The following is a 55,953-nucleotide window of genomic DNA, read 5'->3' on the forward strand; positions in this document are numbered from 1 at the left end:
CATCGAGCACGGCGGTGTATGTGACACTGGTCGGCACGTGAGGCCCCTCGGTCGGATCTTTCTGTCGCAAGATCGTTCCTACCAGGGGCCTTACGCCTGCCCAGAGTTGGGAGCGCACCACGAGACTCCCGAAGGCGATCACCCTCAGCGACCGTCGGTTACCGGGAAAGGCTCACTCACACACACTCCTGCACATCCGAAACCGAACAGCTCCCAACCCCTCGGGTCGGACCCCTGACGGGGGCCAAGGGGGGCGGCGCCCGGCTGGCACCGCCCCCTTGGCCGCGAGTGACGGGATGCCCCAGGGCATCGACAGCTCCACCAGCGATTCCTGTTGCCGCCGACCACTGGAGGCCACTCGCTGGCTTTTACCGCGCTCCTGCCACAGGTGTGGAAGCAGACCTGGGCCGGCCACTCGCCCTCAGCCGCACACCACATCCGTGGACGTGAGCTAGGCGCGGCGCGTGGCCACCGAGAGCACGTCCTCCAGCGCGTCAGTGACCGGCCGCAGGAACACAGCTAACTCATCGGCCGTGGGCTCGGTCTCGCTGTCCAGGACGGCTCGCACGAGGACCAACAGCGCAGCGGCGGCTTCCAGCGAGGAAAGGTCGGTCGGCCTGTTCATGAGGTTGCGGTGGTTCGGCCGTGCGGATGCCTGCGAATCGTCCGCGCTGCGTCGAATCGTGCCCACGCCTTTCCGGCTCGCTTGGCGGCGGCCAGCGCGGTGGACGCTTCTTCGCACGTTGCGCAACCGGTAAAGGGATGCGCTTCGTACAGCCAATCGTCTAGGGGTAGCTCAACCGGTGCTTGCGGGTAGCGAGTCGGCTCGATCATGCGGCACCCCTGGCGAAGGTCTGGCCCACCCTCGGCAGTAGGGCCGCCTGTCGCCTCTCGCGCTGTCGACGCCGTTCTTGCTCCCGCTCCCATGCGATCACGTACGGCCGGATAAGCGCCGCCTCTTCGCTCACCAGTTGGGCTGACTCTTGGAGCCTGCGGCGGCGGATGGGTACGGATTCCGGCTGCCGAATCTCCCGAATCGGTTCGGGCCAGTGCTTTCGGGCGGCCATGACCAATGCGAGGCGCAGCGCAAATAGAGTGCGCATAGCGGAACCTCCTATGTTCCGTTAGCCCCTGGGAAGCGGCCCTTGCCCGGCCGTCCTGGGGGCGTTTTCTTTCTTTGGCCAACAGTACTCGTGGTTGTCTGCAGTTATCTACGGATGCATGGAAACCTGCGGTCACCCACGATCGGATCATGGAACTTGACCGCACGCGCCCGCTGTGGAGGCAGATTGCGGCGGAGATCATCCGACGCATTGAAAGTGGCACCTATCCGCTTGGTAGCCGAGTACCCAGCACGCTGGAAATCGCACAAGAGTTCGGTGTAGTCAATGCCACAGCAGCCAAGGCCATGCGGCACGTGCGGGAGCAGGGGTACACGCGCGGGGAAGTCGGGTTGGGCACCTTCGTCGCTGACTCGCTGCCGACCGGCGGCAGCTGACCACGTCAGATTTGCGAAACCCTGACAGCACGAGCCATCGGTGGTAACTCGAGCCTCAACTTCGTAAAGGCTTTTGGCTGTTCACACCTGCCTCACTGCTTCTGGCTTGCGCCCGTCCTGCGCAATCCCGTGACGGCGACTGCGCAGGACGGGGCGGTGGCTGCGCAATGCCTGCCCCTGCGTACTTGGGTGCGCAACGCCGTGACCTGCTGTGGTCGGGCCCATGGTCGGGTGTGCGCAGCCGCTGCGTGGGCCGGCTACTGCATCCAGCTGGCTCTCTGGTCGGGGTCCTGGACGGGGCGCCATACGGGCGCTGACGGGCCGTGTTGGAGGAGATCGGTCAGTGGTGCAGCCAGGGCGGGGACCTCGCCGAGGAAGGCGGACACCGGCCAGTTGGCGGCGGCCGCGCGCAGGGCTCTGATGCGGGTCCCGACACCAGCGGGACCGGTGCCGTCGAGGACGAACAGCAGCCGTGGAAAGAGCGGGTAGTGCCGCCGCCAGTCCTCCTGCAGCGGCTCGGCAGGCTGGCGCCGTCCGAGGGGCGCGGGCGTGTAGCGATGGAGGCGGGCGTAGGCAGTGAGCTTCGCAGCCAGGCGCTCCGGGCCCATGGTCGCCCGGTCCACCTCCACGAATGCCCGCAGCATTGCACCGTCGCCGCCTTCCCTGCCGCGCCGGTAGAACAACAGGGCGTCGGGGATGACGGCCTCACCGCTTCCGAGCGGGTGGTAGACCTCGGGCATCCAGTCCAGCGGTCGGCACACCTCGTTGTGGCGGCGGGCGTCCTGGACAAAGGAGAGCCCGGTCTCGGTCACCACCAGCGCGTGTGCCAGCCTCAACCGCGCGGCGGTTCGATCCGACACCGTCTTCGGCGGCCGACGCCCTCGCAGCTCCGGCCACTCGGAGGCGACCTGCACGCCGTACTGGGTGGAGAACCACACCCTCAGTCGTCCGGCTTGCGGCAGCGTGATGCGGTCGACCAGCCCCTCGGCACACAGCTTGGCCAGCCGCCGCCGGGTCTGCTCGATGCGCACCTCGGGGGCGAGTATCCGGTGCATCTGCTCAGTGGTGGCCATCCGGTACTGCGTCAGCACCGCCAGCGCCAACCGGTCACCACTGCCCGCATCCACGTTCGTCATCATCGGCTGCTCCACCTCCCCTACGGTGCGACGCCGTCCTGCCCGGCGCCGCGCGTACCGGACAGAGCAGCAGTCAGCCCCGACCAGACCACCGACCAGGAAGCCCCGACCACGGTCACAATGCGACAACAGCGCTCCCGACAGGGTTGGCATCCCGCCCGACAACCCCGCCGACTGCCGCCCACACCCTGCAGCGCCTAGGTTGCGAAGCCGCAGATCACCATGCCTGTCGGGCCATGGTCGGGAGCCCGACAACCCTCTTCCTTCTCCCCTTGCCTCCCTGTCTGTTTGTTGTGTGGGTGGGGGCGGCACGTGTGGCAGGGGGAAGCCGCGAGGGTTGCGGCGGCCGCATGTCGTGTTGCGCGTCGGCGTGGCCTCCGCGCTTCGCACCGAACAACATCGGCGCGGACCGACGAGCGCACGAAAGCCGTCGGTGCCGTCTCGGCTGCGTCCGGCTTGGGCCTGCCCCTCGGAAGAACGACCTCACCGAATCCTTTCCCCGGCAACTGTCCTGCCGGTCCCCCGAGGACCTCGCTAAGGAAGCGGGCACGACACTTGGAGACTGTCGCCGTGCTCAGCCGGGGCCACCGAACTCGCCGACCGGGACAGGCCGCCCGCATCAACTGCGGGGCACGCCTGCACGATCCGCGACCGCGGCGCGAGGACCTGCGGGTCGAGGAAGCTGTCACCCACCACCACAGCACCTGCCGCTCGTGATCCCGCACACAACAACCCGGCCAACTTCGGCTCCGGACGCCCCATGACCCGATCAGCGACGGATCTCGAACTCACAGCACTAATACTGCAACTGTGATTGCAGTATTAGGTCGTGCGCCGACGGAGGGTGATGTCCACGATCAGCGCCCGGTGGTCGGTGTCGGCGATGTCCAGGAAGCGGGCCGAGTTCACGGAGAAGTCCCGCGAGAGGAGGACATGGTCGATCTGGGTGCCGAACGGCGGGGCGGTCCTGGCGGGCCAGGAGGGGATGCGCGCGTCGTCGGCGAGACGGGCTCCGTCGTGCAGACCTGTGCCGAGGATGCGGCGGAAGGCGGCGTGGTCCTGGGAGGCGTTGAAGTCTCCGGCCACGATGGTGGGCGTGTCGCCGTCGGCCGCCGCGTAGGCGCGCAGCTTCCCCAGTTCGTGGCGCCAGAGGGAGACCTGGCCGGGGAGCGGGGGCATGGGGTGGGCGAGCTGGACGCGTACGGCGCGGCCGTGCACATCGGCGACGGCTCCGGGCATGCCCATGGTGCCGGGCACGCCGGGCGCGGCCTTCAGCGGGAACCGGCTGAGGATGAGCGACCCGTCCGAACCGGCGCCCTCCACGGCCTGCCGGTAGGGGTAGGGGCCGGCCGGGCCGCCGAAGGCGTGCTGCAGGGTGGCGGAGCAGCGGTACTCGCACTCCTCGACGAACACGAGGTCGGGGCGCTCGCGGCGGATGGCGGGCGCGAGGGAGTCGGTGCCGCGGCCGAACTCGACGTTGGAGGTCAGCACCCGCAGTTCGGCGAGCGGGGTGCCGGAGGACTCGTCCGCCCTGCCGTACGGCTCGCTGTACCAGGCGAGCGCGGCGAGGACGAGGACGGCCCAGAGCATGCCGGTGCGCCAGCGCGCGAGCAGGGCGAGCAGGAGGGCCAGGGCGGTGGGGGCGAGCAGCCAGGGCAGAAAGGCGAGCAGTTGCGGTACGGGCGTGAGCGCGTCGGTGTCGGCGGCCCGGCAGCCGACCACCACGCTCACTCCGGCGAGGAGCAGTCCGGCCGCCCAGGATCCCGCGCCCCGTCCTCGGGACCGGTGCGGGACCTCGGTCTGCCCGATCCGCTTCGCGGTCGCAGTCTCCACGTACCGCCGCCTTCCCCTCGGTGGACCCGGTGCCCGAATCCTCCCTCGAAGACGAGGGCGGCGTGGAGAGGGTCGCCGGTACGCCGCCGAAGGGGGACGGCCGCGCCCCCGAACGGGCTACGGTGCCGGCTCGGCGCGGTCTCCCGTCACCAGGGACCAGATCACGAACCCGCCGATCGCGATGGCGATGAACGACCAGACCGGGGCGTACGGCAGGAACATGAAGTAAAGGATCATGTAGAGGGCGGCCAGGCCCACGCCCATCCAGCGCGCCCACTCCATGCCCTGGAGCACTCCCCAGCCCGTGATCATGAGCAGGGCTCCGACGACCAGGTGGATCCAGCCCCAGGTGGTGAGGCTGAACTGGTAGACGTAGTTGCCGACGCGGACGTAGACGTTGTTGGTGGCGATGCCCGCGATGCCGTTCAGCACGCCCACCACTCCTCCGACCATCATCAGGACCCCGGCGAACGCCGTGCCGCCGGTCGCCCACGCCGTACGCTTCGGGGGCGGCGCGGTGCGTGTGGTGTGCTGGACCATGGGGTCGCCTCCTCGGGGACGGGACGTTCATCCGCAGGTTCGCCCGGGAGGGGGAGCCGCGCAGGGGGAACGGGGCCGAACGGGTGACGGCCGGCGCCCCGGTGCGTCAGGTGTCCACGCGCTTCAGGAACTCCTCCAGGGCCTGGTTGAACTCGGCCGGCCGTTCCAGGTTGGGCAGGTGCGCGGCGCCGGCGACCACCCGGAGCGTCGCATCGGGGAGGGCCGCGTGCAGGGCGCGTGCGTCCGGGACGGGCGTGTAGGTGTCCTCCTCGCCGACCACCACCAGGGCCGGGACCGTGACGGCGGGGAGCAGGGGGCGGTAGTCGGGGCGCAGCGCCCTGCCGCGCAGGGCCGCGGCCGCGCCCTCAGGGGGCGTCGACGTCATCATGCGGTGGACGTGCGCCGCCACCTCCGGGTCCGCGGACGGCGCGACCATCCGGTACAGCACCTCGTCGGCGTACCCGCGCATGCCCTCGCGCGGCAGTCGGTCGGCCATGTCGGACCGGGCCCGCCTGCCCTCCTCGGTCTCCGCCGCCGGGGAGGTGTCCGCGAGCACGAGACCGGCGATCCGCTCCGGGAACCGCGACCAGCACTCCATGGCTATCTGGCCGCCCATGGACAGTCCGGCGAGCACGAAGCGGTCGACGCCCAGTGCGTCGAGGAGGTGCGCGAGGTCGTCGGCGAACACCGGCAGCGGGGTCACACCGGGGACGACCGGGGAGGCGCCGTAGCCCCGCAGATCCGGCACGATGACGCGGCGCGTACGGGGGAACTCCGCAAGCTGCGGTGCCCACATCGTGCGGTCGAAGGGGTGGCCGTGGACGAGGACGAGCGGCAGCCGGTCGGTACCGGCGCCTTTGTCCACGTATGCGAGGAAGGGTGCCATGGCTCCGACCCTAGGGGCCGCCAACTGATCGGTGCAATAAGGTCTTTGCTCTCGGTGCAATCGAAGGGGGAGCGGAATCGTGCAGGACTACCGGCACATAGCCGACCGGATCGCCGCGGACATCGCCGCGGGACGGCTACGACCCGGTCAACGTCTGCCTCCGCAAAGGGCGTTCGCACGCCGGCACGGGTTGGCCCCGTCGACGGCGGGGCGGGTGTACGGCGAACTCGTACGGCGCGGCCTCGTGGTCGGCGAGGTCGGCCGGGGCACCTTCGTACGGGCCTCGCCGGTGCCGACGGGCCGCGCGCTCGCCGAGCCGGCGACCACGGCACCCGTCAACCTGGAGCTCAACTACCCTTCCGCGCCCGGCCAGTCGGAGCTGCTGTCGGCCGGGCTCGCACCGCTGCTGCGGCCGGACGTCCTCGCCGAGGCCACCCGCACGGCGGCCGCCGCCGGAACACCCGACGCGCGCGAGGCCGCCGCGGGCCTCCTCGCCACCGCGAGCTGGCGTCCGGACCCGGACCGGCTGCTGTTCGCCGGCAACGCACGGCAGGCCGTCGCGGGCGCCCTCGCGGCCCTGGTACCGCCCGGTGGCCGGGTCGGCGTGGAACGGCTGACGTATCCGCTGGTCAAGGAGATCGCGGCGCGCCTCGGCATCGTGCTGGTGCCGATCGCCACCGACGAGGAGGGCCTGCGCCCGGACGCGCTCGCCGCCGCGCACCGCTCGCTGCCCCTGTCCGCGGTGTACGTGCAGCCGACCCTGCACAATCCGACGTCGGTCACGGCGGGACGGGAGCGGAGGGGACTGCTCGCCGGCGTCCTGCGCGAGGCGGGCCTCCCGGTCGTCGAGGACCGCATCTGGTCCTTCCTGTGCGGGGACGAGGGCGGCGAACCTCTCGCGGCATACGCGCCCGAACGCACGTACGTCGTCGACGGGCTGTCCAAGCGCGTCGCGCCAGGCCTCACCGCCGGATTCCTGGTGGTGCCCGAAGGCCACGGCGAGAAGGCGGCCGGGGCGCTGCGCTCGGGCGGGTGGACGGCCGGGCGGTTCGCGCTGGAGGCGGCGGTGCGGTGGATCGGGAACGGAACCGTGGCGCGGCTGGTGGCCGCCAAGCGCGAAGACGCCCGGGCGCGTCAGCGGCTGGTCGCCGAGCACCTCGACGGCTTCGCCGTACGGGCCGATCCGCGTGCGTACTTCGCCTGGTGGGAACTGCCGCGGCCGTGGCGCGCCGACGTCTTCACGGCCGCCGCGGCGCAGCGCGGGATAGCGGTGACACCGGGACCCGCCTTCGCGGTCGGCCGGAGCGGGTCGGAGGGCGAGGCCGCGGACTGCGTCAGGCTCGGACTTGCGTCGGTTCCTCCGTCGCTGCTTGCGGGGGCGCTTCGGACGCTCGCCGGCGTCGCGCGTACAGGCCCGTGAGCCAGGCGGCGAGCGCGACCGTGAGACCGAGCGCCATCAGCACCCAGGCGGCCATGCGCAGAGTCTCGGTGAGCGCGTCGTACACCGCGCCCGCCGCCGGGTGGGAGACATCCGCGGGAAGGTCCCTCAGCGTCATCCGCCGGCCCACCGCGATCGCGATGGCGAGCAGTGCCGCACCCAGCGCCGTGCCGAGCCCGGTCGCCAGCACGGCGCGGCGGCGGCACACCGAGACCAGGATGCCGGCCACCGCGGAGACGACCGCCGCGACGGGCAGCCAGAAACCGGTGATCTCGAGCACGTGGAACCCCTTCCGGAGGTTCGTCAGGTCCTTCGACTGCAGCAGGGTGATCTCCGTGTGCGTGACCGGGATGCGGCCCGCGAACGGCACATGCTGGTCGGCGAGTTGCCGCTTCATGCGCTCGGTGGCGGGTGCGAGGTCGATGGTGACGGGCATGTCGCCGTCGTCGCGCAGGGCGCGCATCACGGCGTCGTGGGCGGTGAGGTTCGCGGTGTCCCAGGCGGTGCGGAAGGCCTCGGTGGAGGTGAACGAGCGGACAGCGTCATGGACGAAGGAGTGGACCGAACCCTGAAGGGGCGGGCCGACGTGGACCTCGCGCATGATGCCTTCGGTGACGGCGGCGGCGATGGCGTCCTGCACCTGGGAGTCCGAGGCGAGCGGCGCGGTGGTGGCGGCGTAGCGGGCGCCGTCCTCGATGCCGTACTTCGCCCACGTGGCAAGTACGCCCAGCGGCACGAGCAGGCACGCGAGGCCGACCAGGACGGCGGAGAGCACGCTCCGGGCATGTCGGGACACGTCACCAGAGAAGCGTGTCCTTCGGCGATCGGCGAGCGGCTTGCCTGCAAATGGGTGGATATGACAATCCGATGGGTGAATGCAGGGCGCTCCGAGTGGGTCGGGTCCGCGATCTCGTGATCGCGCCCTCCGGTGGAGGGTTCACCCGAAGGGGTGTTATCTGGTGGTGGGGAGAGACGACTCGGGCTCCTCGACCGGCTCCCGGGAGCACATCCCGGGTGACGGGTGAGTGAGGGAGACGCATGAGGCCCCGGTGTCGGCGTGTGCCGACGGCCGGGGCCTCGTGCGCCGGAACGGGAGCCGGCCGACGGTCAGACGGCCGGCCAGGGCTCTCTCACCTGTTCCTCGTGCGTGTAGTACCGGTAGTAGTCGAACACGAACGCCGCCACGGCGACCGCCAGCGAGATCCCGATGCTGCGCAGCACGGTGTGATCGGTCTGGCTGTACAGGAAGCCGAACGCGATGCCCGAGAACACCGCCCACAGCAGCGCCCGTGCCTCGCGCCGCAGATGCGGCGCCACCGTCAGAACGCCGATGCACAGTGCCGCGAACACGATCACGGACACGAAGCCGAACAGCACGTTCCAGCCGGTGATCGGGCCCGCGTCGCGTCTGATCGCAGCGGCCCAGTAGCCGTAGACGAGTCCGACGGCGACGGGCCCCAGGATCCGCGCGATCCTGTGCGCACGCCTGTCGAGGACATCGGGCGGACGAGGGGCCGTCACCGGCCCCTCGGGCCTGGTGACGGGTATGCGCCCGGTCCCCGGTATGGGTCCAACAGCCATGGGAACGCTCCTCTCTCCTCGCCCCGCATTCCAGCGCACACCTGGCCAGGACGGCTGGCAAGTCGGGATGCGCGGCCCACGGGGCCGTGTTTCTCTGGGGCCCATGAGGATCGTGCTGTTCGGGGCGACAGGGCTGGTGGGCAGCCGGGTCACAGCCGTCAGCCGGTCCGGGCAGGCGCCCATGCCCGGGGTGACTGCCAGGGTGGCCGACGCCTCGGACCCGAGGGCGCACTTCCCTGCCTTCAACCGCTCGCTCCGGCACGGCGCGTGTGAGGTCCGGACGGGCACGGGCCGCCCGGCGGCGCGCGGGCAGGGGCTGTGCGACCAGACCGGATTCCCCGAGGCGTGCGCCCACCGGGCGGCGCCGGAGCACCACCGCGCGGTCGCCGCCCTCGGCCGGACGCGCAACTCCCCGGCTGCCGAGGTCACCCCGGCCGACGGCTCAGGCTGGATCAGGGCCGAGGGCCACACCATGGCGTCCCCCGACGAACGGGACCAGGGCATGCACGTGCGCGTCCGCATGCCGGCCGGGCACTGACCGGGAGACGGACGGCGGCGCCGGTGCCCACCAGGCCATCACCCCAGGACCGGACCCGGCAGGGCCGGGGGGAGGACGGCGGAGCCGTCCGCCGTTGGTGGCGCGGCATCTCACGGCCCGGCATCCCCCATGCCGGCCCCGACCACGGGCACACCGCCCTCGGCGCCTCGCCCACGGGCCCCTCGGTCGCCGAGGAGTCCCCGCCGGCGGGCCCCGTCCGGAACAGATCCGCGCCGGCCGGGCGTTCGGGTCCCGCCAGGAGTGCGGCTCCCCCTTCCGCCAAAGACGGGTCCGCCGGCCCGGAGGTGAAGGGATCCGGCCCCTCCGTCCGGGCCGAGCCCGCCGGACCCCTGCGCGGTGGACCCGCGCGACCCGAGCGCGGCCGGCCCGCCGGGCCCGAGCACGACCAGCTCCTTCACCCCGGCGTCTCCGGTGCCCGGACCCCCAGGCAGTCGCTGCTGCGCGTGCGCGGGCGCAGTGTCGCCTGGGTGCCGCCGCTCGTGCTGCTCATCGCCATCGCCGGGATCGACTGGGCGACGAGCGGCGATTTCCGCACCATCTCCTGGGTCGTCCTGGTCCCCGGTATCGCGGCAGCGATCTGCGGGCTGCGGAGCACGGCCGTCATCGCCGTGCTGGCCGTCATCACCTACGAGCTCGAGGACCACGCCTGGCCCCACCAGTACCGGACCGGGCTGCCCGATTTCATCCTGGTCGTCATGGGCAGCGCACTCGCCGTGCTGGCCTGCGTGGTCCGCCTGCGCGGAGAACGGCTCATGCTGCACATGCAGGACGTCGCCGACACCACCCGACGGGCGGTGCTGCGCCCGCTGCCGGCCGCCTGGGGCGGTCTCGACCACGCCGCGATCTACCTCGCCGCGGACAGCGTCGCCCGGGTCGGCGGCGACTTCTACGACATCCAGCCCGGCCCGCGGGGCACCCGGGTCCTGCTCGGCGACGTCCAGGGCAAGGGACTGGGCGCGGTCGAGGCGGCGTCCGCCCTGCTCGGCACGTTCCGCGAGGCGGCGTACCACGATCCCCTGCTCACCACGGTCGCCGAGCGGCTGGAGACCCGGATGCAGCGGCATGTGCGCTATCGCATCGTGATCGGGCGGCACGACGACACCGAGCGTTTCGCCACGGCCCTGCTGGTCGGCTTCCCGCCGACCAACTCCCACTACGTGGACATCGTCAATTTCGGGCACGAACCGCCGCTGGTGGTCGCCCCCGGCGGCGTACGGTCGCTGCCGCCGGGTGAGCAGCTGCCGCTCGGCCTCGCCGAACTGGGCGCGGGCCCGCCGGTGGCGCAGCGCGTGCCGCTCGCGGACGACGAGACATTGCTGCTGGTCACCGACGGGGTGAGCGAGGCACGCGACGCCGAAGGGGAGTTCTTCCCGCTGCGGGACCAGGTGGCCCGCGCAGTCGCCGAGGACCCGCATGTCGCCGACCCCGGGCGGCTGGTGAACTTCGTCAGGGACGGCACGCTGCGCCACAGCGACGGGCACCTGGACGACGACACGACGATCTTCGCGGTGCGGCGGCGCCCGGTCGGCGCCGACTGAGCCCGAGCACCGGGGTGTTGGATCTCCTCCGCCGCACCTTTGCAGGCGCAGCGGTTACGGTGCTGACGTGGCTGATCGATCGGGGGAGGGAACCATGCCCGGAACCGCGCTGCTGATCGCGGCGTCACCGGCGGGCAAAGGGTGTCTGGTGGACGCGGCCTCCGTGCTTCCGGCGCTCGCGGCCGTCGCCCCGCCGGTGCTGTCGGGCACGGACACGGCGAACGTGGTCGAACTCGCCGACCCCGTCGAGCCGCAGGCCGTCCTCACCCGGCTGCGGGCCGCGGCGGCCGCCCCCGGCCCGCTGACGGTGTTCCTCACCGGGCAACTCCAGCTCGACCACCGCCAGCACCTGCCCCACTTCGCGCTGGCGCGCACCACCCCGGCCACGATCCGCTACACCGGTTTCCCCTGGCACTGGATCCGCGAGGAACTGCGGCTGCGCCCGCCGGGGACGACGACGGTGTTCGCGGACCTGCACGCCGACGCGGAGATGTGGCGTCACCTGCCCACAGGGCCCCTCGACTGCGGCCCCGCCGTCTCCCTCTACGGCCGCGTGGCCCCGCCGCCGGGACGCCGGGCGCCGGCGTCCCCGGCGTACATGAAGGCCCTGGCGACCCTGCTGCGCAGCGGCCACCGCCCCGATCCGGCGGCCCTGCACGAGCAGGCGCTGACCCGGGCGCACACGGAAGCCGGTGCAGCGGGGGACGTCGTCCTGACGCTCGGGCAGCCCACGCACCACCGGATGTGGCTCACGCCTCCACCCTTCAGTCCCCTACCGCCCCCGGCCGCCGCCCCGGCGCCCCCGGACCCGCACGCCGCGCTCACCGCCGCCGTCCAGGACGGCCGGCACGCGGAGGCGGACGCGCTCGCCGCGCAGTGGGAGCAGGCCGCCCTGCGAGAACACGGACCGGGCTCGGAGGAGGCGCTGCACTGGATGGAGGTCCGCGCCGACCTCGCGATGCTCGCGGGCGAGGCAGGCCGTAGCTGCGAGACCTGGCTGGCGGTCGCCATCGCCCGTCTGTCGGCCGGCCGGAGCCCCGGGGATCCGACGGTGGAGGCCGCCGTGGACCGCGCCCACCACCAGTGGGGCCACATGCGGGACGCGGGACGGGCCCGCGAGCTGGGACCGGCCCTGGCCGCGTTGCGCGAACGGGTGCCGGGACGGCGCGCAGGCGCCCTCGACCACGTCCGGGAACACCTTCGCCACCTTCAGCGTCAGCTCCAGAGCCAGCCGTGAGGGTGCGGGGCCGGGCGGGGCGTCAGCCCGTGTGCCGCGTGAAGTGAGCGGTCGCCGGCCAGGTCATGCCACAGTCAGATGCGCCAGGGCACCCGACACGAGCGTCCGTACGCCGGGGACGAGCGTGGACGTGTCGGGCGCGAAGCGGGGGCTGTGGTTGCTCGGGACCGCCGTGAACTTCTCCATCAGGTCGGCGCCCGGAGCCCCCTCCCAGACGTCGGCCGGGGTGCTCGTCACGAACCAGTACGCGTACGGGACGCCGTCCGGCGCCAGGTGCGGGAAGTCCTCGCTGCCCATGGCCGGACCGGGGTCGAAGACCGCCGCCGCGCCGAACACCTCGCCGTGCACGGCGGCGACGCGGCGGTCGGTGCCGGCGTCGTTCACGGTGGCCGGGAAGTCGGCGCCGACGATCACCTCGGGCTCGCGCGGGCAGCCGGCGGCCAGGCACTCACCGGCCGCGATGCGCCGGATCGCGGCGATCATGCGGTCGCGGACGGCCATCGACTGCGTGCGCAGGTTGAGGGCGATGCGGGCTTCGGAGGGGATGACGTTGTGCCGGGTGCCCGCCTCGATCCTGCCCACGGTCAGCACCGCTGAGTCGCGCGGGGCGACCTCCCGGCTGACGACGGTCTGCAGCCGGGTGACCAGGTAGGCGGCCGTGACCACGGGGTCCACGGTCGACTCGGGACGTGAGCCGTGGCCGCCCTGGCCGCGCACGACGATGTCCACGTCCGTCGACGCGGACAGGATCAGGCCGGGGGAGTGCGCGTAGAGCCCGGCCGGACCCGGTGCCGCGTGCTGGCCGAGCAGGACGTCGGGGCGCGGGAAGCGCTCGTAGAGCCCGTCCGTGACCATCGCCTGCGCGCCCTGCCCGGTCTCCTCGGCGGGCTGGCCCACCATCAGCAGGGTGCCCGACCAGGCGTCGCGCCCGGTGGCCAGCGCCCCGGCGGCGCCCGCCAGCCAGGCGACATGCAGATCGTGTCCGCAGGCGTGCATGACACCCGGCACCTCGGAGGCGTACGGCAGACCCGTCTCCTCGGCGACCGGAAGGGCGTCCATGTCCGCGCGCAGCAGGACGGTGGGACCGTCGCCGTTGCGCAACACCCCGACGACCCCGGTGCCGCCGACGCCTTCGACGGTCTCGTACCCGGCCTTGCGCAGCTGCTCGGCGAGCTTCCCGGCGGTTCGGTGCTCACGAAGGGAGAGTTCCGGATGGCGGTGCAGATCCCGGTAGCAGTCCTCCAGACCGGCGACCGGGAGGTCGGCGGTGAGGTCCAGCGCGGTACGTGCGGCGGAGGAGGTCACGGGCCCAGAGTAGGCGCAGGGACCGCCCACCGGTACGGCGCCGCCCGGCTCAGCGCGGGGTGTGCGCCACGTGCTCGGCGGGCAGGGGTGTCGCCGCCCGGGCCGGTCCCGCGTTGGCCGCCGTGACCAGGGCGGCCACAGCGACGACCGCGGCGGCGAAGCCTCTGGCGTAACGCGGCGATATGCGTCCATGGCGTACGGAAGGGCGTACGAGCACTGCAACCGACCTCGCAATTACAGCGATGGATTAAGCATGCTTAATGCGCTTCTAACGTAGGGGGTGAAGCGGCCTGACGGGAAGGCCGTCAGGGAAACTTCAGGCCCTCAAGGCAAAGATTGACAAAGGGTCAGGAGGGCAGCTTCATTACTGTGCTTACTGGCATGATTAATCCATGGCGGAGCGAGATGATCCGGAGACCATCGGGCGCAGGGTGCAGCAGTTGCGGCGCCAGCGGGGCATGACCCAGAAACAGTTGGCCGAGCCCGCGTACACACCTGCCTACATCTCCACCCTGGAGGCCGGGCGCGTCCGGCCCTCCGACGACGCTCTGCGCCATCTCTCCGAGCGGCTCGGTGTCGCCTTCGACGAGCTGGCCACCGGGCGCCCCGCCCACCTCGGCACCGCTCTGCGGCTCAGGCTGACCGACGCCCAGCGCACCCTGGCCACCGGTGAGGCCGAGGCCGCGGCCGAACAGTACGGCGTGCTGCTCGCCGAGGCCGAGGCGAACGAGCTCGGCGCCGAGGAGGCCGCCGCGCTGCTCGGGCTCGGCGAGTGCGCCCTGGACGTCGGCGATCTGGCGACGGCACGGCGCTACTTCGAACGGTCCGAGAAGCGCCTGGCCGACGCCCCGCTGCCCAGCCGGGCCCCGGCGCTGCGCGGCCGTGCCGTCTCCCACTATCTGGCCGGCGAACTCCGTTACGCCTGCTACCTGCTGGAGTCCACGCTCGACGAGCTCAACCGCTCCGGACTGCACGACCCCGACGCCCTGCTGCTGCTCTACGCGAGTGCCATAGGCCCGTACATGGACATGGGCGCGCACGTGCGGGCGGCGCAGGCAGCCGAGTTCGCCCTGGCCCTCGCGCCCCAGGTCCAGGATCCCGCCCTGGTGGCCCGTATGCACCGGTCCGTGGCCCGCACGCTCCTCGCCGAGGGCCGTGTCGCCGAGGCGGACGCCTCCCTCGCCAAGGCCGCCGAGCTCTACCGCCAGCTGCAGATCCGCACCGAGCTGGCCAACTGCCACTGGATGCGCGGCTACCTCTACGCCCAGAACGGCGAACTGGGGCGGGCGGAGGGCGAGTTGCGCGAAGCCCTCGCCATGCTCTCGGAGAAGCGGGCCGCCCTCTACAGCAGCCAGGTCGCGGTGGAACTCGCGGACGTGCTGCACCGGCGCGGGAAGTCCGCCGAGGCCGCGGAACTGCTGCACGGTGTCCTCGGCGACATCGGCCCGGAGCGCGGCGCGGTGCACTCGGCCGCCGCGCACCGCCTCCTCGGCATCATCGCGGAGGACGCCCGTGACACAGAGGCCGCGGAGGAACACTACGTGCGTGCGCTCAGCCTGCTGGAGCGGGCGGGCGCGGCGGGCGACCTCGCGGACCTGTGCCGGCTGCTCGGCGATCTGCTGCGCCGCACCGGCCGGGTGGAGGCGGCTCTGGACGCCTACCGCACGGGCCTCGGCCACCGCACCGCCCCGGGCACCACGACCCTGGGCCCGGCACCCGCCCAGCCGCCCCTCTGACGCGTAAATAAACAGCAGGTCAGGATGGGTGTGTGCATGGCTGAATGCCCGGTGGTCTCAGTGGGCCGCCGGGCGTCCGGACCGTGCGGTGCTCAGGCTGCGCTCTCGATCGGGTTGAGGGTGACGGTGTAGCCGAGCTGGTTGAGGGCGTTGATCGCGCGGCGGGCGGCGCGTTCGGGGTCGCGTTGGGTGAAGTAATCGCCGCCGAGCTCGTGGTAGGGGACGCTGTCGGTGTGCATGTGCCAGATCGCGGTGATGATCGAGTGCTCGACGGCGACCAGGGCTTTGAGCGGGCCGCGGCGGGCGGTCAGCCGCTTGTAGCGGGCCTGCAGGTAGGTGCCCTTGGTTCTCACCGCGCCGAAGGCCGCGAGCCCGAGGGCGCCCTTGAGATACGGGTTGCCGGGGCGGACCTTGGTGTTCTTGGCGCTTCACCGGCCAGCTGCGACTGACCTGCGGCGGAGTCCTTTCACCCCCGCTCGACTCCAGGCGCCTCGTGGCGCACGAAGGGCTTCCAGTAGTCCGAGGTCGCCTCGATCACCACCAGCGTCACCCGTGCGGCGAGAAGGTGATCCCGCAGGGCGAGGACCGCGTTCGTTGTCGATCCCCACGTCGTGGTCTCGGTCGTGAAGGACCCCCGCCGCTTCGTACTCGGGGTGCGCACACATGCCTTGGCGTCCTTCTTGCTGATGTCGAGGCCGGCGCAGCGCTCGTGCAGCACGTCCATGGCCTTGCTCCCTCCCTGGCGGACGGACCCGTCGTATGCCGTTCCGGGAGGGCCAGGGTGAATCAGGAATTCTGACGCACGTGCTTCGCAGCAACACTCCACGGTTCCCGTGGACGGCCCCCGGCACCATGCTGACCTGCGAGCTCACCGGCATCACAGAAGGATCGGTTTCGGCCGGAACGAACCCCTCCAGCGTCCCGGACCGGCATCGGCCCACGTCAGAGCAGACAGAAGCACCTGCGGCGCACGCCACGGCATTTACCACGCCCCCGGCGCGCGCCGAAGGCGCGCTGACTCGCTGACCTGTGAACCGGCCGGCCGGGGAGCCCTCAGGCCCCGCGGAACCCGTCAGGGCGTGACGACCGGGAACCCCCGGTCCGGCTGCGTCACATACGAGAACAGCCGCTTCAGCAGCCTCCGGTCCCCCTCCGTCTCGATGCCCGCGAGCCCCCGGCCCGCGAGCAGGCCGAGCAGTTCGGGACGGGTGAGCGTGAGCGTCAGGCCCGCATGCGGCTTCGGTGTGCGGTGCAGCGGCAGACTGCGGTGGGTGAGCGCGCCGTGCTCCAGGTTGATCCGGTACCGGCGCTCCTCGTCGATGACGATCAGATCGATGATCAGCCGCGGCTCGCGCGCCGCACGCGGCCCGTCGATGCGCACCGCGAGGGAGTCGAGCAGCATGCCGACGCCGAGCGCGGACGTGATGCCGGCCGTGTCCGTGGCGACGGCGGGCCCGCCCGCGTCGCCGACCAGCTCCCGGGCCCCGGTCAGGTAGATGTTCCGCCAGGTCCCGTTCTCGGCGCCGTGCCCGAGCCGCTCGTACACGACCGCGAGCGTCCGCCTGGCCTCCTCGTCGTCCGGGTCGGCGAAGACCAGGTGGTTGAGGAGGGTCGCGGCGAAGCGCAGATCCCCGGCGTCGGCGTACCGGCGCGCCGCCGCGAGCATCGGGTCGCGGCCGCCCGCGACCTCCACGTACCGCTCGGCGAGCTGGACCGGCGGGTGTTCCCACAGATGGGCGGGGTTGCCGTCGTACCAGCCCAGGTAGCGCTGGTAGACCGCCTTGGCGTTGTGGTTGAGGGACCCGAAGTAACCGCGTGCGTGCCAGGCGCCCTCCAGCGCGGGCGGCAGCCGCAGCTCCTCGGCGATCTCCGCTCCCGTCAGACCGCTGTTCAGCAGACGCAGGGTCTGGTCATGCAGATAGGCGTACAGGTCCCGCTGCTCCACCAGCAGCCGGACGACGTTCTCGTGCCCCCAGGTCGGCCAGTGGTGCGAGGCGAACGCCACGTCGTAGGCGTCGCCGAAGAAGTCGATGGCCTCGTCGAGGTAACGGGACCAGACGCGGGCGTCGCGGACCAGGGCACCGCGCAGGGTCAGGATGTTGTGCAGGGTGTGGGTGGCGTTCTCGGCCAGACACAGCGCGCGCCGGTGGGTGACCAGGAAGTTCATCTCGGCCGGTGCCTCGGTGCCCGGTGTCAGCTGGAACAGGATCCGTACCCCGTCCACGATCTCCGTCTGCCCGCTGTGCGTGACGTCGACGGTCGGTGGGACGAGGCTGACCGTGCCGGTGGACATGGTCGTGCCGAGGCCGGTGCCGATCTGCGCGTCCGGCGCCTTCGGCAGCCGGGTGCCGTGCATGAACCCGGCGCGACGGGCGACCGCGGGCCCGGCGAACACGTTCTCGCTGACCGCGTACTCCAGGAAGCCCGCCGGTGCGATGACCGGCACGCCCGCCTCCGCCTCGCGCGGCAGCACACCGCGGGCGCCACCGAAGTGGTCGACGTGGGAGTGGGTGTAGACCAGTCCGGTGACGGGCCGTTCCCCGCGGTGCCGCCGGTACAGGGCGAGGGCGGCCGCGGCGCACTCCGCGGAGATGAGCGGGTCGACGACGACCACCCCCCGGTCGCCCTCCAGGAGAGTCATGTTCGCCAGATCGAGCCCGCGCACCTGGTAGACGCCCTCGGTCACCTCGTACAGCCCCTGCCGTGCGCACAGTTGCGACTGCCGCCACAGACTGGGATGCGCGCTGTCGGGGCAGTCCCCGTCGAGAAAGGCGTACGCGTCCCCGTCCCACACCACCCCCCCGTCTCCGGCCGTCACCACGGCGGGCACGAGGGCGGCGACGAACCCTCGGTCGGCGTTCTCGAAGTCGGTCCGGTCCTCGAAGGGGGGAAGACCGTCGCGGGGCGCGGCGTCCATGGGGCCAGCCTCAAGGCAGGGGACACCGGAGGCCAGCGGTGGGGGACCGTTCGAGGACCGGGAACCGCGCCGCTGTTCAGCCGGACGCGGACGCGAGGGCGCTGCCCGCCCGCCAGTCGGCCCAGCCGACGTTCCAGTCGCCGTAGCCGTTGCCCGGCGCGACCGTCTCCCGGGAGCCGACGACCGTCACCACGTCACCGGGGACGACCTCGTCGTAGAACCGCTTCGCCGCGCCGTCCGTGGCGAGTCCCACGCAGCCGTGGGTGACGTTCCGGTGGCCCGCGTATGTGTCCGCCTTCGGGTTCTGGTGCAGATACGTGCCCGAGGCGGTGAGGTGCACGGCGTAGAAGTAGTAGCCCGCGTAGGCGTCGCCGTAGCCGACCGTGCGCGAGTTCATGAAGACCCTGCGGGCCTTGTCGGACACGACCATCGTGCCGTTCCAGGTGTCCATGCCGGGCGCGCCCCCGGTTGTCGGCACGGTCCGGGTGGAACCGCCCGTGACGACCTTCATGGTGTGCGTGCGCACGTTCACCGTGGCCACGAGGGAGCGGCCGACGCTGAAGTGCCGGGTGATGCCGGAGCCCGCGTGCACGATCACCCGCGTCCCGGGCCGCCAGTAGGTGCGCGGCCTGAAGTCGACGCGCTGACCGTCGAGCAGATTGCGGTCCCTGACCCAGCTCCAGGAGTCCTCCACCTGTGCGACAACCTTCAACTGCCGCTCTGTCTCGGCGCGTTGGTCCCGCGGTACGGGACGGCTGAAGATGACGGATATCGGCATGCCGACGCCGACGGTCTGCCCGTCCGCGATGTTGATGTGCGCGCCCTGCAGTCGCTTCAGCGGCTTCGGCGTGGACTTGGGCGTCCGATCCGCCGTCGTGCCAGGCTGCCCCGTCGCCACGTGCACCTGGGCGCCCGCGTGCGGTGCGGCCGTCTGCGCGCGCAACCCGCGAGCGCCGCCAGCGCGCACACCGCCGTGGCCGTCCGGGAAAGCCCGCGGCGCCCACTCCTGGTTCTGCTGCTCATCGTGTCCCCCCTGTGGTGTGTTCCGATGTGCGGCGTACGGGACGTGTACGCACGCGGGAGACGATCGGGTTGCGAGCCGACTCCGGGAAACGCGCGGGACGTTGTGGCGGGGCGATGAGGGAGCACGTGGCGGGGGCATGACCGAGAGTGCGGCGGGGGCATGACGGAGGAAGAATTCGACGCGTTCTACGCAACCGCGTTCCCCAGGCTGACCGGGCAGCTCTACGCGTTCACCGGGGACTACGGCGAGGCGCAGGACGTGGTGCAGGAGGCGTTCGTACGCGCCTCGGGCGCTCCGTCGGCAGTTCCTCGCCGACGGAGCGCCCGAGGCCTGGGTGCGGACCGTGGCGATGCGGCTCGCGGTCAGCCACTGGCAGCGGGCGCGACGCTGGGTGGAACTGGTGCGCCGTACTCCGCCGCCCGAGCACACACCGGGTCCGGACCCGGAACGGGCCGCGCTGGTGGCCGCGTTGCGCAAACTGCCCGAGCCGCAGCGGATGGCGCTGGTTCTGCACCATCTGTGCGACCTGAGTGTGGAGCAGGTAGCGTCTCTGATTGGCTTAGGGAAACTGAGTGATGCTCAGTGCCTTGAGCCAATCGCCTTCGTGCCCTGGTGCCGTACGACCGCAGTCGCCAGCCCGCGTGACACGTCCCTCCGGACGCTGGTCGGCAAGGCCGTATGGCCGCGCCGAGGAGGGTGCCCGACGTCGCCTGGGCGCCGGACGTGCGCGTCACACTGTGCCACAGGATCACTACGACTTGCTAATCCAACTGGTGAGCCTCCGAGACCGGCGCTCCGGTGGGGACAGTCAAGGCCCGGCTGTCCCGGGGCCGGGCGGCCCTGGCGCGAGAACTGGCCGTCGGCGACGAGGAGAGGGAGGACGACCGTGTCCGATGACCTCGCCGCGGGGCAGCGTGAACTGGCCGCTTCGGGGCAGGCCCCGCCTCCCGTCCCCGGCCCCGAGATCCGCCGCCGGGCGGGCGCGCGCCGACGTCGCCGCCGTACGGTCGCCGCGGTCACCGGCGCCTCTGCCGCCGCGGCTCTGGGTGTCGTGCTGCTGCTGGGTCTCACCGGCCCGGGTACGGAGGACCGCACCTCCCCGGCCGCGACCCCGGCGAGTGTGCCGAGCACCCGGGCGGCGGCCGTCGCGACGGTGGACCTCAGCCGGCGGATGCTCATCGTCGGCTCCCGCGCCGTGCCGGTCTCCGCGGGCGCACGGCGCGCTCCCACGCCCACCGGGCGGATGACGGTCACCGCCCTGACGGACATCAGGACGCTGTCCGGCAAGGAGGTCGGCCTCACGGGCGCCTACGGCATCAAGGTGCCCTGGGTGGTCGAACTCAGCGCGGGCGACGGTACGACCACCTACTTCGGCGGTCTGGCGTACGACGCCAAGGCGCCCGGTCGCTACGACCCGACGAGCGGCTGGATCGGCCTGGGCCTCAGCGACGCGAAGTGCCTCTACCAGCGGTTGAGCGTGGGCGACGTGGTCGACATCGAGAGCGGCGAGGTCTCGCCCCCACTGGCAGGGACGTCCAAGGCGGCCGACCGCTCCTTTGCGGGAACGACGGCGACGGGACCCTCGTCCTCGCCGGCCGGCACGGGGGCCGGGACCGGCCCGCGCTAGTCGCGTCCGCCGGGGAGGGCGGGAGCCGGGGCGTTCCCGTCGACGCGGGACGCGGGCCTGGAGTGGAAGGCCACCTCCGTGACCGGCCTTAGTCGTCCTCCGGTTCCTCGGTCAGGCGGCGGAGCAGGGCGAGCAGGGCCGTGCGCTCGGATTCGGACAGCGGGGCGAAGCACTCCGCGAGGACCTCGTCGGCCACGCGGTGGCCCGCCCGCAGCATCTTCTCTCCGGCCGGTGTCAGGTGGTGCTCGATGCGCCAGCCGTGACCCAGCCGCCGCTCGACCAGGCCCTGGTTCACCAGCCGGCCGGCGAGTGTGCCGAAGGCCTGCTCGCTCTGGAACGTCGCGGCGGCCAGCGATCTCGCGGTCGCCCCCGGCGAGCGGCTGATCGCCCGCAGTGCGTCCCACTGGGCGAGTGTCGTCCCGACGGCCGAGAGCCGGCTGTCCAGCGCCCGGTGCTGTCGGTACTGGACCTGATCACGGACGCCGACCCGAAGGAGGCGAAGGAGGCCGTCGAGCGGATGGCTCAGCCCTAGCCCTAGTCCTCGTCGCCTTCGAAGAAGTCGCCGATCTCGTCCACCACCTCCGCCGCGACCAGCCCGCCGACGACTCCCATGGCCAGTCCCGCCGCACCCGCGGCGACCGCCGTGCCGAGGCCGGGGCCGGAGCGATGGCCGTCGTGGTGGTCGTCAAGGTGCGGACCGTGGTGGCCGCCGTGGTGGCTGTGACCGGCGTACGGGTCATGTCCCGTGTAGTGGCCGTGTTCCGCGTGGGCCCACTGCGGTCCGTACGCGGCCCGGTGCTCGACCAGCTGTCCGATCCAGCCGTCGACGGTGGCGTTCCAGTCGCGGGTCGGGACCTCGTGGTGGGCGGCCGTGAAGCGGGCGAGTGCGTCATGGCCCGACGAGAAGAGGCCGCCGCGCTTGTCGGCCTCCAGGACGACGTCGACGCCGTCGGGGGTGGCGAGGAAGGTCAGCTCGATTTCGTTGACCGCGTGCGCGTACTGCGGGGCCGGGGTCAGCTCGATCTCCTGGTAGAAGGGCAACTGTTGTCCCGTACCGCCGATGCGGCCGTACTCGAGGTCGGCCGAGCGGAAGCCGAAACCGAGTTGGCCGAGGGCTTCGAGGACGGCCTCCTGCACCGGCAGCGGCCGGACCGACAGCGGGTCAAGGTCGCCCTGGTCCTTCGCGCCGGCCACCGCGAGCTCGGTGCGCACGCCGAGCAGGACGCCCAGCTGCTGCCCGTACAGCTCGGTGATCGGTGTCTCCCACGGCAACGTCACCGCGAACGGCACGCTGAGCTGTTCCTCCGCGTCCAGCCTGAAGCCGCCGCCGACCGTGAACCGGGCGAAGGTCGCCGTTTCGTGGCTCTCCTCCTCCCCGTGCTCCGCCTCCACGCGTGCGACCAGTTCGAGCCCGATGTGCTCGATCTCCACGGGTGAGTCGCCGCCGCGCAGGTGCACCTGGCCGGAGAGGGTGCCGCCGGGCAGCGCCACGACGGTGTCGAGGACCGTGTCCACCGAGGGGCCGCCTACGCCCATGGCCCCGAGCAGCCGTTTGAACACCATGGCGGTGTCGCTCCTTCACTGATCGCACTCGCCGCCCGTCCCCACGGTCGGCGACCGCCGGCACCGTACGCCGGTCCGATGCCAGTTGAACCGGCCGAAGCGGCGGCGGAGTTCCCGAGCAGCGAAGTCATGACACAAGCCACCCGTACGGACGACGAATTCCCGCCGTTGGCCGCCCACTCGCGGCGACCTGCCGCCGCGACGGGAGGTCCGGTCCGCCCGCAGTCCCCTGCGGCCGGACCGGCCGGAGCGGGGTGGCTCGTGAAGCGGTCCTGCTCCGCGGGATCAGCCCGTGGTCGGTACCGGTGAGGGAGTCGTCGAGGGCGGCGGGGTGAAGCCCGGTGGCGGGGAGAGGATCACGGTCGGCTCGCCGGGCGCGGGGGCCGGCGGAGTCATGCTGCTCTTGGGGAGCTTCGGCGGGGTCGTCTCCTGGAACAGCACCGAGTCGAAGTTCACCAGACCTGTCTGCTCCATCACTGTGATGTGGTCGAGCACCGTGTCGTTGGCCTGGTCGGCCAGCTGTCGGACCAGGGTGTTCTGCGTGGTGGCGCGGATGTTGGCGATGACCGGGAAGATCTGGCCGTGGGTCACGCGGAGGATGTTCGCGAGGTCGTGGTCGAACTGCTTGCCCTGGTCCGCGGTCAGCGTCGCCACGAACCCCTGCTGCTGCGGGCTTGGCTGGTTCGGCAGCGCGATGCCCAGCTGCGCGGCCACCTTCCGGCACGTCGCGTCGAGATTGGCGTGCCCGTTGATGAGGTGCTGTCCCGCGGTGCGTACGGCCGGGGTCGTGCCCTTCTTCACGGCCAGCTCACCGGAGGGGAACTCCCACAGACCGGCCGCCCGCACCTTGACGACGAAGTCGCGGTCCGCCTCGGTCAGCGGTCCGGACGAGGTGTTGGCGATCACGCGCGTGGGAGCGCTCGACACGGTCTGCACACCCAGCATCGAGGGATAGACAAGAGCCGTCAGAGTCAGCGTCAGAGCGCCGGCCACGAAGAGGGTTCCCGCCGCGTTCCGTGATATGCGCATGGCACCTCCTGGTTGTTCCTACGCCCAGGGATACGGGTGTGGCGGAGCTCGGCACCTTTTCGAGAGGCAAAATCGGCGGGTCCCGTACTGTGGCGGCCGTCACGCCGTGAGCCGCGTCGGCCGAGGGGACGGCGGCGGGCCGGGGGAATCGCTCCAGGAAAACGGCTGTCGCTTCGGAAAAGTGAGCGCGTGGCGGTGGTGGGGAGCATGGTGGGGCGCCAGTTATGTTCGATCCGAACATCCGACATTCGGAGCCGGCATGCAGAAGACAGAAGAACTGGCTAAGGAGGCGAAGCCGGACGTCGCGGTGCCGGCGGCGACCGTCGACGCCCCCGCCCGCAGCCGGCCCCTGCCCCTGCCGATCCTGTTCGCGGCGGCCATACTGACCGGCCCGATGCTCCTGCTCCTCAACCGGTGGCTCGACCAGCCGGTCATGCAGGCCTGGCGGACCGTCTGTCTCGCCATCACCGTCCAAGCGCTGCCCTTCCTGCTGCTCGGTACGGCGCTGTCCGGCGCCATCAACGCCTTCGTACCGGCCCAGGTGTTCAGCCGGGTGCTGCCCCGCCGGCCCGTGCTCGCCGTTCCGGTCGCCGGAGTCGCGGGGGTCGTGCTGCCCGGCTGCGAGTGCGCTTCGGTTCCCGTCGCGAACAGCCTGATCGGCCGGGGGGTCACTCCGGCCGCGGCCTTCGCGTTCCTGCTGTCGGCGCCCGCGGTCAATCCGGTGGTGCTGACCGCCACGGCGATCGCCTTTCCCGGCAACCCGGCCATGGTCGTGGCCCGGCTGCTGGCCTCGCTCGCGACGGCCGCCCTGATGGGCTGGCTGTGGCTCTGGCTGGGCCGCGAGGAATGGCTCCGGCCGACCGTACGGCACGCCGGTCACGAGCCGGGGCGCAGCCGCCGGCAGGAGTTCCGGCTCGGCTTCCAGCACGACTTCCTGCACGCGGGCGGTTTCCTGGTCCTGGGCGCCATGGCGGCGGCCACCTTCAATGTGGCCGTCCCCCGCTCCGTGCTCGATGTGTTCTCCGGCTCGCCCTGGCTCTCGGTGCTGTTCATGGCCGGGCTGGCGGTCCTCCTCGCGGTCTGCTCCGAGGCCGACGCGTTCGTGGCGGCCTCGCTCACCGGCTTCTCGCCGCTCGCCCGGCTGGTGTTCATGGTGGTCGGGCCGATGGTGGACCTGAAGCTGATCGCTCTTCAGGCGGGGACGTTCGGCCGGGCCTTCGCGGCCCGCTTCTCCGCCGCCACGACGGTCGTCGCCGTGCTGTGCAGTGCGCTGATCGGAGGGGCGCTGCTGTGAAACGGCCCTTCCAGGCGATCCTGCTCGTCCTTGGCGGACTCGGTCTGCTGAACGCCTCGCTCTTCGGCGACCTGTACCTCAGATACGTCAAGCAGGGACTGCGTCCGCTGCTGATCGTCTCGGGCGTGCTGCTGCTCCTGCTGGGAGTCGCGGAAGTCGTGTCGCAGGTGCGTGGGCGCGCGGGACGTCCCGAGCACGGCGGTCAGGACCACGACGACGTCCACGTCCATGTCGACGACCGGGGCGCTCACGAGGGCGGCGGCCACGGTCACCATCACTCCGGCGCGCCCCGCGCGGCCTGGCTGTTGTTCCTGCCCGTGCTGAGCCTGCTCTTCTACGCACCACCGGCTCTCGGCGCGTACACCGCCTCCCGCCAGCCGCCCAAGTCCGTCACGGAGCAGCAGGACTTCGAGCCACTGCCCGCGACCTCGCCCCTCCCGATGACCCTCTCGGACTTCACCAGCCGTGTGCAGCAGGACCGGAAGCAGGCCATCAAGGGGCGCAGTATCCAGATGACCGGTTTCGTCACGCCCGACAAGCGCAGCGGCAGCTGGTATCTGACCCGGATCATCTTCTCGTGCTGCGCGGCGGACGCCCAGACCGTGAAGGTGCGGATCTACGGGCCTCCGGCTCTCAAGGCCAACACCTGGGCGGCGGTCACCGGAACCTGGCACCCCGGCGGGATCCTGGGCACGGAGTCCGCTCCGGTGGCGCTCGACGCCCATGGCGTCGAGCGGATCACCCGCCCGGTGAACGCGTACACGGACGACCTTCCGCTCGCTCCTTCGCGCTGACGGGTCCGTCGGACCCGCCGGGGACGGGGTGTGCCTCTATGTAAAGGTGAACCGGCGCCCGGGCAAGGGCTGTTCGCGAGGCCGGGAGTCAGGCCATCCAGAAGAAGACGGCCGTCATGCGCTTCTCCTCGAGGTCGCTGCCCCAGTAGCCGGTCGCGCTGTGCATGATGTTCGCCTTGTAGAGGAGCAGCCGGTTGTAGCGCTGCGGTACGCGGACGTCCTCGGTGAAGGCGTCGGGAGTGACGTACCGGGTGCCCAGCGCCTCGACCAGGTTGTTGTGCGGGGCCTGCACCATGTTGCCGCCGAGGACCCCGCCCGGCAGGTTCTGGCGGTAGAAGCTCGTGCCGCAGTCCTTGGGGACGTTCGGGCTGAGGTAGAGCACCGCGGCATAGCGGCACAGGGCCCGCGAGTCGGTGTGCGGGCGGGGTTCGCCCTCGTCCTTGCCGACGACCTGGACGCAGTTGTGGTTGAGGGTGCCGCCGCCGGGAGCGGTCTGCTGCCACAGCTTCTGCGCACCGGTCTCCTTGCGCACCAGCTTCTCGATCCGGTCGAGTTCGTCCGGTTCGAGCCCCGGCATGGTGCGCAGCCCCGGCCAGCTCTCCTGCGTGTACGGGAAGCCCTTGGCCCAGTCGTCCTCGTCCTTGGCCAGACAACGGGACCGGACCTCGTCCACGTTCGGCAGGACGGCGTCCAGGACCCAGTAGTCCCGTCCCCTGGTCGGCTTGCGGTACGGGAGCACGGGCAGGCGTGGGGGCTGTGGGGGCATGCCGGTGAACATACAGTCGGCCGCCACCACTGTTCTCTTTTCGATCGGTCAACGTTTCGTCAACGCAATCGCCTGCTGAGGCAGGGAAGTTGAGCGGTTGACGGCCCAAGTGCGCCGTGCCTGCCCGGCAATCAGGGTGTCGGCGTCGCAGGACCCGACTGTGTGCCCCCGGGTGTCTCCGCCGAGCTGCTGTCGGGCGAGAACACCGCCATGCCCACGAACATCGCGATCAGGAACAGCGCCGCCGCTGCGATCAGCCCCACCGCGCGCGGCCGGCGGGTGACGCGCACCCACAGCGACCGCAGGTCCCCAAGGCTCCCGCCCTGCGCCCGTTCACGGCGGGCCGCGGACGGCGGACGCTCGCGGCGGCTTCCCGCCGCGGGACGGTCCCGGTGGCTTCCCTGCACCGGTCTTTCACGGTGACTTCCGGTCGCGGGTCGCTCGCGGTGTGCGGCAGCCGACGGCCGCTGCCGGTTGGCCGCCCGATGGCCCGGGACACTGGGTGCGGACGGGAGTTTGTACGTCGTCGACGGGCCCGTCCCCGCGCGGGGGAGCGCCGGCGGTTCCATCGTCCTCGCCGGGGCATGACCGGGTTCCGGGGCTGCGGCCGGAAGCGGTTCGGGGTGGCCCCGCCAGGCGCCCGAGGCGAACCAGTCGGCGGTCTGCTGTGCGGTGGGCCGGTCCTCCGGCCGCTTGGCGAGCAGGCCGAGGAGGTAGTTCTCGAAGGCGGGCGGCAGACCGATACCCAGCTCGCGCGGCGGCACCGGGGCGGTGTCGAGGTGGTGGTGGAGGATCGCGATCGGGGAGTCGGCGCGGAACGGCGGCTGGTCGGCGAGGAGTTGATAGAGCACGCAGCCGAGCGAGTACACGTCGCTGGCCGGTCCGGCGGGCTTGCCCAGGGCGCGCTCGGGCGCGATGTACAGGCTCGTACCAACGATCTGCCCGGTCGCCGTGAGCGCGGCCGAGGGGTCGTCCATGAAGCGGGCGATACCGAAGTCGCCGATCTTGAGGGCGCCGCTCGCGTCGAGGAGCAGGTTGCCCGGTTTGATGTCCCGGTGCACGATGCCCTGTTCGTGCGCCACCGCGAGCCCGGCCGCGGCCTGTGCCGCGATGTCCGCGACCCGCTCGGCCGGAAGCGGCCCCTCGTCGGACAGCACCCGGGCGAGGCTGTCGCCCTCCACCAGTTCCATCACCAGGAAGAGCCGGCCCTCGTGCTCGCCGAAATCGAGGACGCCGACCACATGGGGGTGGTGCAGCCGCCCCGCGGTCTGGGCCTCCAGGCGGAAACGGGAGTCGGCGGTGGGATCGGCGTTCTGCGCGAGCAGGACCTTGACGGCGACGGGCAGGCCGAGCATCTGGTCGTGCGCGCGCCACACCTCTCCCATCGCGCCACGTCCGATGGTGGTGTCCAGCTGGTACCGGCCCGCGATCAGCACCTGTTGTTTCATCCTCATGCCGTGAGACGAAAAGCGGTGCGACGGCTCGACCGCCGCCGGCCGTGACTTCGCCAGGGCGAATGACGGTGGGGTGCCGCAGCGGGGCCCACCTTACTGGCACGGACATCCGAATCGATCACGAACTCCCCCCTGCGGTGGGTGAGGCGTGATGATCCGGCCGCACAATCCTCGCGTGTCCGACACTCCTGTCCCGATGTTCTCCGCCACCTGGCCCGGTTGGCCGGTCGGCGGGCGAGGGGTCCTGCTCGGTGTGGCCCGTCACCTCACCGATCCAGGTGATGACGTCCGCGGCGTCCCCGTCGGCTCCATGGCCGGCGTCCCAGTCGCGCTCGATGTCGACGTCGTCGCAGAGGCTCTCCGGGCGTGCGGCGAGGTTGGACGCGACCGTCAGCGAGGTAGCCGCGCAGAGTCAGGCGCTCAGGCGCGGCGTCGCGCACCGGGCCGGGGGTCGGCCGAGCGCGTTGCTGATGCACCGCGTCGCCAGAGCCGTACGGCGCGCGGTGAATGCGTTCATGGACACGCTCGGGCGGCTCCGCGCACTCGGGAGACGCGCGCGCGTGCCGATCATCCGCGATCGTGATCGGCGGCCGGCGAACGAGGAGAAGCCCGGCCCCTTGGTCACGACGAACCGGTGTGGGGGCCGCGTGGGGGTGTCGTACGACCGGGGGCGGCCGCCGGGCAAGATGTGGCGGCCCATGCCCACCGCGGTGCCGGCGCGGTGGGCTACACCATGACTCGGGTGGTGATCAGCCGAGGCACAGCACGAGCAGGCAGAGGTGCGACGGCGATGTCGCCGTAGGCGCGGGCGTCGGCTGCGTCGCTCCCGAGCCCGTCCCGTGGGCGGGCGCCTGGGTGGTGGGCGTGCTCTGCGGCGCGGGGGTGTGGTCGGGGAGCGTGACCGTGGAACCCGAGGACTGGGACTGGGTGGTGGGCAGGGACGAGGGTGCCATCGTCGGCGTCGCCAGGATCGTACGAGGAACGGCGGCGGCGTCCGGCCGGATCCCCTGCGCCGTGGTGGCGGGCTGGGGAGCCGCGGACCGATGAGCGGGGAGCCCGGCGGCGGGCGACGAGTGTGCGGGGGAGGTGGGCGCGGACCGGCGGGGCTCCACCTGGGTGGACGGCAGTTGCGCGCCGTCCGTCGCCTGTCCGTCCGTCCCACCCATGCTCGTGACGTCCGGTGCCGGGGCGGCCTGGGCCCGGTCACCGGAGTAGCGGTCCATCGAGGCGAGGGTCAGACCGCCCCCGACGAGCGCCACGGCGGTCGCGACCACGGCGCGGCGCTGGTTCTTCTTCCAGCGGGCCCGCTGGCGACGGCGCGCCGCCCGTCCCTGCGGCGCGCCCGTGTAACCGCCGTCCGCGGCGTCGTCCGGGGCGGCCTCGGACGCGTCCTCCTCATGAGAGTGCTCCCCATACCCCGTCTCCAGGGCAGAGAGATCCCAGTTCACGGCCGGGGCCGCAGGCGCGGTGGTGGCTCGGGCGGGAACGGGGCGGTCGTAGCGGGTGACGGGCGCGATGTCCGGTGCGTAGGCACCGCATCCGGGACACACCAGGGCGCCATTGAGATGCCGACGACACGAGGAGCAGTAGTCCATCTGCGGTCTTCCTGGGTGCTGGGGTGATATGCCGTCGCCGCGGGGGCGGCGGCTGATCCCGTTCGCACATGGGACCGAGCGGCCGCAACGCTAACGGGCCCATCGAAAGACCGTGTGCAGTCCGTGTGACACTCCTGGGCGGATTCTCCGAGGGCCTTGCGCGAGTACGTACAGAAGGGCGCCGACCGACCCCGGACGCGCGTCCGCGGTCCTCGCCCGGGGATGCGATCCGCCTCTGGGCACGGCAGGGCGAGCCGCCCCCGGTCAGGCGTTCAGCAGCCGGTCCCGGTCGGGGTGAACTTCATGCGGGTGTTCTCGTCCGTACCGAGTGCCTTGCTGTAGGTCGCTCCGGTGACCTGGTACCAAACGTCGTCCTTGCTGGTGTCGCCGTTGACGTCGTCCAGACTGACGCACCACCGTTCCGCCCGGACCACCCGCGTGTACGTCTCGGTGCCGCTTCCGACCCTCTTGCAGTCCTGGTACCGCTCGGTGGTGTACCAGGTACGGGTCGTCTTCCTCTTGCCCGTGCCCGTTCTCGCCGAGTGTCTGATCCGCCGGGTGGCGGACGAGCACTTTTTCACCAGGCGGGGCCGGGTGGCCCTGACCGTCTTCGCGGAGAGGTGGCGGACGCTGTGCCGGAGCCCGAAGACGTCCGTGTCCGGTTCGGCGACCCGCGTGGCCTTCGTGTCGATCCGGCTGGGCTGCCCAACGTTCCCTGTGGCGTCGGTCCCGGCGCCACAGGCACCGAGCCCGAATATGAGGAACGCCATCACCCCGGCGACCATCAGTCGCTGCTTGCCGAACATGTCTCCCCCTGTGGTCACCGGATGAGCCCCGCACGGCCGTCACCGTCCGTTCCGCGGCGGCGGTCAGCGTAATGAATCACTGGCCGGACTCCGTCGGTCCCGCGGCACGGAGGACTCCGCGCTCCCACGTGGCCCCAACTGATGCGCCACCTCCACAAGCCTCCTTCGTGAGCCGTGGCGGCCTGCCACATAAGGCGCAACGCTCGCCAAGGCGGTCGCGGCCGTCACAGGAATCCGAAGAGTTCACCGAACTCGCCTACAACTCCGGCCCTTTTCTGAACGTCTCCTGATCGCGACACCTGGCCCTCCGGATCCGCCCCGACCGTTGGAGACACCTTGCGCAAGCGCACGTGCCTGATGACCGCCGCCCTCCTTGCCTCCGGCCTCACCCCACTGGCGGTGGCGGCGCCGGCGACCGCGACCACCGCCAAGTTCGCGGACGACTTCAACGGCGACGGCCATCGCGACCTCGTCCTGGGTGACAGCACCGCCACCGTGGGTGGCAAGAAGCAGGCGGGCGCCGTCGTGGTCGTATGGGGCACGGCTCATGGCCCCGACCCTGCCAAGCGGTCGGTGATCACGCAGAACACGCCGTACATCGCGGGCACGGCCGAGACGGACGACTTCTTCGGAACGAAGGTCACGGCGGCGGACATGAACAAGGACGGCTACGGCGACGTCGTCGTCACCGCCCCTGGTGAGGACGACGGCGCCTACCACGGCACGTTCACCATCCTGTGGGGCTCCAAGGCCGGACTGACCAACGGGACTTCGTTCAAGAGCCCGGACTGCAAGGACTGCGGCTTCGCCAAGGACATCGCCGTCGGCGACTTCACGGCCGACGGCAACCAGGACGTCGTCGCGATCACCGACGACTACGTCTACGTCGTGCGCGGCCCGTTCACCAAGGCCGGATCGCGCGGCACCGCAACCAACCTCGACCCGATGCACGGCGAGGACATCAAGCCGGAACTCGTGGTCTCCGGCAAGGTCACCAAGGACGGCACCGCCGACTTCGCGGTACTTGGCTGGGACTCGGACACCTGGACCAACCGCGTCTGGTTCTACCGCGGCCGGTCAGGCGGCCCGGCCACGCCGCCGCGGAAGATCGGCCTGGCCCGCTCGGGTGACATCACCCACGTGAGTGCCGCGGTCGCCGACTTCAACAAGGACGGCTACGGCGACCTCGCGATCGGTATCCCCCGCTCGGGCAAGGGCGGCGCCGTCCAGGTCCTCAAGGGCACCTCCGTGGGTCCCAGCACCACGGCCATCTCGATCAGCCAGGCCGCCACCGGTGTTCCCGGCACGCCCGAGTCGACCGACTACTTCGGCTACGACGTGTCGGCCGGGGACACGAACAACGACGGCTACGCGGACCTGGCGGTGGGCATCCCGGGCCAGGTGATCGGCGGCAACCTCTTCCGCGCCGGCGCGGTCACCGTCCTGCGCGGCGGAACGGGCGGCCTCACCGGCAAGAACGCCCGCCAGTACGACGTCGGTACCCCCGGAGTCGAGGGCGACCCCGCCGAAGCGAACGACTCCTGGCTCGGCTCCTCGGTCCTGCTGCGCGACTTCACCCACGACGGCCGCGCCGAACTGGTCGCCACGGCCAACGAGAAGGGCCGCCTCCACTACCTCCCGGGCACGCCGTCCGGCCCTACGGGCTCCGGCTCGACCCTGCTCACGGTCAAGTCCCTGGGCCTGGGGGACCGCCCGTACTTCGACGCGGTCCTGGCGGACTGATCACACACCCTCACCCGACTCTCCGGAGACACGGAGTGAAGCAGCCTCTGCGGTGCACCACCGCGCTCGCCGCCCTGCTGGTCGCGGCCCCCGCCATGGTGCCCCGGTCGACTTCCGCCTCGGGCCTGCAGGATGCCTTCGACGGCGACGGGCTCGTGGACGTGGCCATCGCACCCGCCGCCACGAGGAACGGGACATCATGGTCCGGGCGGGTGGCCGTGGGCTGCGACTCGAAGGCGTATCAGAGGCGAGTGTGGCGCAGGTCACGGGAAGTCGGTGTGAGGTGCCGGACAGCTCATTGAGGTGAGCACTCATATGCGTACCCGGGTACGGGCCGGGGATTCGAGCGCGTTCGCCGAGCTCTTCGACAGCTACGCCCGCGCGGTCTACAACCATGCCTTCCGGCTGACCGCCGACTGGTCGGCGGCCGAGGATGTGATGGCCGCGACCTTCATGGAGGCATGGCGGCTTCGCGACAAGGTCGAACCCGAGGGCGGCTCCCTGCGGCCCTGGCTGCTGGGCATCGCCACCAACACGGCCCGCAACCAGTACCGGAGCAACCGCCGGTACCGGGCGGCGGCGGCCGCCGCCGCGGCGGCCGAGCCGGTGGTGCCCGACCACGCGGACGAGGTGGCCGACCGGGTCGACGACCGTCGGCGCCTCGTGACGGCCCTCACCGCGCTCGCCGCACTGCGCAGACCGGAGCGCGAGGTCATCACGCTCTGCCTGGGAGAGGGCCTGGACTACGAGGCCGCGGCGGAAGCCCTCGGGATTCCGGTCGGCACGGTCGCCTCCAGGCTTTCCCGTGCCCGCAAGAAACTGCGTGCCCTGGCCGAGGCCGAATCGCCGCGCCCCCCTGCCGAGACGGTCCGCCCGACAGCCGCCGGCCTGTCCCGCTCCGTGACCGAGACGGCGCGCAAAAAAGTGCGCACGAAATGGGAAGGCGGCCACGTCGCTCGACAGACAAGAGGCGATCACACAAACGCGATCCGGCCCGTGCAGGAAGGAAACCGATGAACGCGAACACGTCCCGGCAGAACCCCGCCGAGCGGGATGAGAGCGCAGAGCTCCTCTCCTGGACGGCGCGTGACCTGCCGGCGGGCCGCCACCAGTTCCACAGGGAGCGTCTGATGGCCCAGATCCACGACATGCAGCAGGAAGAGCGCACGGCGACGGCGGCGCCCGCGAAGACACGGCGTTCTTGGCTTCCGCGCCCGGCGATCGCGCTGCCCGCGATGGCGGCCGCTCTGGCGGCCACGGTCGTCGCCGGGGTCGCGATGTCCGGCGGTGGCGGGGGCAGGGACGGCGGCGTGGCCACCGGACCCGCCCTGACCACGCAGATCGGCGCCGCGACCACCAAGGGCGTGCCCCAGTTGCTCGACCAGATCTCGCTGGCGGCGGCCGACGTGTCGCACCCGGCCGTCAAGCCCGGCCAATACATCTACATCGAGTCCAAGGCAGCCGACACCTTCGTACGGACGGACGACGACAAGTCCACTCTGGCCAGCCATGCGCTGCACCGCCGCCAGGTGTGGAAGTCCCCGGACGGCACCAAGGGCTGGCTGATCGACCCCGCGGTCAACGACAGTTCCGAGGGCGAGACCCTGAGCCTTCCCGACGAGCAGGGCAACACCCCGAAGGCGTACCTGAACAACCCGTCGTACGACTACCTGGCAAAGCTCACCACCGACCCCGACGCACTGCTGGCCAAGATCTACAAGGAGACCGAGGGCCACGGCAACTCCCCCGACCAGGAGGCGTTCACCACCATCGGCGACCTGCTCAGCGAGAGCTACCCGCCGGCGACACTCTACTCGGCACTGTTCAAGGCCGCCGAGAAGATCCCCGGTGTCGTCGTCGTACAGGACGCGGTGGACGCGGTGGGCCGGCAGGGGGTGGCGGTGGCCCGGCTCGACGAGACCGGCGGTCAGCGCGAGGAATGGATCTTCGACCGGAAGACTCATGTCTTCCTCGGCCAGCGCAGCGTCCAGGTCCGGGAGACCAGCGGCGAGGACGCCCTGATCAAGCCCGGCACGGTGTTGTACACCAGCGCCATCATGAAGCGGGCCATCGTCGACGGCATGAAGCAGAGCCCGTCGCAGGCCGGCTGACGGGCCCGTACACCCCCGTCGCACAAGCCCTGTCCCGCGCGCCCGCGCGGAACAGGGCCCCTGCCGTTCGAGGGGAAGCAGTGCGCCGGACGTCCCGCGAGCGCTCGGGCGGATGGAAGGAACGTTCCATATACTCGAGGTGTGTCGAAAGTGATGGGTATGTCTGAGGCGGGTCGCCGGTCCGAGGCTCGTGAGCGGTTGCTGGGTACGGCGAGCAAGCTTTTCTACGCGGAGGGTATCCGTGCGGTCGGCGTGGACCGGGTCATGGCGGAAGCGGATGTCGCCCGGGGCACCTTCTACCGGCACTTCGCGGGCAAGGACGACCTTGTGCGCGCCTACCTCGAGGCGACGGACCAGCGCATCCGCGGGGAGATGACCTCGGCGCGGCAGGCGATCGGTGATACGTCCGCCTTCCTTGGGGCCGTGGCGCACGGCATCGGACAGGAGATGTGCGGACCGGGTTTCCGTGGATGCCCGTTCATCAACGCGGCCGCGGAGTATCCGGACCCGGACAGCGTGATCCACCAGGCGGTGCTGACGCACCGGGACTGGTTCCACGGCGTCATCCAGGATGCGTTCCGGGAGGTCGGCGCCGCCGACCCCGCGCGCTCGGCGGATGTGATGGTGGCCTTGCGCGACGGTGCGATGGTCGCCGGGTACCTGGGCGATGCGCAGACGGCGAGCGCCACGCTGGCGCATGGGGTAGCCGCACTTCTCGCGGCCGACTGAACCGACGGACGCTCCGCGTCTTCTTGATCCCTCGTGGCCTGCTCGCCCCCTCTTGCGGCTGGTTCCCGCCCCTGCTCGGGGCTCGTTCGATGTTCTCGGGTGTGCTGGGCGCACACGCCTTCCTCTGCTGAGGAAACGCGTTGGCCTCCGCCCGTTCAGGTGGGGCGGAGGCCGACGGTGGGCTGACTAGCGGTGGGTGGCGGCCCGTTCGATGAGCTTCGTGACGGCGCCCGGGTCGATCAGCTGGACGGCGTGCGGCGCGTTGACCTCGACCGTGTGCGAGTGAGCGCGCGCTGCCATGAACTTCTCGGCGGCCGGAGATATGGCGTGGTCGTCGTGGGCGACGAGGTACCAGGAGGGGATGGTCTTCCAGGCCGGGGTGCCGGAGGGCTCGCCGAAGGTCTGCGCGGCGATGGGGCGCTGGGTGGCCGCGAGTTCCGCGGCGGTGGCGCTGTTGAGCCGCCCGCTGAGGAAGATGTCCCGGTACTTGTCGGGCTTGATGTACAGGTCGATGCCGGTGTGGCCGTCGGGCTGGGTGAAGGGGACGGCGTTGAGCGCGGTGGGGATGGGGGCCTTCGGGTCGTCGCTGAGGTGGCTGCCGGGGAACTTGGCGGTGATGCCCGCGAGCGTTTCGTCCTTGTCGGGGGCGAAGGCGGCGACGTAGACGAGTGCCTTGACGTTGGGGTTGCCGGTGGCGGCGTTGGTGATGACACCGCCGCCGTAGGAGTGACCCACCAGGATGACGGGGCCCTGGATCGTCTTGAGGTAGTCGGCCAGGTAGGTGGAGTCGCCGCTGAGGCTGCGCAGGGGGGTGGCCGGGGCGGTGACCCGGTAGCCGTCCGCCTGGAGGCGCTTGATGACGCCGCTCCAGCTGGCCGAGTCGGACCAGGCGCCGTGTACCAGTACGACGGTGGGCTTGACGGCGTGGGCCTTTTCACCGGGGACAGCCGATGCGTTCGTGGCGAGGCCGGCGGCGAGGGCGAGGCCTGCCGCTCCGACGACGGCGAGACCGACTCGGCGGCGTGTGACGTGGCGGTGCTTGGACATCTGTTTTCTCCTTGTGAGTCGGCGACGAAGTGGATAGAACGTTCTGTCTCGTCGCAACGTAATGCCCCATCGATGGCCGAAGCAACCAGGCGTTCCGTGGCGTGCTTCACAGGCGAGGGCGGTACGTGGCCGCCGGGACGCGCGAATCGACGCGGCGCGGCGGCGGGAGGAAGCGGTGACGTACGGACGGAACGCAGCCCCGAGTGATCACCACGGACAGCGGAAAGGCCCAGGTCTCCTGCCTGGGCCCTTCTTCGTTGAGCGGGCGACGAGAATCGAACTCGCGCTCCCGGCCTGGGAAGCGAATCGGTGCTTGCGCACAGCGAGGTGCCGCCGCCGTCCCCGGCGCTTGTGGCGGAAGCCACAGGACCTCGCCCGGACGCTGTACAGCGCCGACGCCGTCATGGAGCGCGAAGTCGTCGATCGGCACGGCAAGGAACCCGCCGGGACCGGCACTCGACCCCACCACGAGCAGGGCCGGACACACGCAAGCCCCAGGTCGCTGACCTGGGGCTTGTCCGCCGGATCTACCGGGCGCCGATGGTTTCCAGCAGGCGGTGCAGGTCGTGGGCGGCTTCGGCGGTGGCGAGCGCTGAGGCCGTGACCACGGCTGCCGTCGCTGCGGTCAGGATCGGGTGGCGGCCCAGCGGCGGGGCGAGGAGTGCGGCCACGCGGCGGGGGACGGGACCGGCTGTGGCCAGGGGGCCGCGGCGGCCGAGGATGCCGAGGGCGGCGCCCGTGGCGCGGGCGAGGGCCGGGGCGCGATGGGCGGCGAGGGCGGCCTTGCCGACCGTGCGGGCGACACGGGTGCGGTCGCCGGTGGCGGTGGCGGCGTTCTCGTCGGCCCAGCGTTCGATGGTGTAGTTCACGGCGGTGGCAAGCGGGCGCAGGAGCGGGTTGGCGGCGGCGCCCAGTTGGGCGAGGGCCACGAAGGCGTAGTGGTGGGCCCTCAGGTGCGCGCGTTCGTGGGCGAGCAGGATGTCATGCTCGGCCTTGTCGAGCGTGTGCAGCATGCCGGTGGAGACGACGATGCGGCCAGGCAGTCCCGGAAGCGCGTACGCGTCCGGGGCGTCGTCCTCCACGACGACCAGGCCGTCGCGCGCGGGCATGCAGGCGGCCTCCAGCGCGGCGGCGGCCAGGGTGCGGGCGCGGCGCCAGAGCATGCGGGCGGCGGTGATCGCGGCGCCGCCGAGCAGCAGGCCGGCGACCAGGGCGACGGAGAGCCGGGCGGGGTCGTCGTGCTGGGCGGTCTGGGCCGACCAGTGGCCGAGGGCGGCGAGTTGCGGGATGCGGATCAGGCCGGTGACGGCCAGCAGGCCCAAGGAGATGGTGCTCGCCGCGCCCAGGGCCAGGGACGACGCTGCCAGCAGCCATGTGGCCAGGCGCGGTTCGCAGCGCTCGGACAGCGGGCGCGCACCGAGCGGCGCGAGCAGCGAGAGCAGCAGCGGCAGGTAGACGGCAATGCGCATCCGGGCGGTCCCTTCTACTGTTCGGGGCCGAGCAGCTGGCGCAGTAGGTCGGCGTCCGCGTCGGACAGGCCGTCGGCGAAGCGGGCCAGCACGACCTCGCGGTCGGGGCGCTCTTCCAGGACGGTGCGCATGCGGCGGGCGGCGAAGCCGGCTTCGTCGGTGACGGGGGCGTAAGCGTAGGCTCGGCCGCGCGCGGTGCGGGTGAGCAGTTGCTTGGTGTGCATGCGGGTGAGGATCGTCACCACGCTGCTGTACGTCAGCTCGCTGCCGAGGCGCTCGGTGACCTCGCCCGGCGTCAGGGCGACGTCCGCCTGCTGCAGGAGCTCGAGGATCTCGGCCTCGCGTACGCCGTTGGCCCGCTTGGGGCCGCGCCCGTGGGTGTCGGCTGCCATGGAATTTGTCGTTCTCCCGCTCGTCTTCTACAGTCGCGTAGAACTTTTACGGCCGTGTAAAAGCTGTCGTGCTCAGAGTCTGCCATGCGCCCGCGCCCGAAGAACACCGCGCGGAGCGGGAAAGGACCCCGCGGTGCCCCAGGCCGTCAATCCACTGGACGCCACGTCCCTGCTGACCGCGTTCGGCAGCGCGGGCATCTTCCTGGTGCTGTTCGCCGAGACCGGACTGCTGGTCGGCTTCTTCCTGCCCGGCGACTCGCTGCTCTTCACCGCGGGACTGCTGTGCACCGGCACCGGCAGCGTAAGCCTGGCCCTCCCGGGGGTGCTGATCTCGGCCGTGGCCGGGGCACTGCTCGGCGCACAGGTCGGCTATCTGATCGGCCGCCGCGCCGGCCGGTCTCTGCTGGCCCGCACCCGCAACCGGCACTTGGCCGAGGGCGTGGTCCGGGCCGAGGAACTGCTCGCACGCTACGGCCACGGAAAGGCCATCGTGCTCGCCCGGTTCATCCCGGTCGTGCGCACCGTTCTCAACCCGATCGCCGGGATCGCGCAGGTGCCGACCCGCACCTTCACGCTCTGGCAGGCCGCCGGCGGGCTGGTGTGGACGGTCGGACTGGTGCTCGGCGGCTACGGCCTGGGCGCGAGCATCCCGAACGTCGACCACTATCTGCTGCCCCTGGTCGGCCTGATCGTCGCGGTCTCCCTGCTGCCGCTGGCCCTGGAAGTGCTGCGTGCCCGCCGCCGTGGGGCCGCCGGGCCGAACCCGGAGACCCCCGCGTGAAGATCACCTTCTTGATCCACGACATCTACGGGATCGGCGGCACCAACCGCACCACCCTCAACCTGGCCGCCTCGCTCGCCGATCGCCACCAGGTGACGGTCGTCTCCGTCCGCCGCCACCGCACCAGCCCCCGCTTCGCCATCGATCCCCGGGTGGCCGTGGTGCCCCTGGTCGACGTGCGCAAGGACTCGGCCGATCTGGCCGATCCGCGGCTGCACCAGCCGTCGCGGGCCTTCCCCGCAGCCGAGAAGCGGCACCACCAGTACAGCCTCCTCACCGACCGGCGGGCCGAGGAGTACCTGCGTGACTGCGACGCGGACGTGGTCATCGGCACCCGGCCGGGCCTCAACGTCTACCTGGCGCGCTTCGCCTCGACCCGCGCGGTGCGCATCGCCCAGGAACACCTCACCCACGACACCCACAGCAGGAAACTGCGAGCCCAGCTCGCCCGCCACTACCGCGACCTGGACGCCGTGGTCACCACGACCGAGGCGGACGCCGCCGTCTACCGGACCCGGATGCGGCTGCCGGGAGTCAGGGTCCTGGCCGTCCCCAACGGTGTGCCCGACCCCGGCCTCCCACTGTCCGACGGCACGTCCAAGACCATCGCCGCGGCCGGACGCCTGGCCCGCACCAAGCGGTTCGACCTGCTCATCGAAGCCTTCACCGACGTCGCCGCCCGGCATCCGGACTGGACCCTGCGCATCTACGGCGCCGGCACCGAAAAGGAACGGCTGCAGGAACAGATCGACGAACAGGGCCTGGCCGGCCGGGCTGTGCTGATGGGCGTCGTCTCTCCGATCGAGCCCGAGTTCGCCCGCGCGGCGATCGTCGCCTCCGCCTCCGACGCCGAGTCCTTCGGCATGACCATCGTCGAAGCGATGCGCTGCGGCGTGCCGGTGGTCGCCACCGACTGCCCGCTCGGTCCCGCCGAGATCATCCACGACGGCGTCGACGGACGCCTGGTCCCCATGGGCGACCGCCAGGCGCTGGCCACCGCCCTGCTCGACCTCATCGCGGACGAGCCCGGCCGCCGCCGTATGGGCCAGGCGGCCCTGATCGCCGCGCGTCGCTTCGACCCGGATCGCATTGCCGGCGCCTACGAGGAACTGTTCGACGAGCTCGCCGCCGCCCGGCGCACACGCGACCGGCCGCACGGCACGGCCCGGTGGGGCGGCAGTGTCCGCCGCGCCCTGAGCAGACTGCGCACCTGAACCAGGCCCGGCAGGCCCGCCTCGACACCGCCCGGTTGCACCACAGCGTGTGCAGCCCTCACACCCGCCACCGCAGAGATGGATCCCATGAGCGCTATCAGTATCGGCCAGTCCGTAGTCCTCGGAGTCGTCGAGGGGTTGACCGAGTTCCTGCCCGTCTCCTCCACCGGCCATCTGAAGATCACCGAGGGGCTGATGGGCATCCCCGTCGACAACACATCCGTGGTCGGCTTCACCGCCGTCATCCAGGTCGGCGCGATCGCCGCCGTACTCCTGTACTTCTTCAAGGACATCGTGCGGATCGTCTCCGCCTGGGGCCGAGGGCTGGTCGACAAGAACGAGCGCTACCACCACGACTACAAGTTCGCCTGGTGGGTCATCTACGCCACGATCCCGATCGTGGCCGTCGGCCTGGTGGCCAAGCCGCTCATCGAGGGGCCGCTGGCCTCGCTGTGGGTGGTGGCCGCCTCACTGATCGTCGGCTCCGGTGTGATGTGGGCGGCCGACCAGATGGGCCGGCACAAGCGCAGTGAGGACGACACCAGCTTCAAGGACGCGATGCTGGTGGGCAGTTCGCAGATCCTCGCACTGCTCTTCCCCGGCTTCTCCCGCTCCGGCGCCACCATGTCCACCGCGCTCGTCCTGGACCTGGACCGGGTCGCCGCAACCCGCCTCTCCTTCTTCCTCGGCATCCCGGCCCTCACCGGCGCAGGCCTGTACGAACTGAAGGACGCCGTCGGCACCGGGGTCGGCGCCGTACCGCTCGCCGTCGGCACCGCCGTCTCGTTCGTGGTCGCCTACGCCTCCATCGCCTGGCTGCTCAAGTTCGTCGCCAGGCACTCCTTCAACGCCTTCGTGATCTACCGCCTCATCATCGGCGTGGGACTCCTCGGACTGCTGGCCACGGGAGCGCTGACCGCCTGAGGACGCGGTGCAGGATGAGCCGCGAGGGGCTGGTGGACGTAACTGCCCGGGCCGGACGTCGCCGTAGGAAGAGCGCCACCTGACCATACCCCTGGCTCACGCAGGACGTGGCAGGTGGCGCTCTTGCTCAGCACCGGGTGCGTTCCAGCAGGTCACGAGAGAGGCGGCCGGCAGCCGTCTCGATGCGGTCAGCGGCCGAGGGCGTTCTCCAACTGCTCCTTGGTCATCGAGGAGCGGCCGTGGATGTTGCGCTTCTTGGCCTCCTCGTACAACTGGTCCCTGGTGGGTCCTTGCGCGCCGCTGTGGGAGCGCTGCCCACCGCGCTCGGACGCCGACTTCGGGTCACGGGTGGAGGTCCTGCTGGCGGTGTCCGACTCACCGGACCTGGCCCGCTCCTTGTTCACCGTCCGCGCGGCGATCTCCTTGGCCCGCTCCGACGACTCGCCGCGGTCCTCGGCGCTCTTCTTGATGTGCTCGTATTGCCGCTCGCGCTTGGAACTCGATCCGGCCGGCATGGCGCCTTCCCTTTCTTGCGTGCTGAGGTGACGTTCAAGGACTCGCTACGGCAGTGGGTGCTCGGTCCGGGCTCACGGATTCGGGCTGCTGATCCGGCGGCACGCTGCCGCCCTCTCCTCCGCCCCTGTCACCCTTGCCCGGGGCGTGGGGCCGTCCGCCTTTCGCCTGGACCTCCCCCGCCGTGCGCTGGCGGCCGACTGCGGTGTGGCGCCGCCCTTGCCACTGCTCGGGGTGCTGTGGATCGGACATCTGAGGAACCCCGCTCGTCCTCGTATCGGTGTTCGTTCGGACGACGAGTTCCCAGGAGCAGTCGTCCGACGCACACGTCAGGCGTCCATCACCCGTCCGGACGGCCCGGGGCATGCTGCCCGCGATTCGGATGCCCCGCGACACCTGATTCCCCAGGCACGCAATGGCTCCCGCCCCGAGGCTCATGGCGGGTGCGCCGCCGGGACGTCCCCCTGACCACGGCACTCGTCGGCGTCATGCTCCGACGAGACACAGCCGACCGGCGTCCGGACTCCGCGCCGCGCTCCACCCGCGGGCCCATCGGAGTGTGATCCGGGCGACGAGTGGTACCCGAGGCCAGTCCGCGCCGGGGACATAAGGCCCGAAGCCGCCACCGGCCCCACAGACACGGGCGAACACCGCCCGTCAGGCGCTGGAGATGGTCTTCGCGCTGCCCCCTTGGGTCATCCGGTGCCGCGCAGACGCGCAAGGGGTGGCCCGGCGCCGTCGTACGCCGGCAAGGAGGAAGAGATGAGCACGGTCAAGGAATCAGTGGACGTCGAGGTCCCGGTCCGCATGGCGTACAACCAGTGGACCCAGTTCGCGGAGTTCCCGAACTTCATGGAGGGCGTCGAGGAAGTCCGGCAGCTCGACGCCCGGCACAACCACTGGATCACCAGCATCGGCGGGGCGCGGCGCGAGTTCGACACCGAGATCGTCGACCAGCTGCCGGAGGACAGGATCACCTGGCGGACCATCGGCGGCGACACCCGGCAACGGGGATCGGTCCGCTTCCAGCGCCTGGACGACGCACACACCCGGGTGGAACTCACCATGGACGTCGACCCCAGCGGTATCGCCGAGAAGGGCGCGGACATGCTGGGCGTGATCGACCGGCGGGTCAAGGGCGATCTGCACCGCTTCAAGGACTTCATCGAACGTCGCGGTGGCGAGAGCGGAGCCTGGCGCGGCCGCATCCGGCCCGAAGACCCCGGCTCTCTCGCCTGACCGGTCGAGAAGCCACGTGTCCACGGGCACCGGTCGGTGCGCCCTCCGGCCAGTGCCCGCAACCGAGGGCCGTGATCATCCACCCGCATCCCGCAACGACGGGCTAGCCCATGCCGCTGTGGGCCACCGGGCCCTTGGCGTTCCTGGTGGTCCGGACGCAGGACGTCCCGGTCGGCCACGACGTCGCAGGCCCGAGGCGAAGGTGCGGACGCTTGCCGACAGCGAAGGACATCAGCCATGACTTCCGGAACTCCACATCCCGAGCGGCGTGACCAGGACGAGAAGGACAGGCAGCTCGACCGCTTCCGCGCGGCACCCGAGTCCGACGCGCTCACCACCGACCAGGGAGTACGGGTCGACGACACGGACAACGCACTACGCGTCGGTGAGCGCGGTCCGACCCTGCTGGAGGACTTCCACAACAGGGAGAAGCTCACCCACTTCGATCATGAACGCATACCGGAACGCGTGGTGCACGCGCGTGGCGCGGGCGCGTACGGCTACTTCGAGCCGTACAGCTCGCTGGCCGAGTACACCTGTGCGGACTTCCTCCAGGAGCCGGGGCGGCGCACCCCGGTGTTCGTGCGCTTCTCCACTGTGCAGGGGCCGCGGGGCTCGGCGGACACCGTGCGTGACGTGCGCGGCTTCGCGACGAAGTTCTACACCCGCGAGGGCAACTACGACCTGGTGGGCAACAACTTCCCGGTGTTCTTCATCCAGGACGCCATCAAGTTCCCCGACTTCGTGCACGCGGTGAAGATGGAACCGCACAACGAGATGCCCACGGGCGCCTCGGCGCACGACACCTTCTGGGACTTCTGTTCGCTGCAGCCGGAGTCCACCCACATGCTGATGTGGTTGATGTCCGACCGGGCCATTCCGCGCAGTTTCCGGATGATGCAGGGCTTCGGCGTGCACACCTTCCGGTTCGTCGACGCCGCGGGACGCGGGACTTTCGTCAAGTTCCACTGGAAGCCCGTGCTCGGTGTGAACTCCCTTGTGTGGGACGAGGCGCAGATCGCTGCCGGCCGGGATCCCGACTTCAACCGCCGGGATCTGTGGGAGGCCATCGAGTCGGGCAACTACCCGCAGTACGAGCTGGGTGTGCAGTTGGTGGCCGAGGAGGACGAAGACGCCTTCGACTTCGATCTCCTGGACGCGACCAAGATCATCCCGGAGGAGGAGGTTCCCGTGCAGCCCATAGGGCGCATGGTCCTCGACCGCAACCCGCAGAATTTCTTCGCAGAGACCGAGCAGGTCGCCTTCCACACCGCCAACATCGTCCCCGGTATCGACTTCACCAACGACCCTCTGCTCCAAGGCCGCAACTTCTCCTATCTGGACACCCAGTTGATCCGCCTGGGCGGACCCAACTTCGCCCAACTGCCGGTCAACCGGCCCATCGCCGACGTCAACACGAACCACCGTGATGGCTATGGCCAGCAGGTCATACAGCCGGGGAACAGCTACTTCCCGAACTCGCTGAGCGGCGGCTGTCCGGCGCACGCCGGCGCAGGGGTCGACAGCGGGGTGTTCCGTCACTACCAGGAACGGGTGGCGGGCGAGAAGGTCCGGGTGCGCAGCGAGAGTTTCCGCGACCACTACAGCCAGGCCACGTTGTTCTGGAACAGCATGTCGGACTGGGAGAAGGCGCACATTGTCGAAGCGTTCCGCTTCGAACTCGGCAAGGTCGGTTCGGCCGAGGTGCGCGAACGCATGGTGGCCAATCTGGCCAACGTCCATGGCGATCTGTGCGCCGCTGTGGCAGCGGGCCTCGGGCTGCCCGTGCCGCGGACAGCCTCCGCCATTGTCTCCTCCTCGTCGCCGGCACTGAGCCAGGAGAACCTCGGCGGCAGCACCATCAGCACCCGCAAGGTCGCCGTGCTGGTGGCCGACGGCACCGACGTCGAGCACGCCGAAGCGGTGCGCGGCAGGCTGACCGGGGACGGTGCCGTGGTCGAGGTACTCGCGGCCGGCGAGGGCACCGTGCGCGGCGCCGACAGCGCGGCACTCGACGTGGACCGAGCCCTGCCGACGATGGGGTCCGTGCTGTACGACGCCCTTCTGGTGCCCGGCGGCAAGCAAGCCGCGCAGACTCTGCTGGACGACCCGGCCGCGGTGCGTTTCGTGGAGGAGAGCTACCGCCACGGCAAGCCGATCGCCGTTCAGGGTGAAGGCGAGCAGCTGCTCACCGCGGCCAGGCTGCCGGCCGAGGTGCTGAACGGCTCCGGGACGGAGCAGGGCGTGATCAGCGGCAACGGTGCCGATGACATCGCCGACGCCTTCGTGGCCGCGATCGAACAGCACCGCTTCATGCGCCGTCCCGGATTGCTCAATCCGGGGTCCATCGACTGAGTCTGCGCCTCGCGATGTGGCGCACGCCCATCGGTCTCGACAGCAAGAAACCCCGGGGTCCTGACCTGGGGGTTTCACCGTGATTTCCCCTCGTCTGGGCCGCCTGGCGACGGGATCGAGCATGTCTCCCGTAGGGTGCTCGCGCTCACCTCGCGTCGTGGGCTCGGCCTGCACTCCTGAGCGTGGCCAAAAGATCAGTGTGGGGGTTTCGCTGGCATCGTTCTGTGATGGTGAGGTGCGCGTACAGCGGCTTGCCCTGGGCCACGAAGCCGACGCGGGGTCGGGCGACCGCCGGATGCGTCCCGAGCACCTCGACCCTGCCATCGGTCGGTGCCGCCAGCCCGGCCGCGACGGCGAGCAGCGCCTGCACCACCGCGAACGGCTGTTTCCGCAACAGAGTCGACGAAGGTACCGGGGCCTGGCCAACGAGTTCCCCGGACAGGTCAGCGCCCCGCCGAAGAAGCCCCAGGACGACGCCTGCGAGGGCGACGAGAGGGCCTGGCGCGAGCAGCGACGCCGCCAGTCCCCACGGCGCATCCGCGTGGCGCACACCAATGCCGAGTACCAGCAGTGGCACCCACTCCAGCGGTGCACCAGACGACGCGAGACCTACGTCGAAACCCACCTGGCCATCGTCGGACTCGTCTCCGACCGCTCGGCGCGCAGGCCCATAAGCCACCAGCACAGCACCGAACTGGCACCCCTCCGACAGCTCGCCTGCTGATCACCCACCAGCCGATGCGCTGGGCAACCACGCCCTGAGCTCATTTTCCCCCAAGGTCGTAATCGTCAATGGATCGCTGCCGTGGATGGCGCTACGCCCGTGGCCGGGTTGTGGCGCGTCCAATGCTCATGCAGGTGAAACCGGCCTGGGTGAGAATCGTAGGGTCGAGCATGTTGCGCCCGTCGAAAAGCAGCGGCCTTCGCATCAGATCGCGTGTCATCGCCCAGTCAACATCCCGAAGTTGGGGCCACTCAGTCACGATCACGGCGGCGTTGGCATCCGTGACGGTTTCGGCGACCGTCGAGTGTCGCTCCGCCGCTGCCCACGGTGCTGTGCTGGCGGGGCGCGCCACGGGGTCCCAGCAGGTGAGTGTGGCGCCTTCGGCGAGGAGCCGTGAGGCCAGGACGGTGCTCGGGGCCTCGCGCATGTCGTCCGTGCCGGGCTTGAACGTCATCCCGAGGAGGGCGATGCGGCGTTCGTGCAGGGTGCCGAGTTCATTCTTCAGCCGCTGGACGGCACGGCGGGGCTGGAGGTCGTTGACCTCGATGACGGCGTTGAGAAGTTGGAAGGAGTAGCCGGTGTTGCTTGCCATGGCGCGCAGGGCCCGGGAGTCCTTGGGGAAGCATGATCCGCCGTAGCCGAGGCCGGCGTTGAGGAAGTGTCGGCCCAGGCGGTGGTCCATTCCCACGGCATCGGCGACGTGGGTGACGTCGGCACCGGTGGCTTCGCACACGGTGGCGATCTCGTTGATGAAAGTGATCTTGGTGGCGAGCAGTGCGTTGGAGGCGAGCTTGACCATCTCGGCTGATGCGACATCCATCCTCTGGACGGGGCCGTCGACGCCGGCATGAAGTTCCGTGAGCAGCCCCGCGGTGGCGTCGTCAGCAGTCCCGATCACGATCCGGTCAGGGTGCAGGAAGTCGGCAACAGCTTGGCCTTCAGCCGTGAATTCGGGGTTGGAGGCGTAGCCCACATGGGGGAGGCCGGCCTGATCGAGAGCAGCACGAATGCGTGAGCCGGTACCGACCGGGACAGTGGACTTGACCACGACAGCGGTGAGGTGGGCAGCTCCACGCAGGGCATCGATGACTGCCCAGACCCGGGACAGGTCGGCGTCGCCGGAAGCGGTGGGCGGCGTGTCCACACAGATGCAGGCGACTTCCGCGTCCTTCAGGGCTTCCGCGGCTTCGAGCGTGTAGACCAAGCGCTCCTTGTTCTGCGCCAGCATGTCTCCCAGGCCCGGTTCATAGATGGGCACATCCCCGGCTTGCAGCAGTCGGATGCGTTCTGGCTGGATGTCACGGACCGTGACTCTGTGACCCAATTGCGCAAAGCAAGCGGCAGTGACCAAGCCGATGTACCCGGCACCGAAAACGGCAACGCTGCGACTGCTGCCCGCCATGAAGGCGCTCCAATTCGTCAATGGTGGGAGGCGGCGCTGTGTAGGGCAGGCAGGGCGGTCTCAGGATGCTTGCGGTGGGGACACGTGTAGGTAAGAGGCGCCAGCGGCCTTTCTGGCCGTTGGGCTGTATGTGCCATTCCGGAGGAGAGTAACGACCTGCGGCGGTCTAACTGCGGCTTTCCTCGCCCGTCTCTCTCGTGTCGAGATCACGTGCCGACTTCAAACATTCGCGTGATGCGCACACTGATCACAAGTCGTTCACATGTTTCTTACTCCTGGGGTCTTACATGTCCGGGCTCGGACAGCTTGCGCAGACCGCCATCGTCATCGGTGCATCACGTACCCGCTCGGCGGCTGGATGGTCCTGCCGCCGTTGCCGTGGTGGTCGGCGCCTGGTGCCGCGATTCCGTTACCGTCACTCCCGAACTCCGCGCGGTGCACAACCGCCCCACCGGCCCGGCCGAAACGCTCCGCCCCGCCGCTGCGGCATCGTCCACGGCCAGGACGACGACCGACTATTCACCCCGCTCGACCCGAGTACGTACGACCACGACTACGAAGCAGCCGTACTCCGGAACGCGCCCGCCGGTGCGCTGTGGTGGCGCTTCTCGACTACCTGCGCTGCGAAGTCGCCAAGCGCACGGCCTGTCACAATGGTGCTTCCGCGAACACGCGCGTGTGTCCTCCCAAGGTCGCGGAGTACCAGAAGCGAGGCGGCGCCGTCCACTTCCAAGCCGTCATCCGTCGCGACGGCCCCGGCGCGGAGACATCCCGCCCCTGCCCAGGACCACTGCCGAGCTACTCACCGACGCCATCCGCGCTGCCGCAGGGAAGGTCCACGTGGACGGACCGGTCATCGACGGCCGCGCCCAAAGCTTTGCTTTCGGCCGCCAACTCGACGGCCGCTCCATCTGAGCCGCCGACTTCAACGACGGCCAGGAGCCGACCAGCGCTCGGTCGCCGTCTACAGAGCCAAGTACGCGATCAAGGGCAATGAGACCGCGACGGGCGCCCTCTACCGGCCTCTCGCCGACTTGGACTTGGACGAGATCACGGCACCGCGCGTGCGTGAATGACGGATCGAACGGCTGCGGGAGACCGGGATCAAGACGATCACTGCCAAGACGTACCGTCTCCTCAAGGCCATAACGGAGACGGCCTTCGATGACGAGCTGATCCAGCCCAGTCCACTGCCAGACAAAGGACGCCGGTAAGGAGAACGCGGCCGAGTGTCGTATCGCCACCGTCGCCCAGGTCGACGCGCTCACCAGAGCCGTGGGGATGTGGTGGCGCCTCATGGTCTACCTCGGCGCCTACGGCCCGATGCGGCCGGAAGAGCTGGCCGGCGACCTCGACACCCTGCGGGTCCGTGTTCGCCTCGCCGCGCCGGAGCGGATGAAGGGGCGCGTCCAGGGCGACACCAAGAGCGGAGCCGGAATCGGGTTGTGATTCCTCCCGCGTTTCTCCACCGGGCGCTCCGATGGCGCCTGGCGTCGTATGTCGGCCAGGACCCGATGGGCTGCTGTACGTGGGGGAGAACGGGGCTCCCTTCCAGCGCAGCGCCTTCGATCGGAAGTGGCGCAGGGTGCCTGAGATCGTCGGCATGCCTGAGGGCTTCCGCTTCTACGACCTTCGTCACACCGGGCGCACGCTCTCGACTCGTTCGGTGCCACTCTCAAGGACACGATGGTCCGCGCCGGGCAGGCCTCCGAGAAAGCCCCTCTGATCTATCAGCACTCCGAGGAGGAGCGGCAGCGCGACGTCGCGGCCGGGCTGGACGACATGGTCCGCGCCGAGCGTGCGAAGCCCACGAGAACGGGAGTGCCCACTGCAAGGAGGAGTCCACCGGCAGCTAGCCCGGATCTTATGGTGCGGATGTGGTGCGCGCGCCGCCTAGCGGTCTAGACAACAAAGAACCCCCGGGTCTCTGACCTGGGGGTTTGTATTGGAGCGGGTGACGAGAATCGAACTCGCGCTCTCAGCTTGGGAAGCTGATGTTCTACCATTAAACTACACCCGCGTAGGAGGCCGGTTGATCCGGATCCGTAATGCTCGCTCACTGTACCCCATGTCGGACCCCCGGTGCTGATGCCGTGGGTCCGAACGCTTTCCCGGGTGTGGATGCTGCTGCGGGGGACAGGAGTTGGGGCGTACGGTGGGGGTGGCGAAGAGGGGTCGTGGACGGCCGGAGTGCCGCCTGGAAGGCGGTCCTTTTCATCCCGTAATGTGGCTTTCGTCATCCGTCACGCACGTGAGACGAAGGCTCTTGGGGAAGGGACTCAGAGGACTTGATGGAGCGCACCGTCGTCCGTTGTGCCGAGGGGCACGTGTTCAGCACCGCTTCGTTCCCGATGCAGCAGGCCGAGCGCCTCGGGCCCGGCCGGCTCGTCCGGTGCCCTCGCTGCGCCCGGCTGCGCAGTGTGGTGCCGGTGGCCTTGGAGAAGCAGTAGCGGCCTAGCAGTACAGGCGCGCGGGGACGCCACGATTGTGGTGGCTCCGCGCGCCTTGCGTATTCTCAGGACGTGCTTCTCTCAGACAAGGACCTCCGGACCGAGATCGACAAGGGGCGGGTCCGGATCGACCCGTTCGAACCGACCATGGTGCAGCCCTCGAGCATCGACGTGCGGCTCGACCGCTACTTCCGGGTGTTCGAGAACCACAAGTACCCCCACATCGACCCCTCCATCGAGCAGGTCGACCTCACGCGCCTCGTCGAGCCCGAGGGCGACGAGCCGTTCATCCTCCACCCCGGGGAGTTCGTCCTGGCCTCCACGTACGAGGTCATCACGCTGCCCGACGACCTCGCCTCCAGGCTCGAGGGCAAGAGCTCCCTCGGCCGGCTCGGGCTGGTCACCCACTCCACCGCCGGGTTCATCGACCCCGGCTTCTCCGGGCACGTGACGCTCGAGCTGTCCAACCTGGCCACGCTCCCGATCAAGCTCTGGCCGGGTATGAAGATCGGGCAGCTGTGCATGTTCCGGCTCACCTCACCGGCCGAGTTCCCCTACGGCAGCGAGCGGTACGGATCCCGCTACCAGGGGCAGCGCGGGCCCACGGCCTCCCGCTCCTTCGTCAACTTCCACCGGACGCAGGTGTGAGCGGGACATGACCGGGACAAGGGAGAACCTGACCTACGAGGAGTTCGGCCAGGCCGTCCGCGATCTCGCCCAGGCCATCGCCGACGACGGCTACCAGCCCGACATCGTACTCAGCATCGCGCGCGGCGGCGTCTTCGTGGCGGGCGGTCTCGCGTACGCCCTGGACTGCAAGAACATCCACCTTGTGAACGTCGAGTTCTACACGGGTGTGGGCACCACGCTGGAGATGCCAGTGATGCTCGCGCCGGTACCCAACGCGATCGACTTCACCGACAAGAAGGTCCTCATCGCCGACGACGTGGCCGACACGGGCAAGACGCTCAAGCTGGTGCACGACTTCTGCCTGGAGACCGTCGCCGAGGTTCGCTCCGCCGTGATCTACGAGAAGTCCCACTCCCTCGTGAAGTGCGAGTACGTGTGGAAGCGGACCGACGACTGGATCAACTTCCCATGGAGCGTCCTGCCCGTGGTACGCAAGTCCGGGGAGCCCGTCACGCCCTCGAAAGAGGCTCTCTGACCGCGTTACTGGCGTGAGTGATCCAGAGCGCGGCCCGGTTGAGCAACGGGGCCTCGCTCATCCGTGCCCTCCGGGAACCGGTCGATGAGAATCATGGCCACGTCATCCACCAGGGAATCGGCGGTGTGGCAGATCAATCGCCGATGGAGCTCCTCCAGGAACTGCTGCGGAGTCGCTGCGTGCACGGATTCCATGGCCTCGGGCAGCGGGAAGAAGTCGCCGGAGCCGTTGCGGGCTTCGACCACGCCGTCCGTGTAGAGGAGAAGCCGGTCACCTGGCCCGAAGGTGTAGCTCTCCGTGGGAGTCGGAGGGCCGGTCATCAGGTCCTCCAGACCCAGAGGTGGCATGGGCGCGCGAGGTCCGAGGGCGCGGACCGTGCCCTGGTGCAGCATCAGCGGAGCCGGATGGCCGCGGTTGACGAGCTGGACCACGGACCCGTTCGCCACTTGGCCGACGAGGGCGGAGGCGAAGCACTCCATCTGGTATTCCTCGTCGTGGTCGGCGGCTGCGCGTTCTCTCCGCATGGCGGCCGCGCAGTGATTGACGACCTCGGCCAGATCGCGCTCGTAGTGGACGGTCTCTCTGAACGCGCCCAGCACGGCTGCGGCCGCGCGTACAGCCGGTAGGCCCTTGCCCCTGACATCGCCCACGATCATCCGGACCCCGAACCGGGTCTGGACGGCTTCGTACAGATCACCGCCGATCTGGGCCCCGGACTCGGCCGCCAGGTAGATGCTGGCGGCACGGAGCGGACCCAGGCGGGGGCTCACGGGCCGCAGCAGGACGTCCTGAGCCGCCTTGGAGACACGGCGGATCCGGTCGAGTTCCTGTTGCCTGCGGGTCCGCATGACGTTGCTGATCGTGACGCAGGCGACGGAAACCACGACGAGGCCGAGAAGGTTCCCGTAGACCTGCTCGTCGCCCCATGAATGATGGAGGGTGGCGGAGATACTGCTGACGGCCAGGGCGCCGACCGCTGCCGACAAGGTGCCCAGCGGGCCCACGGTGAGTGCGGCGACCGCCGGCATCCCCGTGAGGAGCGGCCCCGTGTAAATGGTGTGCAGGGGCGAGAGTTCGATGCCCAGCCCGATGAGCAGGACCGCGAAGGGCAGGCATTGCCCCAGCCTGAGGAGGCCTCGGTCGTGATCGCCCCCTCCTGACCGGTCAGAAGTGCGGAAGATCCACCGCATACCAACAGCGTCCCTCGTTGCCCCGCGATGTTCCACCGTGCCGCGAGCGATCCGCTCAGCCACTCTCGATCGGGCGCGGCCGGGGCCCTGAATCCGCCTCGGATGTCACTGAGAGTGCCGAACCGGCCGGGTTGCGTGTCCCGAGTCCCGCAGGCCTCACCCCGGGCACGCGAAGGCCCCCGGCGGCACGTCCGCCGGGGGCCTTCCGCGTACGACCGGGGACTAGAACGTGCCCAGCTTCACGATCGACAGGATCGCGATCAGCTGTATCGCCGACGCGCCGAGTGCCTTCGGCCACGGCAGGTCGTGGGACTTGGAGACCATCTGGGTCAGCAGCGCGCCCGCCGCGACCCAGGTCACCCAGCCCAGGAGCTGGACGAAGGGTGCGTCACCGCCCAGGAACATGGCGACGACCAGGCGCGGTGCGTCCGTGATGGACATGATCAGCATGGAGAGGCCGACCGTGGGCTGCCAGGCGCCGTCGCCGCCGAGCTGGCGGGCCAGGGTGTGGGTGACCACGCCGAGCACGAAGGAGCTGATCACCATCGCCACGGCCGTCGTCAGGACGATCGGGATCGCGCTCGAGAGCGTGGCGTGGATCGCGTCCTGGCGGGCGCCGTCGAAGCCGAAGACCGCGAGCAGGCCGTAGAGGAAGGTCACGATGAGGGCCGGGGCCCACATCGTGTAGTCCCGCATCTGCAGAAACGTCCGGGTCGGGGATATGACGATGCCCCGCAGCAGGTCCTTCCAATGCAGTCGCGGACCGATGGGCGGCGCGGCGGCCTGGCCGGCACGGTAGGTCTCGCCGGCGTTGTAGGGGTCCTCGCCGACGGAGAACGCCTGGGTGTGGCCCGGATTGTTGGCCGCGTACGGATCCGGCCGGCCTGGATAGCCGTGGCCGTCGTCGCCGAAGTACTCCGGCTCACCCTGGCCCTGGGGCGCCCTCCACAGCGGTTGCCCGCGATGGGGCTGCGCGCCGCCGTACTGCTGCTGCGGCGGGGAGGGGTAGCCGTACGACGGGCCCTGCGGCGCCTGCTGCCCGTACGGGGGTTGCTGCGGTCGCGCTTGAGGTGCGCGGCCCGCCCGGTCGCGTCCGATCCTGAATCCAGCCACGTCTTCGAACGTACCTGCTCCCGAAGAGTGGCGTGGGGGCCCGGGGCGACGGGACAGGCATTGCTGCCGAGCTGTGACATCCCCTAGGGGTCCGCCGGGCGCGTCATCAGGGACATATCAGCTGCCCACTGGGGGGCTCCGTGTCCGCACTTCTACGCACCTGGCGGCCCGCTTGAGCTGCGCACTCTGCCGGAGTCCCGGCGCGGCCGAACGAGTGCCACCGCTCCGCCGTCTGTGGCGTGCCCGAGCGCGTCTGTTTTCGCCGCAAACGATTACTGCCTATGGATTTTCATGCCTGATGCCACTCGATGGTGGCGCTGTTCGGTGGTCCGCGGTTCCCGAACGGCTCGCATCGGTCCAAGGCGCATAGAGGCAGGGATGACGGACGCTACAGCGGTGAGGTGCAACCGAACGTGGAACAGCCCACGCACGCCACGAGACGCCCTTCGTGCGGCCGAGCGCCGATCGCCCGATACCGAAGCACCGGCGCGAGTGGGAGCTGAGGGCCGGGCATGCCGCCGATCACCGACACACTCCTGAGCAGTGCCGCCCCGGCAGTCCCGGAGAGCCCGGCGCGGCGGAAACGCCGACGTGTCCGGCTCCTGCTGTGGGTGCTCATGGGCCTTCTCCTCACAGGACTGGTGTGGATCGTCGTCACCGGCCTGATGGCCCGGGCCGAACTCGTCGGGAGCCGCAACGACTTGAGGACCTTGCGCAGTTCGGTGACGGGGACCGGTAGGCCCGCCTCGACGGCCGAACGAGGGGCGACCCGCAGCGAACTCGCTCTGCGGACGGCCCGTTCCGCCGCGGCGCACGCCGAACGCGCGCACTGGCTCACCACCGGCCCCGCGTGGTACGTGGCGGCCCGACTTCCCTTCGCCGGAGACTCCTTCGAGACCGTGCGCGGGACGGCCGAAGTGGTCGATCGGCTGGCCGGAAAGGCGTTGCCCGCCGTGGTACGCACCGTGGGCCGCCTCACCGCGAACGCGGGGGGCAAACACCTCAACCTCGCCGAACTGCGCAGGGCCGCACCGGATCTCGAGCATGCGGCGCACGAGGCGGCCCTGGCCCGGACGGAGGCGGACAGCCTGCCGCGACGCACCTGGTTGCCTCCGGTCGACCGGGTTCGCGGCCAACTCCTCGCCACCCTGGACCGGGTGGCCCCCGCGATGGAGAACGCCGCCGTCGGCGCCCGTCTGCTGCCGCCGATGCTGGGAGAGGGCGGCCTGCGCCGCTACCTCCTGGTGTTCCAAAACCCCGCCGAGGCACGCGGTACGGGCGGGATGCCGGGTGCCTACGCCGTGCTGACGGCCGACAAGGGCTCTCTGGCGCTACCGGAGTTCGGACGGGACACCGATATGGCGGGCACCCGGCCCAAGATCGACCTCGGTGCCGAGTTCGCGGCCATGTACGCGCAGTACGACTCGGTGATGACCTGGCCGAATTCCAACATGAGCCCGCACTTTCCCTACGCCGCGCGCATCTGGTCCGCTGCGTGGCACGCCAAGAGCGGGGAGCGCATGGACGGCGTGCTCTCACTGGATCCGGGTGCGCTGGCCGGACTGCTGGCCGCGGTCGGACCGGCGCGGATGGCCGACGGCACACTGGTCACCGCGGCCAATGTGGTGGACCTCACCGAGCGCACCAACTACGTGATGTATCGGGACCCGGTCAAACGCAAGGCCTTTCTGCTGAACGTGGCCCGTGCCGCTGCCGGGCGGCTGCTGACCGCCGCAGGGGACTCCCAGCGGCGCCCCGCCCTGCTCCGGGGCCTGTACGAGGTGCTGGGCAGCGGGCAGATGACCGCGTGGAGCGCTCATGCGAACGAGCAGCGGGAGCTGGCGGCGCGCCCGGTCGGCGCCTCCGTCCCGGAGGGACCCGGGCCCTATGCCGGGCTGGTCGTCAACAACGCCGCCGGCACGAAGCTGGACTACTACCTCGACCGCGCCCTGGAGTGGTCCCCCGGTCGCTGCACCCGCGACGGACGCGAGGTCACCGTCAAGGCGGTCCTCACGAACCGTGCCCCGGCCGGGGGCCTTCCCTCCTATGTCACCGACCGGTTGGACAAGCCCGCCTATGTGGCCCGCCCGGGCGACAACCGCCTGCTCGTCTCGTACTTCGCGACCGCCGGGGCGCGACTGGTCGAGGCGAGCGTCGGCGGGAAACGACACTTCGCGTCGCCGGGCACCGAGCGGGGGCACCCGGTGTTCACGTTCGACGTCGAAGTGCCCCGGGGCCAGAGTCGCACGCTGACGCTGCACTTGCTGGAACCGCCGTCCGATCACGTCCCCACAGTGCTTCGGCAACGACTGACCCGCCCGATGCAGGTCACGGTGCGTCCCGGGCCCCGATGCGCGGGACACGGAGCGTAGCCCTCACCGTTCGTCGACGTGCGGCACGGCGAGGAGCGGTTCCGGCGCCGCCGGGGCCGTCACCCGATGGCACCACCCCCTTGCGGCTTGCCAGGTATGTGCCGATTGCACCGGTATGGTGCTATCGGGGTTGCATTCGGTAGTTCGTTCACTTCTTACACCCAATGAGGGAGGGCCGATGTGCGGCGTAGCGGGGATGGTGTCGACGGCGTCACCCGATCCGGCGGCCGTGAGGACGATGTGCGATGTCCTCGCCCATCGCGGCCCGGACGGTGAGGGGTTCCACACCGATGACCATGTCGCCCTGGGCATGCGGCGACTGGCCGTCATCGACGTCAGCGGAGGCGACCAGCCCGTCTTCAACGAAGACCGCAGTGTGATCGCGGTCTTCAACGGAGAGATCTACAACTTCCCGGAACTGCGCAGGGACCTGCTGAGCCGCGGGCACAGATTCCGCACGAACGGCGACAGCGAATGCCTCGTCCATCTCTACGAAGAACACGGAGAGGACCTCGTCCATCACCTTCGCGGCATGTTCGCCTTCGCTGTGTGGGACGCAGGCAAAGGACGGCTGCTGCTCGCTCGCGACCGGGTCGGCAAGAAGCCGTTGTACTACCGGGATGCCGGTGGCTCGCTGGCCTTCGCCTCCGAACTCAAGGCGCTGAGCGCGATCGCCCCCGGCCGCGGCGAGGTCGACCCGGTGGCCCTGCACCACTACTTGACCTACCAGTACGTGCCCGCACCTTGGTCGATCCTCCGCGACGTCCGCAAACTGCCGCCTGGTTGTCTGCTCACCTGGCAGGGCGGGCGAGTTCAGGTGCGGCGCTACTGGGAGCTCGACTTCACCCCGGGCGCCGTCACCAG

51 protein-coding genes, 1 tRNA gene and 3 pseudogenes (1 of these 55 only partly in view) are annotated in these 55,953 nt (G+C 70.6%); 27 read left to right on the forward strand and 28 right to left on the reverse strand.

Annotation, left to right across the window (positions count from 1 at the left end):
- Nucleotides 1-451 precede the first annotated feature (451 nt).
- Nucleotides 452-691 (reverse strand): hypothetical protein, encoded by a 240-nt coding sequence (locus tag ACWDA7_RS09525; protein ID WP_450603574.1) that lies wholly within the window; start codon nt 689-691, stop codon nt 452-454.
- Between the two features lie 561 nt (nt 692-1,252).
- On the opposite strand from ACWDA7_RS09525, the gene ACWDA7_RS09530 reads away from it, so the two are divergent.
- Complete coding sequence (locus ACWDA7_RS09530; RefSeq protein WP_450603575.1) at nt 1,253-1,498, forward strand: GntR family transcriptional regulator; 246 nt, start codon at nt 1,253-1,255, stop codon at nt 1,496-1,498.
- Nucleotides 1,499-1,755: 257 nt separating this feature from the next.
- Here ACWDA7_RS09530 and ACWDA7_RS09535 read toward each other — a convergent pair whose 3' ends face one another.
- The 4 genes from ACWDA7_RS09535 to ACWDA7_RS09550 form a co-directional block, all read right to left on the reverse strand.
- Nucleotides 1,756-2,637 carry a replication-relaxation family protein gene (locus ACWDA7_RS09535; RefSeq protein ID WP_450603576.1) on the reverse strand — a complete coding sequence of 294 codons (882 nt, stop codon included), beginning with the start codon at nt 2,635-2,637 and terminating at the stop codon, nt 1,756-1,758.
- An 819-nt stretch (nt 2,638-3,456) separates the two neighbouring features.
- A complete protein-coding gene (locus ACWDA7_RS09540) occupies nt 3,457-4,467 on the reverse strand; it encodes an endonuclease/exonuclease/phosphatase family protein (RefSeq protein WP_450603577.1) in 1,011 nt (336 codons plus the stop codon).
- 117 nt (nt 4,468-4,584) lie between these two features.
- Nucleotides 4,585-5,007: a DUF7144 family membrane protein gene (locus ACWDA7_RS09545; protein ID WP_450603578.1), complete on the reverse strand. Its 423-nt coding sequence runs from the start codon at nt 5,005-5,007 to the stop codon at nt 4,585-4,587.
- A 106-nt stretch (nt 5,008-5,113) separates the two neighbouring features.
- Nucleotides 5,114-5,893, reverse strand: a complete 780-nt coding sequence (locus ACWDA7_RS09550) for an alpha/beta fold hydrolase (RefSeq protein WP_450603579.1) — start codon at nt 5,891-5,893, stop codon at nt 5,114-5,116.
- A 79-nt stretch (nt 5,894-5,972) separates the two neighbouring features.
- Between ACWDA7_RS09550 and ACWDA7_RS09555 the strand changes: the two genes are divergently transcribed.
- Nucleotides 5,973-7,313, forward strand: coding sequence for an aminotransferase-like domain-containing protein (locus tag ACWDA7_RS09555; RefSeq protein ID WP_450603580.1), 1,341 nt, complete (start codon nt 5,973-5,975; stop codon nt 7,311-7,313).
- Here the strand turns inward: ACWDA7_RS09555 and ACWDA7_RS09560 are convergent.
- Entirely contained in the window at nt 7,228-8,127 is a 900-nt protein-coding gene (locus ACWDA7_RS09560) for a hypothetical protein (protein ID WP_450603581.1), read from the reverse strand. The genes ACWDA7_RS09555 and ACWDA7_RS09560 overlap by 86 nt on opposite strands.
- A 311-nt stretch (nt 8,128-8,438) precedes the next feature.
- On the reverse strand, nt 8,439-8,912 hold the full coding sequence (locus tag ACWDA7_RS09565) for a hypothetical protein (RefSeq protein ID WP_450603582.1): 474 nt from the start codon (nt 8,910-8,912) through the stop codon (nt 8,439-8,441).
- Between the two features lie 103 nt (nt 8,913-9,015).
- Between ACWDA7_RS09565 and ACWDA7_RS09570 the strand changes: the two genes are divergently transcribed.
- The 3 genes from ACWDA7_RS09570 to ACWDA7_RS09580 all read left to right on the forward strand — a co-directional run bounded on the left by ACWDA7_RS09570 (nt 9,016) and on the right by ACWDA7_RS09580 (nt 12,246).
- Nucleotides 9,016-9,450, forward strand: coding sequence for a hypothetical protein (locus ACWDA7_RS09570; protein ID WP_450603583.1), 435 nt, complete (start codon nt 9,016-9,018; stop codon nt 9,448-9,450).
- Nucleotides 9,451-9,755: 305 nt separating this feature from the next.
- A complete protein-coding gene (locus tag ACWDA7_RS09575; RefSeq protein WP_450603584.1) occupies nt 9,756-11,009 on the forward strand; it encodes a PP2C family protein-serine/threonine phosphatase in 1,254 nt (417 codons plus the stop codon).
- Nucleotides 11,010-11,103: 94 nt separating this feature from the next.
- A complete protein-coding gene (locus ACWDA7_RS09580; RefSeq protein ID WP_450603585.1) occupies nt 11,104-12,246 on the forward strand; it encodes a hypothetical protein in 1,143 nt (380 codons plus the stop codon).
- A gap of 63 nt (nt 12,247-12,309) precedes the next feature.
- Here ACWDA7_RS09580 and ACWDA7_RS09585 read toward each other — a convergent pair whose 3' ends face one another.
- On the reverse strand, nt 12,310-13,551 hold the full coding sequence (locus ACWDA7_RS09585) for an amidohydrolase (protein WP_450603586.1): 1,242 nt from the start codon (nt 13,549-13,551) through the stop codon (nt 12,310-12,312).
- A 49-nt stretch (nt 13,552-13,600) separates the two neighbouring features.
- Nucleotides 13,601-13,768: a hypothetical protein gene (locus ACWDA7_RS09590; protein ID WP_359402884.1), complete on the reverse strand. Its 168-nt coding sequence runs from the start codon at nt 13,766-13,768 to the stop codon at nt 13,601-13,603.
- 175 nt (nt 13,769-13,943) lie between these two features.
- On the opposite strand from ACWDA7_RS09590, the gene ACWDA7_RS09595 reads away from it, so the two are divergent.
- On the forward strand, nt 13,944-15,287 hold the full coding sequence (locus ACWDA7_RS09595) for a helix-turn-helix domain-containing protein (protein ID WP_450603587.1): 1,344 nt from the start codon (nt 13,944-13,946) through the stop codon (nt 15,285-15,287).
- Between the two features lie 92 nt (nt 15,288-15,379).
- Here the strand turns inward: ACWDA7_RS09595 and ACWDA7_RS09600 are convergent, their stop codons facing one another.
- From ACWDA7_RS09600 to ACWDA7_RS09615, 4 genes are all read right to left on the reverse strand, one after another.
- Entirely contained in the window at nt 15,380-15,640 is a 261-nt protein-coding gene (locus tag ACWDA7_RS09600) for a hypothetical protein (protein WP_450603588.1), read from the reverse strand.
- Nucleotides 15,641-15,753: 113 nt separating this feature from the next.
- Nucleotides 15,754-16,011 (reverse strand): hypothetical protein, encoded by a 258-nt coding sequence (locus tag ACWDA7_RS09605; protein ID WP_450603589.1) that lies wholly within the window; start codon nt 16,009-16,011, stop codon nt 15,754-15,756.
- Between the two features lie 348 nt (nt 16,012-16,359).
- Nucleotides 16,360-18,204, reverse strand: a complete 1,845-nt coding sequence (locus tag ACWDA7_RS09610; RefSeq protein WP_450603590.1) for an alkyl/aryl-sulfatase — start codon at nt 18,202-18,204, stop codon at nt 16,360-16,362.
- Nucleotides 18,205-18,280: 76 nt separating this feature from the next.
- Nucleotides 18,281-19,147, reverse strand: a complete 867-nt coding sequence (locus ACWDA7_RS09615) for a L,D-transpeptidase (protein WP_450603591.1) — start codon at nt 19,145-19,147, stop codon at nt 18,281-18,283.
- Between the two features lie 240 nt (nt 19,148-19,387).
- Here ACWDA7_RS09615 and ACWDA7_RS09620 point away from each other — a divergent pair.
- From ACWDA7_RS09620 to ACWDA7_RS09630, 3 genes and pseudogenes are all read left to right on the forward strand, one after another.
- Nucleotides 19,388-19,787: pseudogene (locus ACWDA7_RS09620) on the forward strand (SigE family RNA polymerase sigma factor); the annotation flags it as partial.
- A 218-nt stretch (nt 19,788-20,005) separates the two neighbouring features.
- Nucleotides 20,006-20,125 (forward strand): annotated as a pseudogene (locus ACWDA7_RS09625) (SigE family RNA polymerase sigma factor); the annotation flags it as partial.
- On the forward strand, nt 20,115-20,855 hold the full coding sequence (locus ACWDA7_RS09630; RefSeq protein ID WP_450603664.1) for a L,D-transpeptidase: 741 nt from the start codon (nt 20,115-20,117) through the stop codon (nt 20,853-20,855). The pseudogene ACWDA7_RS09625 and the gene ACWDA7_RS09630, both read left to right, overlap by 11 nt.
- An 88-nt stretch (nt 20,856-20,943) precedes the next feature.
- On the opposite strand, the gene ACWDA7_RS09635 is transcribed toward ACWDA7_RS09630, so the two are convergent.
- The 3 genes from ACWDA7_RS09635 to ACWDA7_RS09645 all read right to left on the reverse strand — a co-directional run bounded on the left by ACWDA7_RS09635 (nt 20,944) and on the right by ACWDA7_RS09645 (nt 23,447).
- Nucleotides 20,944-21,381 carry a MarR family winged helix-turn-helix transcriptional regulator gene (locus tag ACWDA7_RS09635; RefSeq protein WP_450603665.1) on the reverse strand — a complete coding sequence of 146 codons (438 nt, stop codon included), beginning with the start codon at nt 21,379-21,381 and terminating at the stop codon, nt 20,944-20,946.
- A gap of 8 nt (nt 21,382-21,389) precedes the next feature.
- Nucleotides 21,390-22,418, reverse strand: coding sequence for a sporulation protein (locus ACWDA7_RS09640; protein WP_450603592.1), 1,029 nt, complete (start codon nt 22,416-22,418; stop codon nt 21,390-21,392).
- A gap of 285 nt (nt 22,419-22,703) precedes the next feature.
- Complete coding sequence (locus tag ACWDA7_RS09645) at nt 22,704-23,447, reverse strand: DUF4142 domain-containing protein (RefSeq protein ID WP_360991253.1); 744 nt, start codon at nt 23,445-23,447, stop codon at nt 22,704-22,706.
- Nucleotides 23,448-23,706: 259 nt separating this feature from the next.
- On the opposite strand from ACWDA7_RS09645, the gene ACWDA7_RS09650 reads away from it, so the two are divergent.
- Together ACWDA7_RS09650 and ACWDA7_RS09655 are read left to right on the forward strand one after the other, a co-directional pair.
- On the forward strand, nt 23,707-24,741 hold the full coding sequence (locus ACWDA7_RS09650) for a permease (RefSeq protein ID WP_450603593.1): 1,035 nt from the start codon (nt 23,707-23,709) through the stop codon (nt 24,739-24,741).
- Nucleotides 24,738-25,535 carry a TIGR03943 family putative permease subunit gene (locus ACWDA7_RS09655; RefSeq protein ID WP_450603594.1) on the forward strand — a complete coding sequence of 266 codons (798 nt, stop codon included), beginning with the start codon at nt 24,738-24,740 and terminating at the stop codon, nt 25,533-25,535. Before ACWDA7_RS09650 ends, ACWDA7_RS09655 begins: the two co-directional genes overlap by 4 nt.
- Nucleotides 25,536-25,623: 88 nt before the next feature.
- Here ACWDA7_RS09655 and ACWDA7_RS09660 read toward each other — a convergent pair whose 3' ends face one another.
- From ACWDA7_RS09660 to ACWDA7_RS09675, 4 genes are all read right to left on the reverse strand, one after another.
- Nucleotides 25,624-26,301 (reverse strand): DUF6445 family protein, encoded by a 678-nt coding sequence (locus ACWDA7_RS09660; protein ID WP_450603596.1) that lies wholly within the window; start codon nt 26,299-26,301, stop codon nt 25,624-25,626.
- A 131-nt stretch (nt 26,302-26,432) separates the two neighbouring features.
- Nucleotides 26,433-27,749, reverse strand: a complete 1,317-nt coding sequence (locus ACWDA7_RS09665) for a protein kinase domain-containing protein (protein ID WP_450603597.1) — start codon at nt 27,747-27,749, stop codon at nt 26,433-26,435.
- Nucleotides 27,750-28,504: 755 nt separating this feature from the next.
- Nucleotides 28,505-29,350 (reverse strand): SCO2400 family protein, encoded by an 846-nt coding sequence (locus ACWDA7_RS09670; RefSeq protein WP_450603598.1) that lies wholly within the window; start codon nt 29,348-29,350, stop codon nt 28,505-28,507.
- Between the two features lie 272 nt (nt 29,351-29,622).
- The gene (locus ACWDA7_RS09675) at nt 29,623-30,156 is read right to left on the reverse strand and encodes a hypothetical protein (protein WP_450603599.1); all 534 of its coding nucleotides are present in this window, start codon (nt 30,154-30,156) and stop codon (nt 29,623-29,625) included.
- A gap of 336 nt (nt 30,157-30,492) precedes the next feature.
- Here ACWDA7_RS09675 and ACWDA7_RS09680 point away from each other — a divergent pair, with 336 nt between their 5' ends.
- The 4 genes from ACWDA7_RS09680 (at nt 30,493) to ACWDA7_RS09695 (ending at nt 34,739) form a co-directional block, all read left to right on the forward strand.
- The gene (locus ACWDA7_RS09680; protein ID WP_450603600.1) at nt 30,493-31,899 is read left to right on the forward strand and encodes an FG-GAP-like repeat-containing protein; all 1,407 of its coding nucleotides are present in this window, start codon (nt 30,493-30,495) and stop codon (nt 31,897-31,899) included.
- A gap of 315 nt (nt 31,900-32,214) precedes the next feature.
- Nucleotides 32,215-32,916, forward strand: a complete 702-nt coding sequence (locus ACWDA7_RS09685; protein WP_450603601.1) for an RNA polymerase sigma factor — start codon at nt 32,215-32,217, stop codon at nt 32,914-32,916.
- Entirely contained in the window at nt 32,913-34,010 is a 1,098-nt protein-coding gene (locus ACWDA7_RS09690; protein ID WP_450603602.1) for a CU044_5270 family protein, read from the forward strand. Before ACWDA7_RS09685 ends, ACWDA7_RS09690 begins: the two co-directional genes overlap by 4 nt.
- Nucleotides 34,011-34,169: 159 nt before the next feature.
- Nucleotides 34,170-34,739 (forward strand): TetR/AcrR family transcriptional regulator, encoded by a 570-nt coding sequence (locus ACWDA7_RS09695; RefSeq protein WP_450603603.1) that lies wholly within the window; start codon nt 34,170-34,172, stop codon nt 34,737-34,739.
- 186 nt (nt 34,740-34,925) lie between these two features.
- Here the strand turns inward: ACWDA7_RS09695 and ACWDA7_RS09700 are convergent, their stop codons facing one another.
- From ACWDA7_RS09700 to ACWDA7_RS09710, 3 genes are all read right to left on the reverse strand, one after another.
- Nucleotides 34,926-35,786, reverse strand: coding sequence for an alpha/beta fold hydrolase (locus ACWDA7_RS09700; protein WP_450603604.1), 861 nt, complete (start codon nt 35,784-35,786; stop codon nt 34,926-34,928).
- 527 nt (nt 35,787-36,313) lie between these two features.
- Nucleotides 36,314-37,255 carry a M56 family metallopeptidase gene (locus tag ACWDA7_RS09705; RefSeq protein WP_450603605.1) on the reverse strand — a complete coding sequence of 314 codons (942 nt, stop codon included), beginning with the start codon at nt 37,253-37,255 and terminating at the stop codon, nt 36,314-36,316.
- A gap of 14 nt (nt 37,256-37,269) precedes the next feature.
- Entirely contained in the window at nt 37,270-37,647 is a 378-nt protein-coding gene (locus tag ACWDA7_RS09710) for a BlaI/MecI/CopY family transcriptional regulator (RefSeq protein WP_450603606.1), read from the reverse strand.
- Nucleotides 37,648-37,780: 133 nt separating this feature from the next.
- On the opposite strand from ACWDA7_RS09710, the gene ACWDA7_RS09715 reads away from it, so the two are divergent.
- The 3 genes from ACWDA7_RS09715 to ACWDA7_RS09725 all read left to right on the forward strand — a co-directional run bounded on the left by ACWDA7_RS09715 (nt 37,781) and on the right by ACWDA7_RS09725 (nt 40,566).
- Nucleotides 37,781-38,428: a DedA family protein gene (locus ACWDA7_RS09715; protein WP_450603607.1), complete on the forward strand. Its 648-nt coding sequence runs from the start codon at nt 37,781-37,783 to the stop codon at nt 38,426-38,428.
- Complete coding sequence (locus ACWDA7_RS09720) at nt 38,425-39,642, forward strand: glycosyltransferase family 4 protein (RefSeq protein ID WP_450603608.1); 1,218 nt, start codon at nt 38,425-38,427, stop codon at nt 39,640-39,642. The genes ACWDA7_RS09715 and ACWDA7_RS09720 overlap by 4 nt, the downstream gene beginning before the upstream one ends.
- A gap of 87 nt (nt 39,643-39,729) precedes the next feature.
- Nucleotides 39,730-40,566 carry an undecaprenyl-diphosphate phosphatase gene (locus ACWDA7_RS09725; protein WP_359409025.1) on the forward strand — a complete coding sequence of 279 codons (837 nt, stop codon included), beginning with the start codon at nt 39,730-39,732 and terminating at the stop codon, nt 40,564-40,566.
- Between the two features lie 188 nt (nt 40,567-40,754).
- Here ACWDA7_RS09725 and ACWDA7_RS09730 read toward each other — a convergent pair whose 3' ends face one another.
- On the reverse strand, nt 40,755-41,081 hold the full coding sequence (locus ACWDA7_RS09730; protein ID WP_450603609.1) for a plasmid stabilization protein: 327 nt from the start codon (nt 41,079-41,081) through the stop codon (nt 40,755-40,757).
- A gap of 760 nt (nt 41,082-41,841) precedes the next feature.
- On the opposite strand from ACWDA7_RS09730, the gene ACWDA7_RS09735 reads away from it, so the two are divergent.
- The 3 genes from ACWDA7_RS09735 (at nt 41,842) to ACWDA7_RS09745 (ending at nt 45,397) form a co-directional block, all read left to right on the forward strand.
- Nucleotides 41,842-42,318, forward strand: coding sequence for an SRPBCC family protein (locus tag ACWDA7_RS09735; protein WP_450603610.1), 477 nt, complete (start codon nt 41,842-41,844; stop codon nt 42,316-42,318).
- Nucleotides 42,319-42,555: 237 nt separating this feature from the next.
- Nucleotides 42,556-44,673: a catalase gene (locus ACWDA7_RS09740; protein ID WP_450603611.1), complete on the forward strand. Its 2,118-nt coding sequence runs from the start codon at nt 42,556-42,558 to the stop codon at nt 44,671-44,673.
- Nucleotides 44,674-44,908: 235 nt separating this feature from the next.
- Nucleotides 44,909-45,397, forward strand: a complete 489-nt coding sequence (locus ACWDA7_RS09745; protein ID WP_450603612.1) for a hypothetical protein — start codon at nt 44,909-44,911, stop codon at nt 45,395-45,397.
- A 91-nt stretch (nt 45,398-45,488) separates the two neighbouring features.
- Here ACWDA7_RS09745 and ACWDA7_RS09750 read toward each other — a convergent pair whose 3' ends face one another.
- Nucleotides 45,489-46,799 (reverse strand): UDP-glucose dehydrogenase family protein, encoded by a 1,311-nt coding sequence (locus ACWDA7_RS09750; protein ID WP_450603613.1) that lies wholly within the window; start codon nt 46,797-46,799, stop codon nt 45,489-45,491.
- A 911-nt stretch (nt 46,800-47,710) separates the two neighbouring features.
- Here ACWDA7_RS09750 and ACWDA7_RS09755 point away from each other — a divergent pair.
- A pseudogene (locus tag ACWDA7_RS09755) lies at nt 47,711-48,704 on the forward strand (tyrosine-type recombinase/integrase); the annotation flags it as partial.
- Between the two features lie 41 nt (nt 48,705-48,745).
- Here the strand turns inward: ACWDA7_RS09755 and ACWDA7_RS09760 are convergent.
- Nucleotides 48,746-48,819: transfer RNA gene (locus ACWDA7_RS09760), tRNA-Gly, on the reverse strand.
- A 271-nt stretch (nt 48,820-49,090) separates the two neighbouring features.
- Here ACWDA7_RS09760 and ACWDA7_RS09765 point away from each other — a divergent pair.
- The 3 genes from ACWDA7_RS09765 to ACWDA7_RS09775 all read left to right on the forward strand — a co-directional run bounded on the left by ACWDA7_RS09765 (nt 49,091) and on the right by ACWDA7_RS09775 (nt 50,414).
- Nucleotides 49,091-49,249: a hypothetical protein gene (locus ACWDA7_RS09765; protein ID WP_329511857.1), complete on the forward strand. Its 159-nt coding sequence runs from the start codon at nt 49,091-49,093 to the stop codon at nt 49,247-49,249.
- A gap of 72 nt (nt 49,250-49,321) precedes the next feature.
- Nucleotides 49,322-49,897 carry a dCTP deaminase gene (gene dcd / locus ACWDA7_RS09770; protein ID WP_359407207.1) on the forward strand — a complete coding sequence of 192 codons (576 nt, stop codon included), beginning with the start codon at nt 49,322-49,324 and terminating at the stop codon, nt 49,895-49,897.
- A gap of 7 nt (nt 49,898-49,904) precedes the next feature.
- Nucleotides 49,905-50,414: a phosphoribosyltransferase gene (locus ACWDA7_RS09775; protein WP_359407210.1), complete on the forward strand. Its 510-nt coding sequence runs from the start codon at nt 49,905-49,907 to the stop codon at nt 50,412-50,414.
- A 5-nt stretch (nt 50,415-50,419) separates the two neighbouring features.
- Here the strand turns inward: ACWDA7_RS09775 and ACWDA7_RS09780 are convergent, their stop codons facing one another.
- Both ACWDA7_RS09780 and ACWDA7_RS09785 read right to left on the reverse strand, forming a co-directional pair.
- The gene (locus tag ACWDA7_RS09780) at nt 50,420-51,604 is read right to left on the reverse strand and encodes a PP2C family protein-serine/threonine phosphatase (protein WP_450603614.1); all 1,185 of its coding nucleotides are present in this window, start codon (nt 51,602-51,604) and stop codon (nt 50,420-50,422) included.
- Between the two features lie 222 nt (nt 51,605-51,826).
- Nucleotides 51,827-52,717, reverse strand: coding sequence for a YIP1 family protein (locus ACWDA7_RS09785; protein WP_450603615.1), 891 nt, complete (start codon nt 52,715-52,717; stop codon nt 51,827-51,829).
- Between the two features lie 512 nt (nt 52,718-53,229).
- Between ACWDA7_RS09785 and ACWDA7_RS09790 the strand changes: the two genes are divergently transcribed.
- Together ACWDA7_RS09790 and asnB are read left to right on the forward strand one after the other, a co-directional pair.
- On the forward strand, nt 53,230-55,089 hold the full coding sequence (locus tag ACWDA7_RS09790; protein ID WP_450603616.1) for a DUF4012 domain-containing protein: 1,860 nt from the start codon (nt 53,230-53,232) through the stop codon (nt 55,087-55,089).
- A 178-nt stretch (nt 55,090-55,267) separates the two neighbouring features.
- Nucleotides 55,268-55,953, forward strand: the 5' end (the start) of a protein-coding gene (gene asnB, locus ACWDA7_RS09795) for an asparagine synthase (glutamine-hydrolyzing) (RefSeq protein ID WP_450603617.1). The gene runs 1,234 nt beyond the window's last position; 686 of the gene's 1,920 nt are visible here — the first part of the coding sequence; it begins with the start codon at nt 55,268-55,270; its stop codon lies beyond the right edge, outside the window.

This window comes from Streptomyces sp. NPDC001156 (assembly GCF_053598275.1).

What these genes read in the sequence shown, in the direction of transcription:
- ACWDA7_RS09530 (WP_450603575.1), top strand. Translation starts at nt 1,253, where the DNA reads ATGGAACTTGACCGCACGCGCCCGCTGTGGAGGCAGATTGCGGCGGAG.
- ACWDA7_RS09535 (WP_450603576.1), bottom strand. Translation starts at nt 2,637, where the DNA reads ATGATGACGAACGTGGATGCGGGCAGTGGTGACCGGTTGGCGCTGGCG.
- ACWDA7_RS09545 (WP_450603578.1), bottom strand. Translation starts at nt 5,007, where the DNA reads ATGGTCCAGCACACCACACGCACCGCGCCGCCCCCGAAGCGTACGGCG.
- ACWDA7_RS09550 (WP_450603579.1), bottom strand. Translation starts at nt 5,893, where the DNA reads ATGGCACCCTTCCTCGCATACGTGGACAAAGGCGCCGGTACCGACCGG.
- ACWDA7_RS09565 (WP_450603582.1), bottom strand. Translation starts at nt 8,912, where the DNA reads ATGGCTGTTGGACCCATACCGGGGACCGGGCGCATACCCGTCACCAGG.
- ACWDA7_RS09570 (WP_450603583.1), top strand. Translation starts at nt 9,016, where the DNA reads ATGAGGATCGTGCTGTTCGGGGCGACAGGGCTGGTGGGCAGCCGGGTC.
- ACWDA7_RS09580 (WP_450603585.1), top strand. Translation starts at nt 11,104, where the DNA reads ATGCCCGGAACCGCGCTGCTGATCGCGGCGTCACCGGCGGGCAAAGGG.
- ACWDA7_RS09595 (WP_450603587.1), top strand. Translation starts at nt 13,944, where the DNA reads ATGGCGGAGCGAGATGATCCGGAGACCATCGGGCGCAGGGTGCAGCAG.
- ACWDA7_RS09605 (WP_450603589.1), bottom strand. Translation starts at nt 16,011, where the DNA reads ATGGACGTGCTGCACGAGCGCTGCGCCGGCCTCGACATCAGCAAGAAG.
- ACWDA7_RS09610 (WP_450603590.1), bottom strand. Translation starts at nt 18,204, where the DNA reads ATGGACGCCGCGCCCCGCGACGGTCTTCCCCCCTTCGAGGACCGGACC.
- ACWDA7_RS09640 (WP_450603592.1), bottom strand. Translation starts at nt 22,418, where the DNA reads ATGGTGTTCAAACGGCTGCTCGGGGCCATGGGCGTAGGCGGCCCCTCG.
- ACWDA7_RS09645 (WP_360991253.1), bottom strand. Translation starts at nt 23,447, where the DNA reads ATGCGCATATCACGGAACGCGGCGGGAACCCTCTTCGTGGCCGGCGCT.
- ACWDA7_RS09650 (WP_450603593.1), top strand. Translation starts at nt 23,707, where the DNA reads ATGCAGAAGACAGAAGAACTGGCTAAGGAGGCGAAGCCGGACGTCGCG.
- ACWDA7_RS09660 (WP_450603596.1), bottom strand. Translation starts at nt 26,301, where the DNA reads ATGCCCCCACAGCCCCCACGCCTGCCCGTGCTCCCGTACCGCAAGCCG.
- ACWDA7_RS09665 (WP_450603597.1), bottom strand. Translation starts at nt 27,749, where the DNA reads ATGAAACAACAGGTGCTGATCGCGGGCCGGTACCAGCTGGACACCACC.
- ACWDA7_RS09670 (WP_450603598.1), bottom strand. Translation starts at nt 29,350, where the DNA reads ATGGACTACTGCTCCTCGTGTCGTCGGCATCTCAATGGCGCCCTGGTG.
- ACWDA7_RS09675 (WP_450603599.1), bottom strand. Translation starts at nt 30,156, where the DNA reads ATGTTCGGCAAGCAGCGACTGATGGTCGCCGGGGTGATGGCGTTCCTC.
- ACWDA7_RS09685 (WP_450603601.1), top strand. Translation starts at nt 32,215, where the DNA reads ATGCGTACCCGGGTACGGGCCGGGGATTCGAGCGCGTTCGCCGAGCTC.
- ACWDA7_RS09690 (WP_450603602.1), top strand. Translation starts at nt 32,913, where the DNA reads ATGAACGCGAACACGTCCCGGCAGAACCCCGCCGAGCGGGATGAGAGC.
- ACWDA7_RS09695 (WP_450603603.1), top strand. Translation starts at nt 34,170, where the DNA reads ATGTCTGAGGCGGGTCGCCGGTCCGAGGCTCGTGAGCGGTTGCTGGGT.
- ACWDA7_RS09700 (WP_450603604.1), bottom strand. Translation starts at nt 35,786, where the DNA reads ATGTCCAAGCACCGCCACGTCACACGCCGCCGAGTCGGTCTCGCCGTC.
- ACWDA7_RS09705 (WP_450603605.1), bottom strand. Translation starts at nt 37,255, where the DNA reads ATGCGCATTGCCGTCTACCTGCCGCTGCTGCTCTCGCTGCTCGCGCCG.
- ACWDA7_RS09710 (WP_450603606.1), bottom strand. Translation starts at nt 37,647, where the DNA reads ATGGCAGCCGACACCCACGGGCGCGGCCCCAAGCGGGCCAACGGCGTA.
- ACWDA7_RS09725 (WP_359409025.1), top strand. Translation starts at nt 39,730, where the DNA reads ATGAGCGCTATCAGTATCGGCCAGTCCGTAGTCCTCGGAGTCGTCGAG.
- ACWDA7_RS09730 (WP_450603609.1), bottom strand. Translation starts at nt 41,081, where the DNA reads ATGCCGGCCGGATCGAGTTCCAAGCGCGAGCGGCAATACGAGCACATC.
- ACWDA7_RS09735 (WP_450603610.1), top strand. Translation starts at nt 41,842, where the DNA reads ATGAGCACGGTCAAGGAATCAGTGGACGTCGAGGTCCCGGTCCGCATG.
- ACWDA7_RS09740 (WP_450603611.1), top strand. Translation starts at nt 42,556, where the DNA reads ATGACTTCCGGAACTCCACATCCCGAGCGGCGTGACCAGGACGAGAAG.
- ACWDA7_RS09750 (WP_450603613.1), bottom strand. Translation starts at nt 46,799, where the DNA reads ATGGCGGGCAGCAGTCGCAGCGTTGCCGTTTTCGGTGCCGGGTACATC.
- ACWDA7_RS09765 (WP_329511857.1), top strand. Translation starts at nt 49,091, where the DNA reads ATGGAGCGCACCGTCGTCCGTTGTGCCGAGGGGCACGTGTTCAGCACC.
- ACWDA7_RS09775 (WP_359407210.1), top strand. Translation starts at nt 49,905, where the DNA reads ATGACCGGGACAAGGGAGAACCTGACCTACGAGGAGTTCGGCCAGGCC.
- ACWDA7_RS09780 (WP_450603614.1), bottom strand. Translation starts at nt 51,604, where the DNA reads ATGCGGTGGATCTTCCGCACTTCTGACCGGTCAGGAGGGGGCGATCAC.
- ACWDA7_RS09790 (WP_450603616.1), top strand. Translation starts at nt 53,230, where the DNA reads ATGCCGCCGATCACCGACACACTCCTGAGCAGTGCCGCCCCGGCAGTC.